At 33.4% G+C, this 57671-nt stretch carries 55 protein-coding genes and 3 tRNA genes; 31 read left to right on the plus strand and 27 right to left on the minus strand.

The window, feature by feature from the left end:
- Positions 1 to 17: 17 nt before the first annotated feature.
- Together OLM51_RS00895 and OLM51_RS00900 are read left to right on the plus strand one after the other, a co-directional pair.
- Complete coding sequence (locus OLM51_RS00895; protein WP_264552552.1) at positions 18 to 974, plus strand: geranylgeranylglycerol-phosphate geranylgeranyltransferase; 957 nt, start codon at positions 18 to 20, stop codon at positions 972 to 974.
- Between the two features lie 319 nt (positions 975 to 1293).
- Positions 1294 to 2202 (plus strand): pseudouridine synthase, encoded by a 909-nt coding sequence (locus OLM51_RS00900; RefSeq protein ID WP_264552553.1) that lies wholly within the window; start codon positions 1294 to 1296, stop codon positions 2200 to 2202.
- A gap of 59 nt (positions 2203 to 2261) precedes the next feature.
- Here OLM51_RS00900 and OLM51_RS00905 read toward each other — a convergent pair whose 3' ends face one another.
- Positions 2262 to 2864 carry a DUF937 domain-containing protein gene (locus OLM51_RS00905; protein WP_264552554.1) on the minus strand — a complete coding sequence of 201 codons (603 nt, stop codon included), beginning with the start codon at positions 2862 to 2864 and terminating at the stop codon, positions 2262 to 2264.
- Positions 2865 to 2911: 47 nt separating this feature from the next.
- Between OLM51_RS00905 and OLM51_RS00910 the strand changes: the two genes are divergently transcribed.
- On the plus strand, positions 2912 to 3148 hold the full coding sequence (locus OLM51_RS00910) for a hypothetical protein (RefSeq protein WP_264552555.1): 237 nt from the start codon (positions 2912 to 2914) through the stop codon (positions 3146 to 3148).
- Here the strand turns inward: OLM51_RS00910 and OLM51_RS00915 are convergent.
- The gene (locus OLM51_RS00915) at positions 3145 to 3645 is read right to left on the minus strand and encodes a DUF456 domain-containing protein (RefSeq protein WP_264552556.1); all 501 of its coding nucleotides are present in this window, start codon (positions 3643 to 3645) and stop codon (positions 3145 to 3147) included. The two genes, OLM51_RS00910 and OLM51_RS00915, sit on opposite strands and share 4 nt — an antisense overlap.
- Positions 3646 to 3689: 44 nt before the next feature.
- On the opposite strand from OLM51_RS00915, the gene OLM51_RS00920 reads away from it, so the two are divergent.
- Together OLM51_RS00920 and OLM51_RS00925 are read left to right on the plus strand one after the other, a co-directional pair.
- A complete protein-coding gene (locus tag OLM51_RS00920) occupies positions 3690 to 4064 on the plus strand; it encodes a hypothetical protein (protein ID WP_264552557.1) in 375 nt (124 codons plus the stop codon).
- 50 nt (positions 4065 to 4114) lie between these two features.
- Positions 4115 to 4594: a hypothetical protein gene (locus OLM51_RS00925; protein WP_264552558.1), complete on the plus strand. Its 480-nt coding sequence runs from the start codon at positions 4115 to 4117 to the stop codon at positions 4592 to 4594.
- Positions 4595 to 4670: 76 nt separating this feature from the next.
- Here the strand turns inward: OLM51_RS00925 and OLM51_RS00930 are convergent, their stop codons facing one another.
- Complete coding sequence (locus OLM51_RS00930) at positions 4671 to 5774, minus strand: glycosyltransferase family 2 protein (protein ID WP_264552559.1); 1104 nt, start codon at positions 5772 to 5774, stop codon at positions 4671 to 4673.
- Positions 5771 to 6715 (minus strand): flippase-like domain-containing protein, encoded by a 945-nt coding sequence (locus tag OLM51_RS00935; protein ID WP_264552560.1) that lies wholly within the window; start codon positions 6713 to 6715, stop codon positions 5771 to 5773. The genes OLM51_RS00930 and OLM51_RS00935 overlap by 4 nt, the downstream gene beginning before the upstream one ends.
- A 104-nt stretch (positions 6716 to 6819) precedes the next feature.
- Between OLM51_RS00935 and ruvC the strand changes: the two genes are divergently transcribed.
- From ruvC to OLM51_RS00980, 9 genes are all read left to right on the plus strand, one after another.
- Positions 6820 to 7374, plus strand: a complete 555-nt coding sequence (gene ruvC, locus OLM51_RS00940; protein ID WP_264552561.1) for a crossover junction endodeoxyribonuclease RuvC — start codon at positions 6820 to 6822, stop codon at positions 7372 to 7374.
- Between the two features lie 84 nt (positions 7375 to 7458).
- Positions 7459 to 8589, plus strand: coding sequence for a radical SAM family heme chaperone HemW (gene hemW / locus OLM51_RS00945; protein WP_264552562.1), 1131 nt, complete (start codon positions 7459 to 7461; stop codon positions 8587 to 8589).
- A gap of 116 nt (positions 8590 to 8705) precedes the next feature.
- Positions 8706 to 9083 (plus strand): GxxExxY protein, encoded by a 378-nt coding sequence (locus tag OLM51_RS00950; RefSeq protein ID WP_264552563.1) that lies wholly within the window; start codon positions 8706 to 8708, stop codon positions 9081 to 9083.
- Between the two features lie 197 nt (positions 9084 to 9280).
- Complete coding sequence (locus tag OLM51_RS00955; protein WP_264552564.1) at positions 9281 to 10246, plus strand: D-2-hydroxyacid dehydrogenase family protein; 966 nt, start codon at positions 9281 to 9283, stop codon at positions 10244 to 10246.
- A 31-nt stretch (positions 10247 to 10277) separates the two neighbouring features.
- Entirely contained in the window at positions 10278 to 11045 is a 768-nt protein-coding gene (locus tag OLM51_RS00960; protein ID WP_264552565.1) for a cyclase family protein, read from the plus strand.
- Positions 11046 to 11183: 138 nt separating this feature from the next.
- Positions 11184 to 11585, plus strand: coding sequence for a GNAT family N-acetyltransferase (locus OLM51_RS00965; protein ID WP_264552566.1), 402 nt, complete (start codon positions 11184 to 11186; stop codon positions 11583 to 11585).
- On the plus strand, positions 11582 to 11932 hold the full coding sequence (locus OLM51_RS00970; RefSeq protein ID WP_264552567.1) for a DUF4260 domain-containing protein: 351 nt from the start codon (positions 11582 to 11584) through the stop codon (positions 11930 to 11932). The genes OLM51_RS00965 and OLM51_RS00970 overlap by 4 nt, the downstream gene beginning before the upstream one ends.
- A gap of 7 nt (positions 11933 to 11939) precedes the next feature.
- A complete protein-coding gene (locus tag OLM51_RS00975; RefSeq protein ID WP_264552568.1) occupies positions 11940 to 12311 on the plus strand; it encodes an MmcQ/YjbR family DNA-binding protein in 372 nt (123 codons plus the stop codon).
- 85 nt (positions 12312 to 12396) lie between these two features.
- Complete coding sequence (locus tag OLM51_RS00980) at positions 12397 to 13107, plus strand: PH domain-containing protein (RefSeq protein WP_264552569.1); 711 nt, start codon at positions 12397 to 12399, stop codon at positions 13105 to 13107.
- Between the two features lie 147 nt (positions 13108 to 13254).
- On the opposite strand, the gene OLM51_RS00985 is transcribed toward OLM51_RS00980, so the two are convergent.
- Positions 13255 to 14355 (minus strand): DUF4407 domain-containing protein, encoded by a 1101-nt coding sequence (locus OLM51_RS00985; protein WP_264552570.1) that lies wholly within the window; start codon positions 14353 to 14355, stop codon positions 13255 to 13257.
- Positions 14356 to 14589: 234 nt separating this feature from the next.
- On the opposite strand from OLM51_RS00985, the gene OLM51_RS00990 reads away from it, so the two are divergent.
- Both OLM51_RS00990 and OLM51_RS00995 read left to right on the plus strand, forming a co-directional pair.
- On the plus strand, positions 14590 to 17400 hold the full coding sequence (locus OLM51_RS00990) for a TonB-dependent receptor (protein WP_264552571.1): 2811 nt from the start codon (positions 14590 to 14592) through the stop codon (positions 17398 to 17400).
- A 76-nt stretch (positions 17401 to 17476) separates the two neighbouring features.
- Positions 17477 to 18535: a phytase gene (locus OLM51_RS00995; protein WP_264552572.1), complete on the plus strand. Its 1059-nt coding sequence runs from the start codon at positions 17477 to 17479 to the stop codon at positions 18533 to 18535.
- A gap of 121 nt (positions 18536 to 18656) precedes the next feature.
- Here OLM51_RS00995 and pckA read toward each other — a convergent pair whose 3' ends face one another.
- Both pckA and OLM51_RS01005 read right to left on the minus strand, forming a co-directional pair.
- Entirely contained in the window at positions 18657 to 20261 is a 1605-nt protein-coding gene (pckA, locus tag OLM51_RS01000; RefSeq protein WP_264552573.1) for a phosphoenolpyruvate carboxykinase (ATP), read from the minus strand.
- Between the two features lie 301 nt (positions 20262 to 20562).
- A complete protein-coding gene (locus tag OLM51_RS01005; protein WP_264552574.1) occupies positions 20563 to 20949 on the minus strand; it encodes a DUF423 domain-containing protein in 387 nt (128 codons plus the stop codon).
- A 187-nt stretch (positions 20950 to 21136) separates the two neighbouring features.
- On the opposite strand from OLM51_RS01005, the gene OLM51_RS01010 reads away from it, so the two are divergent.
- Positions 21137 to 22501, plus strand: coding sequence for a saccharopine dehydrogenase family protein (locus tag OLM51_RS01010; RefSeq protein ID WP_264552575.1), 1365 nt, complete (start codon positions 21137 to 21139; stop codon positions 22499 to 22501).
- Between the two features lie 157 nt (positions 22502 to 22658).
- On the opposite strand, the gene OLM51_RS01015 is transcribed toward OLM51_RS01010, so the two are convergent.
- From OLM51_RS01015 to OLM51_RS01040, 6 genes are all read right to left on the minus strand, one after another.
- Complete coding sequence (locus tag OLM51_RS01015; RefSeq protein ID WP_264552576.1) at positions 22659 to 23885, minus strand: M56 family metallopeptidase; 1227 nt, start codon at positions 23883 to 23885, stop codon at positions 22659 to 22661.
- Positions 23882 to 24253, minus strand: coding sequence for a BlaI/MecI/CopY family transcriptional regulator (locus tag OLM51_RS01020; protein WP_133523417.1), 372 nt, complete (start codon positions 24251 to 24253; stop codon positions 23882 to 23884). Before OLM51_RS01020 ends, OLM51_RS01015 begins: the two co-directional genes overlap by 4 nt.
- A 119-nt stretch (positions 24254 to 24372) precedes the next feature.
- The gene (locus OLM51_RS01025) at positions 24373 to 25335 is read right to left on the minus strand and encodes a DUF6624 domain-containing protein (RefSeq protein ID WP_264552577.1); all 963 of its coding nucleotides are present in this window, start codon (positions 25333 to 25335) and stop codon (positions 24373 to 24375) included.
- Positions 25336 to 25511: 176 nt separating this feature from the next.
- Positions 25512 to 26477, minus strand: a complete 966-nt coding sequence (locus OLM51_RS01030) for a DUF6624 domain-containing protein (protein WP_264552578.1) — start codon at positions 26475 to 26477, stop codon at positions 25512 to 25514.
- A gap of 19 nt (positions 26478 to 26496) precedes the next feature.
- Positions 26497 to 26940: a hypothetical protein gene (locus tag OLM51_RS01035; RefSeq protein ID WP_264552579.1), complete on the minus strand. Its 444-nt coding sequence runs from the start codon at positions 26938 to 26940 to the stop codon at positions 26497 to 26499.
- 598 nt (positions 26941 to 27538) lie between these two features.
- The gene (locus OLM51_RS01040; protein WP_264552580.1) at positions 27539 to 28927 is read right to left on the minus strand and encodes a dipeptidase; all 1389 of its coding nucleotides are present in this window, start codon (positions 28925 to 28927) and stop codon (positions 27539 to 27541) included.
- A gap of 109 nt (positions 28928 to 29036) precedes the next feature.
- Here OLM51_RS01040 and OLM51_RS01045 point away from each other — a divergent pair.
- Positions 29037 to 29121: transfer RNA gene (locus OLM51_RS01045), tRNA-Leu, on the plus strand.
- 44 nt (positions 29122 to 29165) lie between these two features.
- Here the strand turns inward: OLM51_RS01045 and OLM51_RS01050 are convergent.
- From OLM51_RS01050 to OLM51_RS01080, 7 genes are all read right to left on the minus strand, one after another.
- Positions 29166 to 29621 carry a hypothetical protein gene (locus OLM51_RS01050; RefSeq protein WP_264552581.1) on the minus strand — a complete coding sequence of 152 codons (456 nt, stop codon included), beginning with the start codon at positions 29619 to 29621 and terminating at the stop codon, positions 29166 to 29168.
- 441 nt (positions 29622 to 30062) lie between these two features.
- On the minus strand, positions 30063 to 30302 hold the full coding sequence (locus tag OLM51_RS01055; protein ID WP_264552582.1) for a hypothetical protein: 240 nt from the start codon (positions 30300 to 30302) through the stop codon (positions 30063 to 30065).
- Positions 30303 to 30591: 289 nt separating this feature from the next.
- Positions 30592 to 32175, minus strand: coding sequence for an MFS transporter (locus OLM51_RS01060; RefSeq protein ID WP_264552583.1), 1584 nt, complete (start codon positions 32173 to 32175; stop codon positions 30592 to 30594).
- A 1-nt stretch (position 32176) separates the two neighbouring features.
- A complete protein-coding gene (locus OLM51_RS01065; protein ID WP_264552584.1) occupies positions 32177 to 33229 on the minus strand; it encodes an HlyD family secretion protein in 1053 nt (350 codons plus the stop codon).
- A gap of 207 nt (positions 33230 to 33436) precedes the next feature.
- Positions 33437 to 34792 carry a TolC family protein gene (locus OLM51_RS01070; RefSeq protein ID WP_264552585.1) on the minus strand — a complete coding sequence of 452 codons (1356 nt, stop codon included), beginning with the start codon at positions 34790 to 34792 and terminating at the stop codon, positions 33437 to 33439.
- A 445-nt stretch (positions 34793 to 35237) separates the two neighbouring features.
- On the minus strand, positions 35238 to 36059 hold the full coding sequence (locus tag OLM51_RS01075) for a helix-turn-helix transcriptional regulator (protein ID WP_264552586.1): 822 nt from the start codon (positions 36057 to 36059) through the stop codon (positions 35238 to 35240).
- Between the two features lie 203 nt (positions 36060 to 36262).
- Positions 36263 to 36336 (minus strand) — tRNA-Asp (locus OLM51_RS01080).
- A 722-nt stretch (positions 36337 to 37058) separates the two neighbouring features.
- On the opposite strand from OLM51_RS01080, the gene OLM51_RS01085 reads away from it, so the two are divergent.
- The gene (locus OLM51_RS01085; RefSeq protein ID WP_264552587.1) at positions 37059 to 37244 is read left to right on the plus strand and encodes a hypothetical protein; all 186 of its coding nucleotides are present in this window, start codon (positions 37059 to 37061) and stop codon (positions 37242 to 37244) included.
- A 445-nt stretch (positions 37245 to 37689) separates the two neighbouring features.
- Here OLM51_RS01085 and OLM51_RS01090 read toward each other — a convergent pair.
- From OLM51_RS01090 to trxA, 4 genes are all read right to left on the minus strand, one after another.
- Positions 37690 to 37763: transfer RNA gene (locus OLM51_RS01090), tRNA-Asp, on the minus strand.
- Between the two features lie 86 nt (positions 37764 to 37849).
- Complete coding sequence (locus OLM51_RS01095) at positions 37850 to 38776, minus strand: DUF58 domain-containing protein (RefSeq protein ID WP_264552588.1); 927 nt, start codon at positions 38774 to 38776, stop codon at positions 37850 to 37852.
- Positions 38773 to 41346: a M1 family aminopeptidase gene (locus OLM51_RS01100; protein WP_264552589.1), complete on the minus strand. Its 2574-nt coding sequence runs from the start codon at positions 41344 to 41346 to the stop codon at positions 38773 to 38775. The genes OLM51_RS01095 and OLM51_RS01100 overlap by 4 nt, the downstream gene beginning before the upstream one ends.
- 574 nt (positions 41347 to 41920) lie before the next feature.
- A complete protein-coding gene (trxA, locus tag OLM51_RS01105) occupies positions 41921 to 42238 on the minus strand; it encodes a thioredoxin (RefSeq protein WP_012023423.1) in 318 nt (105 codons plus the stop codon).
- A 263-nt stretch (positions 42239 to 42501) separates the two neighbouring features.
- Between trxA and OLM51_RS01110 the strand changes: the two genes are divergently transcribed.
- The 6 genes from OLM51_RS01110 to OLM51_RS01135 all read left to right on the plus strand — a co-directional run bounded on the left by OLM51_RS01110 (position 42502) and on the right by OLM51_RS01135 (position 50164).
- Complete coding sequence (locus OLM51_RS01110; RefSeq protein ID WP_264552590.1) at positions 42502 to 44973, plus strand: AsmA family protein; 2472 nt, start codon at positions 42502 to 42504, stop codon at positions 44971 to 44973.
- 73 nt (positions 44974 to 45046) lie between these two features.
- A complete protein-coding gene (locus OLM51_RS01115) occupies positions 45047 to 46267 on the plus strand; it encodes a DNA cytosine methyltransferase (RefSeq protein ID WP_264552591.1) in 1221 nt (406 codons plus the stop codon).
- Complete coding sequence (locus OLM51_RS01120; protein WP_264552592.1) at positions 46268 to 47839, plus strand: ATP-binding protein; 1572 nt, start codon at positions 46268 to 46270, stop codon at positions 47837 to 47839. It begins immediately after the preceding gene.
- Between the two features lie 383 nt (positions 47840 to 48222).
- Positions 48223 to 48780, plus strand: a complete 558-nt coding sequence (locus tag OLM51_RS01125; protein ID WP_264552593.1) for an ATP-binding protein — start codon at positions 48223 to 48225, stop codon at positions 48778 to 48780.
- A 3-nt stretch (positions 48781 to 48783) separates the two neighbouring features.
- Positions 48784 to 49512: a hypothetical protein gene (locus OLM51_RS01130; protein WP_264552594.1), complete on the plus strand. Its 729-nt coding sequence runs from the start codon at positions 48784 to 48786 to the stop codon at positions 49510 to 49512.
- Positions 49505 to 50164, plus strand: a complete 660-nt coding sequence (locus OLM51_RS01135) for a hypothetical protein (RefSeq protein ID WP_264552595.1) — start codon at positions 49505 to 49507, stop codon at positions 50162 to 50164. The genes OLM51_RS01130 and OLM51_RS01135 overlap by 8 nt, the downstream gene beginning before the upstream one ends.
- A 67-nt stretch (positions 50165 to 50231) precedes the next feature.
- Here the strand turns inward: OLM51_RS01135 and OLM51_RS01140 are convergent, their stop codons facing one another.
- Complete coding sequence (locus tag OLM51_RS01140; RefSeq protein WP_264552596.1) at positions 50232 to 50462, minus strand: hypothetical protein; 231 nt, start codon at positions 50460 to 50462, stop codon at positions 50232 to 50234.
- 355 nt (positions 50463 to 50817) lie between these two features.
- On the opposite strand from OLM51_RS01140, the gene OLM51_RS01145 reads away from it, so the two are divergent.
- Complete coding sequence (locus OLM51_RS01145) at positions 50818 to 51132, plus strand: HPF/RaiA family ribosome-associated protein (RefSeq protein WP_264552597.1); 315 nt, start codon at positions 50818 to 50820, stop codon at positions 51130 to 51132.
- Positions 51133 to 51186: 54 nt separating this feature from the next.
- Here the strand turns inward: OLM51_RS01145 and OLM51_RS01150 are convergent, their stop codons facing one another.
- A complete protein-coding gene (locus OLM51_RS01150; protein ID WP_264552598.1) occupies positions 51187 to 51843 on the minus strand; it encodes an NAD(P)H-binding protein in 657 nt (218 codons plus the stop codon).
- A gap of 266 nt (positions 51844 to 52109) precedes the next feature.
- Between OLM51_RS01150 and wrbA the strand changes: the two genes are divergently transcribed.
- Together wrbA and OLM51_RS01160 are read left to right on the plus strand one after the other, a co-directional pair.
- Positions 52110 to 52832, plus strand: a complete 723-nt coding sequence (gene wrbA, locus OLM51_RS01155) for an NAD(P)H:quinone oxidoreductase (RefSeq protein WP_264552599.1) — start codon at positions 52110 to 52112, stop codon at positions 52830 to 52832.
- A gap of 62 nt (positions 52833 to 52894) precedes the next feature.
- Positions 52895 to 53269, plus strand: a complete 375-nt coding sequence (locus OLM51_RS01160) for a RidA family protein (protein WP_264554260.1) — start codon at positions 52895 to 52897, stop codon at positions 53267 to 53269.
- Positions 53270 to 53797: 528 nt separating this feature from the next.
- Here the strand turns inward: OLM51_RS01160 and OLM51_RS01165 are convergent.
- Positions 53798 to 54466 (minus strand): hypothetical protein, encoded by a 669-nt coding sequence (locus OLM51_RS01165; RefSeq protein ID WP_264552600.1) that lies wholly within the window; start codon positions 54464 to 54466, stop codon positions 53798 to 53800.
- 225 nt (positions 54467 to 54691) lie between these two features.
- Here OLM51_RS01165 and OLM51_RS01170 point away from each other — a divergent pair, with 225 nt between their 5' ends.
- The 3 genes from OLM51_RS01170 to trmB all read left to right on the plus strand — a co-directional run bounded on the left by OLM51_RS01170 (position 54692) and on the right by trmB (position 57654).
- A complete protein-coding gene (locus tag OLM51_RS01170) occupies positions 54692 to 55183 on the plus strand; it encodes a nuclear transport factor 2 family protein (RefSeq protein WP_264552601.1) in 492 nt (163 codons plus the stop codon).
- Between the two features lie 262 nt (positions 55184 to 55445).
- Positions 55446 to 56828 (plus strand): ammonium transporter, encoded by a 1383-nt coding sequence (locus tag OLM51_RS01175; RefSeq protein WP_264552602.1) that lies wholly within the window; start codon positions 55446 to 55448, stop codon positions 56826 to 56828.
- 148 nt (positions 56829 to 56976) lie between these two features.
- On the plus strand, positions 56977 to 57654 hold the full coding sequence (trmB, locus tag OLM51_RS01180; RefSeq protein WP_264552603.1) for a tRNA (guanosine(46)-N7)-methyltransferase TrmB: 678 nt from the start codon (positions 56977 to 56979) through the stop codon (positions 57652 to 57654).
- Positions 57655 to 57671: the final 17 nt, after the last annotated feature.

Below are 57671 nucleotides of genomic sequence, written 5' to 3' on the forward strand. Positions count from 1 at the left end.
CATCACACTTTTAATTTATGTTAAGCAGACAGCACAAACTTATAGTAATGAAAATTGTTAGTTTGTTTTCTGTCGTGCGTGGTTACAATATTCCGATCATTATTCTGGCACAATATTTATCGGCTATTTTTATTCTCGCTCCCGAGAAAAGAGCACTTGATATCTTACTTGATTTTTATTTATTTCTAATTGTTTTTGCATCTGCAATTACAATTGCTTCAGGATATATTATCAATAATTTTTACGACAGCCAAAAGGATTTAATAAACAGACCAAACAAATCGATGCTGGATCGTTTAGTGAGTCAAAAGACAAAACTAACCGTTTATTTTAGTCTAAATTTTATAGCTGTATTAATGGCTTCCATTGTTTCATGGCGTGCTTTTTTGTTCTTTTCAGGCTATATTTTTTTGATTTGGTTTTACTCCCATAAAATAAAAAAATATCCATTTGTTGGCAATTTAACAGCCGCACTTATGGCAGTAACTCCTTTTTTTGCCATTCTGTTATATTTCTACAATTCGATTTCGTTTGAAGAAATTGAAAATCATATGAGTCATTTTATGGTTATTTCGGCGCATGCTGTATTCCTGTTTTTATTGCTTCTAATTCGCGAAATGATAAAAGATTTAGAAAATCTGAAAGGCGATTTAGCTAATGATTATCGCACGATCCCTATTATTTACAGCGAAAAAGTTTCTAAACAAATTATTACCATTTTGACTTTTTTAACGGTCTTTCCGGTTTATATTCTAGTTAATATTTATGATGTTGGGTATATGGATATTTACTTTTATATCTGTTTTGGAGTATTATTATTTTTCCTGATTTATCTATGGAGATCAAATTCTAAAGAACATTTTTTAATACTTCATAATGTTTTGAAATTTCTGATTGTTTCGGGAGTTTTCTGCATTGTTTTGATTAATCCGAGTGTTTTGTGGCATGGACGTCAATTGATTTCTAATTTCTAAAATAGTTGTTTCACGCAGATTTGACAGATTAAGCAGATTTTCATTGTGTAAGTCTTTGTGTTGGCTTTGAGCAAGTACGTAATAACTAAATATTTATAAGAAGCCAATTGTCTAAACCCTAGCCCCGATTGAAGAGGAAATCCTTTTGTTTTTTTGAAGAAAAAATAAAAGATTGAAACGAAAAGCGGGAAACCATGCCTTAAAAAATATCTTTTGTGATGCTTTAAATCATTACAAATTTGACCGCTATTAATCTAAGAACATAGAACTTAAGAATATTTAGCAAGAATAAACTATCTTTGCACAAATTACAGATTTTATGAACAATAAGGAAGGCAATAATAAAAGAGGCGGATCTAGACCAAACAGCTCAAGATCAAACTCTAGCAAGCCAAAACCTCCTATGGCAAAACGTGCTCAGGGGCCTAAAAAAGTGAAGCCGGAAGTTAAAGCGGCTCAAGAAGCAGCAGAGCAAAAAATTAAGAAGCAAAACCAGGCTCCGAAGAGACAAAAGGCTTCTGACGAAATTCGTCTGAACAAATATATCTCTAATTCAGGGGTTTGCTCTCGTCGTGATGCCGATATATATATTCAGTCCGGTAACGTAAAAGTTAACGGAACTGTTGTTACCGAAATGGGGTATTTGGTAAAAATTAATGATGTCGTAAACTTTGACGGCGTTACTCTGACTCCGGAAAAGAAAGAATATATTTTACTGAACAAACCTAAAAACTTTACGACTGCATTTGATGAAGGTCAGGAGTATCGTAACGTTCTGGAACTTGTTCGTGGAGCTACAAATGCTAAAATTGGAGCTATTGGTAGAATGGATAAAAACACAACCGGATTGTTGTTGTTTACCAACGATACTGATATGATTCGTAAATTTACTTTACCAAATCAGAAATCGTCTAAAATCTATCAGGTTTCACTAGACAAAAACTTAAAGTTTGAGGATTTAGAAAAAATCAGCAAAGGTTTAGTTCTTGACGGACACCGCGTATTTGTTGAGGAAGTTAGTTATATCGAGAAAGAAGCAAAAAGCGAAGTGGGTCTTAAACTTCGTTCATCAAATGTAAAAGTGGTTCGTGCTATTTTTGAACACTTTGAATATGATGTTTTACGTATTGATCGTGTTGCCTTTGCAGGTTTAACAAAGAAAAATTTACCAAGAGGTAACTGGCGTTTTCTGACAGACCAAGAGGTTATCAATTTGAAAAACGCTTAATAAGCCGTTTCAAATTTTAAATATTAATCCTGTTTTGCTTTTGTAAGACGGGATTTTTTTTAGAAACTAAAAAAGTTGTGTCCGAAAAGTGTAAATATCGATCTCCCGATAGATTGGTTTTTATCTTCGACAGTTTCGTAACATGAAAATCCTAAGATGATTTTGATTCCGGGTTGAATACTGTTCAGGATCTCTCTTTTTTGTTCTTCAAGAAGTAATTTTAAACTGTCTAATAACTGCATGTTATTTTTAAGATAAGAGATCACTAAAAGTGCTGAAAAGTTAAGTATTTCTCTGGCGGTTTCGCTTTTGATTCCTACTTCGTTTGAAATCATTTCAGAAATTCTTCCTTTTTTATTTGTGAAGATTTCTTTTAGGATAGCGTTTCCTTCTATGCGGTAACAATCGTCAACTGATAAAATTCTGCCAGAAGTAAAATCTACTTCCTGATAAAAAGTGGAATCATCTGCAATTAGGTTAATAATCTCTTTGTAAAAATCTGACTCGCTTGCTTTATTATACAAACCCATTAAAACTGTTCCTATTGATACATCTATTCCTTTGATTAATAAGGCATCATTTTCAAAATAAAACTTGTTTAACTTAGAAACGACGTTGGAAGAAATGAAACGTCTTAGTTCAATTTGTAGGTTAGGAGTCATAGTTAATTTATTTAAATTATTTAAAACCGTTCAAAATAATCGATAAAGTGGGGCTTTTTATCGTTTATCAGGATAAAAATATAAAATATTTTAACATTTCCAAAAAGTTAGTTACAAATTTACGTGTCGATTTAACAGTTATTAACAGTGAAAATCTGCCAGTACCAGTAAACATAACCGTTTCGTTATCAAAAGAAAATGATTTTTTTTTTCACAAAAAACTCATTATTTTTCAAAAAAAACAGAAAAATAAGAAAAAAGCTCTAAAAAATTTAGACAATTAAAAGAGTATGCTACGATATTCCCACACCAGATGCAGGTAAAGACCTAGAAAAATAATACAAAACATGAAGTTGATAAAACTCGAAGCAAGAAATCCTAATAATGACCCTGTTGCTGCTTTTAGTGCACGCTCATGATTTTTAGAATCGTAAATAAGTTCTCCCAGGAAAGCACCAACAAATGGTCCTATAATAACTCCGAAAGGGATTGGTGCAAAAATACCTACTATTAAACCAATGTTTGTTCCCCAGACTCCATAAGAACTACCTCCAAATTTTTTGGTTCCTTTAGAAGGAATTATATAATCTAAAACTGTAATAATGATTGTAATGGCAAACGTAATCCCCAAAACCCAATAATTATTCTCGACAGCTTTTGTTAAATACAACAACAACAAACCTACCCAACAACTTGATAATCCGGGTAAAACGGGAAGAAAACTACCAAAAACTCCAACTATCATACAGATAAAACTGAGTGTCAACAATAATGAATCCATAAAAATTTTGTAATTTTACACCTACAATTTAAATAAATTTAAAGATGCGTATTATATTAAAACTAGCTCTTTTGTCCTTATTGGTCAACATTAGTGTTTGTGCGCAAACTAAAGAAAAATCAATTGACGACAAAATATTACTAGACAGTCTTTATAAAAGTAATAAGAAAAAAGTATTAAATTTTTCAATGAAAGAATTTGACGCGCTTTTTTTTGAATTTTTCAGTAAAAAGAATGATCCTAATGTTCTTTTAACGAAAACAGAATTTTACAATTATACCGTTCAAATTGCTGCATTCTCAGATCGGCTTGCTCTTTTATATCCTGACCAAAAGGAAGTTGCTGTCAAAAACAAAGAAACCTGGCTCTCTGAAAACTATGAAGATTATCTGGAATACAAGGCATCTCAAAAAAAATAATCGTACTTTTATATTTTAAATAACAGTTTATTTAATTCAACGCCAAAATCTTGAAGCAGTTTTCCTTTTTTTTAGTATTCCTCTTTTTTAATTCTTGTCAATACTTTGGGAAGCAGATTCCGTCTGAAAAAGATTTACTACAAAAAGAATTAAAATCAATTAACTGGAAAGAAGTCGACGAATACCCAACTGTTGCCAATTGCGAAGCGATAAGTGATAAAAAAGAACGTCAAAAATGTTTTTTTGATGTTATGGCGCAGCTTATTCAGGAAAAACTAAATATTGACAGCCTATCAATCTTATATCCGGAACTAGATACAGTTGAAGTCAAAGTAACCGTTTTTCCTAATTCAAAAATAAAATTCGAGCCTCAGTTTCCAAAAGATTCAGTTGCTTATGACACAATCAAAATCGATAGTATTCTTAAGGCACGTTTAATTGATTTCCCCAAAGTAAATCCTGCCATAAAACGTGGAGTTCCCGTAAAAACACAATTTATTCTGCCCGTTATTATTAAAGCAAAAGAGTAATTTTTTTAATCAACAGAAAGAAGATATGTTCATTTAATCTCTTCACACAAGTTTTAAATTCTCAACAAATTATTACTTACTTTCTAAACTGACGATCTTTCCATTCATAAGATCCAAACAAACTATACAAAGCTACTGTCGAACTAAAAAAGGGATAAAATAAACTACTTAAAAGCAAGCTTTTTATTCGGTTTTGAGTCAAAAATTGATTTGCGCTGTAAAGCAAAACAAAATCAATTAGGAATTTAGAAAAAGCAAACAAAACAAAAATTGGATAGGAAAAAAAACCTAAAAGGAGGAAGAAAAAACCAATTACAAAACTCAAATTCCCCAGGAAAACAATCAATCCTAAAAACTTACCGAAAGTACTTCTGTACGAACTTGTTTTTGCTGCCCAACGAACTCTCTGATAAAACAATGCTTTCCAATTTTCTGTTGGTTTTGTAATTACAATTGCTTCTTCTGCTTTTAAATAATGAACTTCTTGCGGAAATTTTTCAAATGCTTTTTGCAGCAAAAACACGTCATCACCGCTGGCGATTTTGTCATTTCCTTCAAAACCATTTAAGCTTTCAAACAATGATTTTTTGTATGCAAAATTGGCTCCGTTACACATAAAACCTCTGTTTACACCAAAACTTCCAATTGTTGCGCCTTGTAAACTGGTCAAATCTAATTGCTGGAAATGATCCAGAAATGAATTTTTACATTTATACGTCACAGCACCCGCAAGCATTAAAACACTGGTTTCCTGTATATAATTATCAAATGTCAAAAGCCAGTTTTGAGGAACAATACAATCAGCATCAGTTGTAATAACCCAATCTGTTTTTACATATTGTATTGCAGTCGTAATTGCATCTTTTTTTGGAGAATTTGAAACGCGAATATTGTCAATAATTGATACTTGATAATTAACAATTGATAATTGAAACTTCTCATTAGAATTATCATCAACTAAAATCACTTCAAATAAACTTGATGGGTAATTTAAACTGGAAAAGCTTTTTAAAAGATTTGGAAGATTGTCTGCTTCATTTCGAAACGGAACTATAATTGTAAAACTTGTTTTCGGTTCTAAACCTTTTTTATAAAATGTTTTTGCTTTAAAAAAACCATAAATAAGCAAAACAATACAGATTGTATAAACGGCTAATATGGCGAACAATCCAAAAATCATTCTGTCGTTTTGGTTTTAAAATTCAGCACAAAATAACTTCCTAAAACTACCGGAAGAACTACGTTTAAAAACCACATTAGCGTGCTGATAAAAATAACAATCCATTCGTTTACACCCAAAATTCCAAAGAAATAAATGGCCACACTTCCTTTTACTGCAAAATCTAAAAACTGAAAGGTGGGCAATGACGAAGCCAAAAAGTAAACAGATGTAATCGCGGCCATTAAGGTTAAATAAGGCAAATCAACATCAAAAGCTAAAAACAAAAAGTAATATTGGTGCGAAAAAACCAAATAGCGACAAATACCTAAAAAGATATTTTTTTGATGCACTGATTTTGGAATTTCATTTATTTTATGAATCAGTTTTTCAATTGAGTATCCTTTAACTTTTATTTTTTTGACTGAAAACAAAACGACTAAAATCAGCAAAAATCCACCAAACAAAATCAAAACTGTTTTGGTCGTAATTACATTAAATTGAGCGTTGAAATATAACAGCCCAAATATTCCAAAAATAATAGTCAGAATCATCTGGATTCCGTTACAGATTAAATTTAGAAAAACTACTCTTTTGGCTTCCGATTTTGAGTAATACAAAGCTTTTCCGGCGTACTCTCCTACTCCATTTGGTGTGAAAATTCCGGCCGTCAGAGCTGCTAAAACTTGTTTTGTAGCTTCGTAACCCGAAATTTTATGAATTACTTGTGCCAGATTCTGCCATTTTAAAATCTCAAAATAGCGATTCAAAACACTCAAAAGCAAGATAAATCCAATTCCTAAAACAGATTGTTTTTTTCGAAACAAAACAATAAACTTTTGCCAGTCCAGTTTATCATTGTTTGCCAGCTGATTGTAAATAAAATAAAATGCACCGCCAACAATCAAAAGTTTGGCTACAAGAACAAGGAATTGCTTAGCTTTGTGAGGAATTGAAATCATGCTGCAAAAGTAATCAAATGTGCCAATGAAAATGTGCCAATTTGAAAATTAGAAAATTAGTTAATTTTCCAAACTTGAAACCTTAAACTTGAAACCAAAATCTCTTGACAAAAGAACGCATCATATTAGGTATTGACCCCGGAACCACAATCATGGGTTTTGGATTAATTAAAGTAACCAATAAAAAAATGGAATTTCTGCAATTGAATGAATTACAGCTTTCCAAATACGATAATCATTATCAAAAACTGAAAATAATCTTTGAAAGAACCATCGAATTAATCGAGACGCATCATCCCGACGAAATTGCTATTGAAGCACCTTTCTTTGGTAAAAACGTTCAGTCGATGTTAAAGCTTGGTCGTGCACAAGGCGTTGCAATGGCAGCAGGACTTTCAAGAGATATTCCAATCACGGAATATGAACCTAAAAAGATAAAAATGGCAATTACCGGAAACGGAAATGCCAGCAAAGAACAGGTTGCCAAAATGCTGCAACAGCTTTTGGGCTTAAAAGAATTGCCGAAAAATCTCGATTCAACCGATGGTTTAGCAGCGGCAGTTTGTCACCATTTTAATTCCGGAAAAGTCATTGCCGGAAAAAGTTACTCGGGTTGGGATGCTTTTGTGAAACAGAATGAAGATAAAATTAGAAAATGAGATAATTAGTCAATTAGATAATTTCTTCCAAGCCTAATTTTCATTATCTAATTATCAAATTGACACATTATCTAATTAAAAAAAATGAGCGGTATCTACATCCATATTCCATTCTGTAAACAAGCATGTCATTATTGCGACTTTCATTTTTCGACTTCAATGAAAAAGAAAGACGACATGGTTTTGGCTTTAGCCAAAGAAATTAACATGCGCAAAAATGAATTTGCAGCTGAAACTATAGAAACCATCTATTTCGGCGGAGGAACTCCTTCGGTATTATCAAATGACGAAATCAATTTTTTAATTTCTGAAGTTTACAAAAATTATACTGTTGCAGATAACCCGGAAATTACACTCGAAGCCAATCCGGATGATTTATCTGCGGAACGAATTCTGGAATTGTCTAAAAGTCCAATAAATAGATTAAGCATCGGAATTCAGTCTTTTTATGAAGAAGATTTGAAGATGATGAACCGTGCTCATAATTCGGCGGAAGCCAAAAAATGTCTGGAAGAAGCTACTAAATATTTTGACAATATCTCACTGGATTTGATTTACGGAATCCCGGGAATGACTGACGAAATGTGGAGACAAAATATACAAACGGCTTTAGATTTTGGTATTCCCCATATCTCAAGTTATGCTTTGACAGTTGAACCAAAGACGGCACTAAGCAAATTAATTCAAACCGGAAAAATTGCAGAACCACAGGACGAAGCGGCTTCCAATCATTTTATGATTTTGGTTGAAATACTTCAGAAAAATGGTTTTATTCATTATGAATTATCCAATTTTGGAAAAGAGAACTATTTCTCCAAAAACAATTCGGCTTATTGGCTAGGTAAAAAATATATCGGAATCGGTCCTTCTGCACATAGTTATGATGGCGAAAAAAGAGGCTGGAATATTGCTAATAATTCCTTGTATCTGAAATCAATTCAAAATAATGAACTTCCAATTGAAACTGAAACCCTAACCGTTTCAGATCGTTATAACGAATACATTATGACAGGTTTACGAACCATTTGGGGTGTTTCTTTAGAAAGAATTAAAAATGAATTTGGACTGGAATATTTAAATTATCTTCAAAAGCAATCTCAAAAATTCTTAAACGACAATTTACTTTTTATTGAAAATGATATCCTGAAACCAACTCCAAAAGGAAAATTTTTAACAGATGGAATCGCTTCAGATTTATTTTATGTAGACTCTTAGGCTTAACCGCAAGGTTCGCAAAGGTTTACGCAAAGCACGCTGTTTTGTTTTTTTTTGTAAGAATTAAACTATATTTTAAATCTCAAATGTTATATTTGAAATTTAATTTTGATTTTATGTCCGAAAATGATTTATCTCGAATTGTGTTTCACTCGGCCTTGAAGGTTCATCAATCTTTAGGTCCGGGTCTTTTAGAAAATGCTTATGAAGCATGCTTGTTTTATGAGTTGAAGAAACTCAACTTATTAGTTGAAAAACAAAAGGCTTTACCCTTAATTTATGAAGAAGTAAAATTAGATGTTGGTTATCGATTAGATATTTTAGTAGAAAACAAACTAATTTTGGAAATAAAAGCAGTCGATTGTTTAAATGAAGTTCATTTTGCTCAACTATTAACTTATTTAAAACTGACCAATTGCAAACTAGGATTATTAATAAATTTTAATGTCGCATTACTAAAACACGGAGTCAAAAGAATAGCGAACAATCTTTAACAAAAAACTCTGGCGTCCTTTGCGCAAACCTTTGCGAGCCTTGCGGTTAAATTATAACAGCAAAATAAACAACCTGAAAATCGAATTATCAAAATCAACTCCAAAAGGAAAATTTTTGACAGATGGAATTGCTTCAGATTTATTTTATCTAACTTTATAGTAAAAACATTTTCAATAATTCAAAATGTCAAAATATTATGAAAATTACACTACTGGATGATTATCAAAATGCTGTTGAAAAGCTGGAATCTTTCAAAATATTAAAAGGATTGGATGTTACTATTTTAAATCATACTGAAAAAAATACTTCAAAATTAGCGGAACTATTAAAAGATACCGAAATTCTGATTTTAATTCGGGAAAGGACACAAATAACAGCAGATTTACTTTCAAAATTACCAAAACTGAAACTTATCAGTCAGACCGGAAAAAAATCAAATCACATTGATATTGATGCTTGTACAAAACATAAAATTGCAGTTGCAGAAGGAATTGGTTCACCTATTGCTCCATCAGAACTTGCATGGGCTCTGATCATGAATTCTGTTCGACAAATACCACAGGCGATTCAGGGAATGAAAGAAGGAAAATGGCAAACTAATATTGGTTCTGTCATAAGTGGTAAAACATTAGGAATTTGGGGTTATGGCAAAATAGGACAACATATTGCCAAATATGCCGACGTATTTGGAGCAAATGTATTGGTTTGGGGAAGCCTTGATTCCAGAAAACAAGCACAGCTGGATGGGTATAAAAAAGCGACTTCAAAAGAAAGTTTTTTTGCAAAAAGCGACATCATTACCTTGCATCTCAGACTTAACGAAAGTACTCATGAAATTGTAAAAGAGGCCGATCTGAATTTGATGAAACCAGATGCCGTTTTAGTAAACACAGCCCGAGCCGAATTAATAGAAAAAGGAGCATTAGTAAAAGCTTTAAAAAACGGTCGCCCCGGATTTGCTGCGCTCGATGTATATGAAGAAGAACCGGTTTACGATGTAGATTTTGAATTGCTACAAATGCCAAATGTTATCTGTACACCACATTTAGGCTATGTTGAGAAAAACAGCTACGAACTATATTTTGCAAAAGCTTTTGAGAATGTAGTCAATTTTATTCATAAAAAACCAACCAATATCGCCAATCCCGAAACATTATTATAATTGTAAACAAAGATAAATTTAGTGTTTAACTATGATAGCAAAAATCAATAACTTCGAAATTGACTTATCAAAACCTATTGATATTTCGATTCCGCTAACCAATACAGACGAAAACCCAATTGCGTGGTATATTGAAAAACCCGAGATAAAACCAGTGGTTTTTGGCGATTGGATCGGGAAAGTTTCTGAAGGAAAATCATCTACTAATTTTAATAATATTTTCTTCAATCCGCATGGACATGGGACGCATACGGAATGTCTTGGACATATTACCAATGATTTTTACAGCATTAATCAATCATTAAAACAATTTTTCTTTTTCGCTAAACTGATTACGATTGAACCTGAAAGAATTGGAGAAGATCTCGTTATTTCAAAAGAACAAGTTCTAAAAGCGTTGAGCACTTCGACTCCGCTCAGCATGACAAAAGAAGCATTAGTAATTCGTACAGTTCCAAATGAGAGAGCTAAAAAATCAAGGAAATACTCCAATACCAATCCGCCTTATTTGTCTGAGGATGCTGCGATTTTCATTCGCGAAAGCAAAATTCAGCATCTTTTGATCGATTTACCAAGTGTAGATAAAGAGCATGATGAAGGTAAGCTACTGGCGCATAAAGCGTTTTGGAATGTAAAAGACACACATCATCTAAATTCTGATGCGCGATTGAATGCTACAATTACCGAAATGATTTATGTTCCGGATGAAATAGAAGATGGAAATTATATACTAAACCTGCAAATCGCTTCGTTTGAGAATGACGCAAGTCCATCAAAACCCATTTTATATAAAATTTAATGAAGTTGCCACTAATTTTCACGAATTAATCCTGCTTTTTTGCCACAGATTAAAGGATTAAAAATGATTCAATCTGTGACAGAATAAAAAAGAAATTAAAGCAAATTAGTGAAATTCGTGGCAAAAAACATAACTCCAATGATAACAGTATCTACAGATAAAACAAATCTCGACGTTCCGTTTATACAAAACTTTTTAAAGGATATTTACTGGGCTGCGGGAAGAACTATAGACGAAGTACAGCGTACGATCGATACTTCTTTTTGTTTTGGAATTTATTTAAATGACAAACAAATTGGTTTTGCCCGCGTGATAACCGATTATGTTGTCTTTGCTTATTTAATGGATGTTTTTATTACAGAAGAACATCGCGGAAAAGGCTATTCATCGATTTTAATTGAAACAATGATGAATGAACCCCAGCTTCAGGAAGTTAAAATCTGGCGATTGGCAACAAGTGATGCGCACTTTTTATATGAAAAATTCGGATTTACAAAACTGAATCATCCTGAAAAGATGATGGAAAAAATCGTAAAATGAACACGATAATCAAACTCGAAGAAGTTGCTTTATTTATTCTCGGAATCTATCTATTCAGTCTTTTAAATTTTGAATGGTGGTGGTTTTTAGCTTTAATCTTAGTACCGGATTTGTCGATGATTGGTTATGCATTTGGGAACAAAAGTGGTGCATTTTTTTATAATGTGTTTCATCATAAAGGAATCGCAATTCTATTGTATATTTTAGGTATTTATTTTAGAAATGAATTGCTGCAATTAGCCGGAATTATTTTATTTTCACATTCAGCAATGGATCGTATTTTTGGTTATGGCCTTAAATATGAAAAGGGTTTTAAATACACGCATTTAGGTGAAATTGGAAAATAAACAAATTATGAATCTAGAAACGTTTTACGAATATTGTCTTTCGAAAAAAGGAGTCAGCGAACATTTTCCTTTTGATGAAGATACTCTGGTATTTAAAGTAGGTGCAAAAATGTTTGCTTTATCATCCTTATCGCAATGGGAAAAAGATGAAGCTTCGGTCAATTTAAAATGTGATCCGGACCGTGCACAAGAGCTCAGAGCAGAGTATGATGAAATAAAACCGGGTTTTCATATGAGTAAAGTGCATTGGAATACGGTGGCTTTAAACGGAAATTTGCCTGATAAATTTGTGAAAGAACTTATAGATCATTCGTATGAATTGGTTTTCAAAAGTTTGACAAAGAAAATTCAAAATGAAATTGTCGAATTAGAAAATTAGGCATTACATTTGCAGCGTAAGAAAAAAAACTTAGCAACTTAGTCCTGATAGCTATCGGGATATAACTTAGCAACTTATACCACCCATGAAAGAACAATTTAAAAAATTTCTGAACGAAGAACAAGATCCAAAAGCGATTGAAAAAATCACTTCAAAACTCACTGATTTATTAATGAAAGGTGAAGAAGTTGGATATATCGCAGTACAAAAAAAACCTGCAATAACTGTTTTTCCTGACAGTATAGTTTTGACTAATAAAAGAATTATCATCTGCAAACCTAAAAATCTTGGTCTTTCTATGGACTTTACAGATTATACCTGGGATGATATTGCAAGTACTTTTGTAAAAGAAAACATCTTAGGTTCTGAGTTTTCATTTGGTACAAAAACAGATTTAGCTGTTTCTATTGATTACATCCCTAAAATTCAGGCAAGAAAGATTTATACTTATGCTAAAGAGCAAATGGATTTATTAAAAAATCCAGTTGTGGCAGGAGCTCCGATTCAGGAAACTGCTATAATTGAAGAAGCTGTATTTGAAGACGAGGACGAAATCGAAGAAGTTGAAACTGAAGAAGTAACAAGCTTTGCCGAAATTTTGCCGGCTGCTCCAGTCTACACTGAAACTTTCGAACCAATTCAGCCTCAGGCTCCAACCGGAGATCGTAAATTAAGCGATTTATCAAAAGAAGAACTTTTTGACAAATTGCAGAATTACAAAAAACTTCTTGACAATGGTTTAATCATGCAGGGAGAATATGATACTTATAAAAAAGAAATCTTAAGCTATATGTAAAATTAGTCTTAAAGTCAAAAGTCGAAAGTCTTAAAGTTTTCCTGACTTTGCTTAGATATAAAAAAGCCAAAATAGAAATTCTATTTTTGGCTTTTTCTTTTTTAAGTCTGTACTTCACTTTCAAACTTTCGACTTTTGACTTTAAGACTAAAGCGTAGCTTTCTGTTTTTCTACAAATTTATGGGATTGTAATTCCAGTAACTCTTTGGCATTTTTTCGTTGTAAATCAAATAGTCCTCTGTCTTCGGCAATATCAGCATAAACCTTGTCATGCATTGTGGCGCTGGTTTTAACTAATAATTCACGCTGGTACTTATTTTGTACCAAAGTCGCTTTCATCGCCGTTTCGGCTTCTTCCTGTTTGAAATCGAATTCTCCTTTTGGAGCCAGTAATTTGGCAATAATTGGTGAAGTTTCAATCGCTAAAAACAACAGCATAATAAAAAATGACGGTAACCAGGGTAGTTTGTTCAATGCGTTTATGCGCGCCATTAAACCATCAAACCCTTCAATAATAGGTTGTGTCTGCGAAACTTTTTTATCTAAATCAGCCTGTAATTGTTTGGCTATTTTTTCTTTTTCTGCAATTTTAGCTTCGTTTGCTACTTTCAAAGCTTCAAGTTCCTTTAAAGAGGCATCATGTTTTTCGCGTTTTTCTTTATAAACTGGACCTTTTCCTAATTTTTTGGTTCCTGCAGTTCCCTCTGCTTCTGTAATGTAAGTTGAATATAAAGCATTTACTTCTTTTTCTTTTGTTACAATATCTGCTTTTAATGCTGCAATCTCTGCCATATTTTTATCTAAATCAGATTTGAAATAATTACCAACCTGCTTTTTGTTGGCTAATTCCATTTCGTTTTTCTCTTTCAATAAGACTGTATTGATTTCTTTTTCGAAAATTTTAATTTCCAGTGGTTTTGAAATAACAATAGCAATAATAATTGCCAATATAATACGCGGGGTTGCTTGTAGAAATTCATCAAAAAAACGATCTCTTTTTTTAATAGTAGAAACGATAAACCGGTCCAGATTAAAAATTAGTAAACTCCACACAAATCCGAAAATCAAAGCTGGATAAATAGAATCGAAAACAGTAAAAAGGGCATAAGCACTGGCCAGAAAAGCCATAACTGCAGTAAAGAAAACAGTGGCGCCTATACCAACATATTTGGTTTGTTCACCTTCTGAACAACCTTCGAGGAGATCACTGTCTGCCCCCGAACATAGGATAAAAAATTGTTTTAACATGATTGATGATTTTTGATTGTGATTGATATGGCAAATTTAGCGCCAAAATTTTAATTCTCAGGTAAATAGTTGATTTGTTTTTACTTACACCTTAGATTATTTGATCTTAACAAATGTTATTTTAACATTAATAACTCTATTTTTTATCCGTCTAATCATAACGTTATGTTAATTTTTTTCAACTCCTTTAATAACATTAAGGTTCTAGTTTCGCACCCAATCAAACTACACACCATGAAAAAAATTTATTTATTAGTAACATTTATGCTATTGGCCTTTTCCGGTTATGCTCAAAAAGCAATAATTTCAGGAAAAGTATTAGATATTGACGATAAACTTCCTTTGCCTGGAGCGATGATTCAGATCGTTGGCGAAAACAAATACACGGTTTCAGATTACAATGGCCGCTTTGAATTATTAAACATCAATACAGGAACCTATAAAGTAACTGTAAAATATATTGGATATACTGCAATTACTAAGGAAATAACCGTAGAGCAAGGAAAAAACAACATAATCGATTTTGCTCTTAAAACTTCGGGAACAGAATTAAATGAAGTAGTTGTTGGAGACATTTTAAAAGGTCAGGCTAAAGCGCTGAATCAACAAAAAAACAATAAGAATATTGGAAACGTAATCTCATCTGATCAGGTTGGACGTTTTCCTGATGCCAATGTGGGGGATGCCTTAAAGCGTGTTCCGGGAATCACGATGCAGAATGATCAGGGTGAAGCCAGAAACATTATTATTAGAGGTTTGGCTCCTTCTTTAAACTCTGTTACTTTAAATGGTGACCGTATTCCATCAGCAGAAGGAGACAACAGAAACGTTCAAATGGATTTAATTCCGTCTGATATGATTTCTACCATCGAAGTAAATAAAACCCTTACGTCAGATATGGATGCTGATGCTATTGGAGGTTCTGTAAACTTAATTACAAGAGCAACTCCAAATGGCGAAAGAATCTCTGCAACCCTAGCCGGAGGATATTTACCAATTCGTGAACATGCTTCTTATACTGCAGGTTTAGTTTACGGAAATCGTTTTTTCGACAACAAACTTGGCGCTGTGTTTAGCGGTTCTTATAATAATGTCGATTACGGTTCTGACAACATCGAAAACGAATGGGTAAAAGATGATTTCGGAAATGAATATTTACAGGCTTCAGAAATCAGAAAATACGACGTACAGCGTATTCGCCGTAGTGGTTCTATTGCTTTAGATTATAAATTTGACGAAAACAATACCATTTTTGCCAATGCAATTTATAACTGGAGAGACGATAGAGAAAACCGTTTCAGAACTACTTATGATGATATTGAGCCCATTTACAATGGCGAAGAAATCACTGGTTTTGAAGGACGTGTAAAACGTCAGACAAAAGGAGGAGTTGACAACAACAGAAACAAAAACAGAAGATTAGAAGACCAGCGTGTTCAGAATTATTCTATTCGCGGAGAACACTTAATAAGCTCAAAACTAGATCTTGACTGGTCTGCAAATTATGCAAAAGCAAGAGAATATCGTCCGGAAGAACGTTATATCGAATACCGTCAAAAAGGTTTAGATATGACTGAGGATTTATCGGATTTGAGATTTCCTCTAATTACAACAACCGGAGAATCTTTAGATAAATTCAAATTTGATTCGGTTACTGAAAATACAGATGATACAAGCGAAAGCGAATTTGGAGCAAAAGTAAACATCCGTTTTCCATTTTCTGTAATTGCAGGAGAAAAAGGAAGACTTAGAACAGGTCTTAGACTACGTTTAAAAGAAAAAGAAAGAAACAACTCTTTCTATTCTTATGAGCCAATTAATGACGGAATGGAATTGCTATCTGAGGTTCCTACAAGTTATTATGATGGAAAAAACTTTAATCCGGGAAGCAAATATGTACCGGGAACTTTTGCATCGGCAGCGTTCTTAGGAAGTCTGGATTTAAACAATCCTGCATTATTTGACAAAGAATCTGACCCGGCTGAATTTTTAGCTGTAAACTACAATGCAAAAGAAAGTATTTATGCTGCTTATGTAAGATGGGATCAGGATTTTAACGATAAACTTTCAATGGTTTTAGGTTTCCGTATGGAGAATACTCATATTGATTATACCGGAAATCGTGTTTTGGATGAAGAAGAATTAGAAAGCCAGATCAATACTAAAAACTCGTATACGAATGTATTACCAAGCATATCTTTTCAATATAATGCTACAAAAGATTTAGTTTTAAGGGCGGCTGTAACAACAGCTTTGGCAAGACCAAACTATTACGCATTAGCTCCTTATGTAAACAATATTGCTGCCGATAAAGAAATTACAGCCGGAAACCCGGATCTTGATGCAACATACTCATACAATTATGATTTCATGGCCGAGAATTATTTCAAATCTGTTGGTTTGATTTCCGGAGGTGTTTTCTACAAAAAACTACATGATTTCATTTACAACTACAGCGACAATCAATATACCAATGCTAAATTTGCAGCAGATTTCCCTAATCAGGTAAATCCAATTCCTGCGGGAGAAAACTGGTCATTTTTGCAATCAAGAAATGGCGACACTGTAGATGTTTACGGTTTTGAGGTTGCTTTTCAACGTCAGTTGGATTTCTTACCTGGAAAATTCCTTAAAGGTTTTGGTATCTATTTAAACTATACTTACACAAAATCTGAAGCAAAAGGTATTGCCGATGAAGACGGAAACGAAAGAAACAATATAAGTCTTCCGGGAACTACACCACATATGTTTAACGGATCTTTATCTTGGGAAAACAAACGTTTTTCTGCCAGAGTTTCAACCAACTTTACATCTGATTATTTAGATGAATTAGGTTCTGAATCTTATAAAGACAGTTATTATGACAAGCAATTTTTCTTAGATGCAAATGCTTCTTATAAAATTACACCAAAACTTCGTCTTTTTGCAGAAGCCAATAACTTAACCAACCAGCCATTACGCTACTATCAAGGTGTTGAGGCACATACAAAACAAGCTGAATATTATCAGGCTCGTTACAATTTTGGATTAAAACTGGACTTGTAAAATACAATTTTTGAAAATTCTTAAATTAGACAGAGTTTAGCGCTCTGTCTAATTGTATTAAAATATATAAAACAAAATGAAAAATAAATCTTTAATAGCTTTTTTAATTTTAAGCTTTTCTTTTATAGCTTGTAAAGATGATAAACTAGCCCCGATTGCAGCAAATGCCGTAAAACCAACAACCGTTACTGAAGCTTTACCACACGATACAGATGACCCATCGATTTGGATTCATCCAACAGATGCTTCAAAAAGTATTATTGTTGGAACCGATAAAGACACTGATGGTGGTTTGTATGCTTTTGATTTAAGTGGGAAAATTATCGCCAAATCTGAAGTTCTAAAACGCCCAAATAATGTTGATATCGCTTACGGATTATTAATAGACGGAAAAAAAACTGATATTGCAGTAACTACAGAACGCGAAACTAATAAAATAAGAATCTTTAGTTTACCAGATTTAAAAGCAATTGATAATGGCGGAATTCCAGTTTTTGAAGGGGAAGATTTGCGCGACCCAATGGGAATTGCATTATACACACGCCCTAGCGACAAGAAGATTTTTGCTGTCGTTGGCAGAAAATCGGGCCCTTCGGGAAGTTACTTATGGCAATACGAACTTTCTGGTTCTGGTAAAAATGCAGTTGCAAAAGTAGTGCGCAAATTTGGAACTTACAGCGGAAAAAAGGAAATTGAAGCCATTGCCGTTGATAACGAATTGGGAAATATTTATTACTGCGATGAACAAGTTGGAATTAGAAAATACAAGGCTGATCCTGCTTTAAACGACAATAAAGAACTAGCGTTTTTTGGTCAAAAAGATTTTAAAGCAGATCACGAAGGAATCGCGATATACAAAAAAACAGATTCTACGGGATATATTTTAGTTTCAAACCAACAGGCCAATAGTTTTATGGTTTATCCTAGAGAAGGTGCAAAAGGAAATCCAAACAGTTATCCGTTATTGGCTGAAATTCCAACCTCTACTATAGAATGTGATGGTGCCGATGTTACGAGTATTAACCTCGGAGGAGATTACAAAAACGGTCTTTTTGTAGCAATGAGTAACGGAATGACATTTCATTATTACACCTGGGATTTAATTCAAAAACGAATTGACGAGGCTAAAAAATAAGATTTTCAGGTTTTCAGTCGTAGTGTCAGTGTTCTATTTATTTTTTTTTATGCGACTGGAAACCAAAAAAAAAGCTGTTCAAATTGAACAGCTTTTTTAATTTTGAATTAGTAATTGCCCCTTATTCTGTAATTGGTGCGCCAGCTAAAATCTCAGCATTGGCAAACTCTTCAAATTTGGCAAAATTAGCTTTGAATTTTCCAGCTAATTCTAACGCTTTTTTATCGTATGTATCTTTGTCTTCCCAAGTATTTCTAGGATTTAAAATTTCAGTTGGAACATTTGGACAATCCTGAGGAATTGCAATTCCAAATACATCATGATTCTTAAACTCTACATTATCCAGTTCTCCGTTTAATGCAGCAGTAATCATGGCGCGGGTAAATTTAAGTTTCATACGGCTTCCTGTTCCGTATGCTCCACCAGTCCATCCTGTATTGATTAACCAAACTTTTACATCAGCATCTTTCATTTTTTTGCTCAACATTTCAGCATATTTTGTTGGATGCAAAGGCATAAATGGTGCTCCAAAACAAGCCGAGAAATTAGGCTGTGGTTCTGTTACTCCTGCTTCTGTTCCTGCAACTTTTGCAGTATATCCAGAGATAAAGTGGTATGCCGCCTGACCTGGAGTTAATCTAGAGATTGGAGGCAAAATTCCGAAAGAATCTGCTGTTAAGAAAAATATATTTTTTGGATTGTGACCAATAGAACCCGGCTGAATATTATCAATATGTGTTATTGGGTAACTTACACGTGTATTTTGAGTAATCGAAACATCATCAAAATCTACTTCGTTTGTTCCGGCTTTGAAAACCACATTTTCTAAAAGCGCTCCTTTTTTGATCGCTCTAAAAATGTCCGGTTCATTTTCTTCAGATAAGTTGATTACTTTAGCGTAACACCCACCCTCAAAGTTAAAAACGGTATTCTCGCTTGTCCATCCATGCTCATCATCTCCAATTAATTTACGTTCCGGATCTGCAGATAAAGTTGTTTTTCCTGTTCCTGATAAACCAAAGAAAATAGCTGTATCCCCATCTTTTCCAACATTGGCACTGCAATGCATTGGAAGCGTATTTTTGAAAACTGGTAAAATAAAGTTCAAAGCAGAAAAAATTCCTTTTTTCATTTCTCCTGTATAACCTGTACCTCCAATTAAAGCGATTTTTTTTGTAAAATCTAAAATCGCAAAGTTAGACTGGCGTGTTCCGTCTACAGCAGGATCTGCCATAAAACTTGGCGCGCAAACTACTGTCCATTCCGGAGTAAAGTTAGCTAATTCAGAATCTTCCGGTCTAAGAAACATATTGTAGCAAAACAAGTTTGACCAAGCTGTTTCTGTAACAACACGTACATTTAATCTGTAATTAGCATCAGAACAAACATATGAATCACGAACAAAAACTTCTTTGTTTGATAAAAATGCAGTTACCTTATTGTATAATTTTTCGAAAGCTTCCGGTGCGAAAGGGATATTTACTTTTCCCCACCAAACCTTATCTTCTGTAATGCTGTCTCTTACGATATAACGATCCTGAGGAGAACGTCCTGTAAATTCGCCTGTATTAATTGCCAAAGCACCTGTAGAGGCCTCAACACCTTGACCAGACTGCACAGTGATCGCATGCAATTCATCTGCTGATAATTGGTAGCGAACCGTTGCATTTTCAATTCCTAAGTCTTTTAGCGAAATCGATTGCGAGAAAAGTGTGTTAGTGTCCATAAATTTTTAGTTGTGTGTGATAATTTAATAAAAGGCAAAATTATAATTTTATTGTTTATCCTTAAAAAATATTTCAATTTCACTTTTATTAATATCAAAAAAGTAAAAATTTATCTTTTAATTCAACAAAACAAAAAAATATGCCCTACTAATTTGTTTTCTTATAATCTTAAAAATGAATTTGTTATATTTTTTTCTCTTTAAAGTAAAAAACAAGACTAATTCACACAAACAAGACTATATGTTATTTATGAGACAAAATTAAAGATTAATTTCTATACAGAATTTTTTTTTCGGCATTTTATGATTTTTTCCTCAAAATAGAAAGAAATAATACTGCCCAGCCAATAATTAATAAGAATCCGCCCAAAGGAGTTGCGAATACGATAATTTTAAAATCAAATAATGTAAGACTTTTTGTAGCTAATAAATAAATTGATCCGCTAAAAAGAATAACGCCCGCCACTACTAAGTTATAGATTGTTTTTACCGTTTTTTCGGCCATATCTTTTCTTGTTGAAAGAAACAATAAAAAAAGAGCATGATACATTTGGTATCGCACACCAACTTCAAAAGTATTTAACTCATCAACAGAAAGATATCGTTTTAATAAATGTGCACCAAAAGCACCTAAAATAATAGCCAACATTCCTAAAAAAGTTCCAGTTAAAACGATTCTTCTTTTCATGATTTATATCTTTTGAAATTTGACACAAAAATACTTCAATCTATTCTAAAAACCCTTTCGATTTTCAAATTATTTAGCTCAAAATTCTCTTATTTTTAAGCGATTCCGAAAAAAATAATTTAATTTTATGTAATTTTGATTGTTATATTTATAACATTTTAATATGTTTGTGTTAAATATTTAAATTATGAGAAGTGTTTTAATAATTGGAGCGGGCAGATCTGCATCTTCTTTAATACGGTATTTACTTTCAAAATCAGAAAGTGAAAACCTACATCTTATTGTTGCCGATTTATCTTTGGCTCTGGCCGAAAAGAAAACGCAAAATCATCCTAATGCCACACCAATCGCTTTGGATATTTTTAATACCGAAGAAAGAAGGTTAGCTATAGAAAAAGCCTCTATAGTTATTTCTATGCTTCCGGCGCATTTGCATATCGAAATTGCAAAAGACTGCCTTTATTTCAAAAAACATCTGGTAACCGCTTCTTATATAAGCGACGCTATGCAAGCTTTGAACGAAGAAGCTAAGAAGAATAACCTGATATTCATGAATGAAATTGGCCTTGATCCGGGAATTGATCATATGAGTGCCATGAAAGTTATTGACGAAATCAGGTCGCAAGGCGGAAAAATGCTGCTTTTTGAATCTTTTTGCGGTGGTTTGGTTGCCCCGGAATCCGACAATAATTTATGGAATTACAAGTTTACCTGGGCACCTAGAAATGTAGTTTTGGCAGGTCAGGGCGGTGCAGCCAAATTTATTCAGGAAGGCACTTATAAATACATTCCATATAGTGCTTTATTTCGTAGAACAGAATTTCTTGAAGTAGAAGATTACGGAAAATTTGAAGCGTATTCTAATCGTGATTCTCTTAAATACAGATCAATTTACGGACTGGATGATATCCTGACTTTATATAGAGGAACTATTAGAAGAGTTGGTTTTTCGAAAGCCTGGAATATGTTTGTACAACTGGGTATGACAGATGACAGTTACATTATAGAAGATTCTGAAAACATGAGTTATCGCCAATTCATGAATTCATTTTTACCTTATCATCCAACAGATTCGGTTGAAATTAAAACACGATTAATTCTAAAAATTGATCAGGATGATATTATGTGGGATAAACTTTTAGAATTGGATTTATTTAACCCAAATAAAAAAGTGAATTTACCAAATGCCACTCCGGCGCAAATTCTGGAAAAGATCTTAACAGATAGCTGGGCATTAGAACCAGATGACAAAGATATGATCGTTATGTATCACAAATTTGGATACGAACTGAAGGGCGAAAAAAAGCAAATCGATTCTAAAATGGTTTGCATTGGCGATGATCAGACCTATACAGCAATGGCAAAAACAGTTGGTCTTCCGGTGGCAATGGCAACATTGCTGATTTTAAACGGGAAAATCACAACTCCAGGCGTTCAGCTTCCTATAAAAAAAGAAGTTTACGAACCAATATTAAAAGAATTAGAAGAGTATGGTGTTATTTTTAATGAGCAAACCATGCCTTACTTTGGGTATAATCCGGATTTGTTCTGACCCCGGATTGTTCTTGTTTTAGAATTTTTTTTTTAGTTTATTTATCCGCTTCTACTATTTAGAAGCGGATTTTTTATCTTCTAGATACAAAGTTGCAAAGACGCTATAACTCTAACACAACAAAAAAATCCGTTCATTTGAACGGATCTTTATTTCATTATTTATCGGCTTGAATCGTAATAGGCAAACTATACAAAACCCTAACCGGTTTTCCGTCCTGGGTACCCGGAATCCATTTTGGAGAAAGCTTCAGGATTCTCATCGCCTCTTCTCCTATTCCATATCCGGCATCTTTTACGATTTTAATTTCAGATAAACTTCCATCTTTTTCGACCATAAACTGCATTGCAATTTTTGTTTCAACTTTACTTTTTGAAGCTTCTTCAGGAATTCTAAAATTTTGTCCAACAAATTTATAAAACTCAATAATTCCACCTGGAAAATCAGGTTGTTTTATATTTAAATCCCCAACTTTATGAACACTATTATCTCCCGAAGACTCATTTTTAACAACTTCCTGAGCCGTCATTTCTGAACTAAAAGCAAACAATAGCATACTGCAAAGTAAACCAACAGTAAAAACTTTAAAAACTTCTTTGACAGGTGATTCTCTTTTGCTCATCATAAGGAAGCGTTTTTTTGTTATTTGATAATTAATAGTACTTGCTAAAGCGACATTATTAGTATCTGAAGCAATACTCAATAACAATTTCTGATATGTTGATACCGATTCAAATTGCAGATTTACAGCTTCATCTGCCAAAAACTCATGATTCAGTTTTATAGCTTTTTTATACAAAATTATTAATGGATTGAACCAGAATAAAATTTGTAAAACCTCAACAAAAAGAATGTCCAAAGTATGTTTTTGCTTTAAATGTGCTTTTTCATGCGCAATTAACTCTGATGGGACTTTTCCGTTTTCAAACTCTTTTTCGTTTATAAAAATGGCATTCCAGAACGAATGCGGCAAAATAGCTTCTTTTACCAAAACCACTTTTTGATCTGTAACAATTTCAACTTTACTACTATGCATCTTTTTATAAAAAACCAGTAGATTCAATACAAAACGAAAGAGTAAAATTGCCGCAACAACAATATAAATTCCACCAAAAAAGTATCGGATTATTTCATTGTAATCAATTGTATTTAAAACTGCTTTATTTGTCCTTATAACAATTCCGTCTAACTGAATTACATTAATCTGATCTGAAAAAAGTGTCCTGACCGAAAACAATTGCAACGGAACAATGAGACTAAAAATCATACTTCCTAATAAATAAGCCCGATTAAAACGAAACATTTTTTCGTTTTCCAGCCACAATTTATAAACAGCAAAAAACACCAAAAGGAGAATTCCCGATTTTAAAAGATAGAGTGTCATTTTTTCTTTTTTTGAATTTCTGAATCGATTATTTTTTTAAGGTCCTCCAGTTCCGATGCCGATAAATTGGTTTCGGTGGTAAAGAAAGAAGCAAACTGCGAGGCCGAATTATTAAAGAAATTACTAATCAGGCCATTTACATGTTTAGAAAAATAAGCCGTCTTTTTAACCAGCGGATAATATTCTCTTGAATTTCCAAATTCGTTATACGCAACAAATTTCTTGTCGATCATTCGCTTTAATAATGTTGCAACAGTTGTTGTAGCCGGTTTAGGCTCCGGATATGCTTCGAGCAAATCTTTCATGAAGGCTTTTTCAAGCTTCCATAAATGCTCCATTAATTGTTCTTCTGAGTTTGATAATTGCATTTTTTAAAGGTTCTGAGATACTAAGTTTCTAAGTTTTCTTTCCGCAGATTAATTGGGTTAATATGCCTCTTTATTCTTTATTCTTTATTCTTTATTCTTTATTCTTTATTCTTTATTCTTTATTCTTTAATATTTTCAAGCTTCATTATTTCGGGCAATTCTTTTTTATAAGCCTCAAGATTCCATTCGATATTCAATTTTGCTGCATATTCAGCCATGGTCCCAAGGCCAACTTCAGCGCGTCTTTTATCTACGTTATCAGGATCAATCATAGGTGATACATAACTCTTTTTAGTCATTTTATTCCTTGCCGACTGGCTGCCGTAAATTTGCGGCCTTCCTTCCCTTAATGCTACCCTGTCTTCTAAATAGGCTAAATTCCCTGAGGTCGCATTACCTTTTTTTACCGCTTCTCTCATCATTGGCAAGTACTTTTGCTGGTATTTTAGCGGAGAATGCTGAATGACTAAAAACAAGGTCTGATTTGCCTGCACACCGATAACATCTTTTCCAAGCCAGCCCTTTTCATCTAGTATTTTAGCAACCTTCACAAGATTAATACTGTCTTTTTTACCCATTATCTTTCCAATGCTGTCAATTTTTCTTTTATTAGAATTAGGGTCATTATAAATTTTCATAAATTCTCCACGAATACCCTGATCTTCTGCATAAATATCTAAAAGTTCTTTTTGAAGCTGTTTATCATAATTTACTTCAAGTATATCCAACTTCTTTTGCAGCCTGTCAATAGTCATTTTCCACTCTTTTTCTGTGTGTAAAGACATTAAATCACTATCCGTTTGTAGGTGTGTAATATTTTCGTATCCGTTATCAATGGACAGATTCAGCCATTTAAATGCTTTTTCATTTTCTTTGGCCATGGCTGCAGAACATCCCGCATTGTAAAAATCTGTCGATGATTTTTGCTCTGTTTTAAAGGCTTTTTCGTAAAAATTGACAGACATTTTAAAATTACCTGCTCTGTAACAGGAATCTGCTTTTTTAACCCAGTCTTTATACTTTTGAGCTTGTAATAAACCAATATTAATTACAATAAAAAAGAAAGCAATTGTTTTTCTCATAGTTTTTAAAATTAGTGATTTATTTCTTTACTCGATTTATACGCTACAAATACAGAATTAAATTTTAAATATATAAGAATTATTTTTAAGTTTTGAGATTCTATGTTTTTCCCTACTCTTTATTCTCTACTCTTTATTCTCTACTCTTTATTCTTTACTCTTTATTCTTTACTTCTTTACTTCTTACCCTTATTAATCAACTTTTCAAATTCGGGAAGTTCTTTTTTATACGCTTCAACATCCCAGGTTGCATTCCAGTATTTAAGATAATCCGATAAAGTTCCCAGTCCGACTGATGCTCTCCTTTTATCTACATTATCAGGATCTTCAAGCGGAGAAACAAAAGGCTTCTTCGTTATGGGATGATTCGAAATCTGACTTCCATAAATTTGCTTCCCTCCTTGACGTAAAGCTACTCTGTCTTCAAGTAAAGCCAGCGAGCTTGCTTTTGCATTTCCTTTTTTAACTGCCTCTCTCATCATGGGCAAATATTTTTGCTGATACTGCAAATTGGCATGCTGGATTACCAGAAACAAGGCCTGACTTGCCTGAGAACCTACAACATCTTTTCCAACCCAACCTCTTTCATCTAATATTTTGATAACTTTAATTAAGGTTATACTGTCTTTATAGTTCATAATGTCACCAATACTATCCAAAGCTTTACTTCCCGGGCCATCAGTTTTATAAATCTTCATGGCCACTCCACGAATATCCTGATCTTCTGCATAAATCTCTAAAAGCTCTTTTTGCAAAGGTTTATCATAATTAACTTCCATGATATCTATTTTCTTTTGAAACTTATTGATCGTTTTCTTCCAATCTTTATCAGCATACAAAGACTTTAAGTCGCTGTCCTGTTTCATGTGAGCGATACTTTCATAACCATTATCAATTGCTAAATTCAGCCATTTAAATGCTTTTTTACTTTCCTGTGCCAAAGCTGCAGAACATCCTGCATTGTAGAAATCCTCAGAATGTTTGTTTTCTATTTTAAATGCTTTTTCATAATAATCAACAGACATTTTATAGTTTTCTGCACGGTAACAAGAATCTGCTTTTTGAACCCATTCTTTATATGTTTGCGCCTGAAGGAAGCTACTGTTTATTAAAATAAAAAAGAAAGCAATTAGTTTTTTCATAAGTTTAAAAGTTAGTGGTTTATTTAATAGTTTGTACCGAGATTAATTGTCCTTTATCATAGGTTTTAATATTTTGAAGCTTCCCTTTATCCGAATAAAATTTCCATTCTCCAAAATAAAACCAATGTGTCTGAACTCCATTAATCTCCAGTTTTGTTTTGCCTTTTGATTCTAATGTTCCGTTCTGGTAGTAACTTTTTACGATACAAATTCCGTTTTTGTATTTCTCTGTTTTATAGATTTTACCGCCTATATAAGCTTTCCATTTTTTTACCGGCTCATCGTGTTTATAATATTCATACGATTTGTATCTAACATTATCCTGTGTATAATCATCTATCCAAACCCCTTCTTTTTTCTTGTCAATCTTTTGATTAATCGGTTTGCTTTTACAACTCAAAAGCATTGATCCGCAAAAAAATAATAAAAATAGATTTTTCAAATTCATTTGTTCTACAATCATAGATTCTTTTCTACAAATGTAGAGCTAAATTTCAAACGAACAAGTTTTTTCTTATTTTTTTCTTATACTCTTTGTGTTTATTTTTTTCAACCGCAAAGTGCGCAAGGATTTTTTAAGCTTACACCTATAAACGCAAAGTTCGCAAAGCTTTATCTATGTAGCTTTGCGAACTTTTATAATCTTGTTTTAAAAAAATCTTAGCTCCCGATAGCTATCGGGATTACGTAATTCTTCACGCTCTTTGCGGTAAAAAAAACTTAACCGCAAAGAACGCAAGGATTTTATTTAAGGTTACGCTTATAAACGCAAAGTTCGCAAAGCTTTGCAGACATAGCTTTGCGAACTTCTATAAATCTTATTAAAAAATCTTAGCTCCCGATAGCTATCGGGATTGCGTAAACCTTTGCGGTATTTGCGGTAAAAAAAAACTTAACCACAAAGAGCGCAAGGTCTTTATTTAAGGTTACGTTTATAAACGCAAAGTTCGCAAAGCTATATGATTAAGCCTTGCGAACTTTTATAAATCTTACTTAAAAAATCTTAGCTCCCGATAGCTATCGGGATTGCGTAATTCTTAGCGCTCTTTGCGGTAAAAAAACTACTTAGAAAGCTCCACAAAATACTTGTAAAACAATGGAATAGTCTCAATTCCTTTTAAGTAATTAAAGATTCCGAAGTGTTCGTTTGGTGAGTGAATGGCATCACTGTCTAAACCAAATCCCATCAAAATCGTTTTGCTTTTTAATTCTTTCTCAAACAAAGCCACAATTGGAATACTTCCTCCAGAACGAACCGGAATTGCAGGAACTCCAAAAGTTTCTGTATAGGCTTTATTTGCTGCCTGATACCCAATACTGTCAATTGGTGTAACGTAACCTTGTCCACCGTGATGAGGCGTTACTTTTACCGTAACTCCCGCTGGAGCAATACTTGTAAAATGTTTAGAAAAAAGTTCTGTAATCTCTTCCCAGTCCTGGTTTGGAACCAAACGCATCGAGATTTTAGCAAAAGCTTTACTTGCAATAACTGTTTTAGCACCTTCGCCAGTGTAACCGCCCCAGATTCCGTTTACGTCTAATGTCGGACGGATTGAGTTTCTTTCGTTGGTTACATATCCTTTTTCGCCATAAACATCATTTAAGTCTAAGGCTTTTTTATATTTTTCTAAGCTGAAAGGCGCTTTTGCCATTTCGGCTCTTTCTTCTGCAGATAATTCCTGAACTTTATCGTAAAATCCCGGAATCGTAATATGATTGTCTTCGTCATGAAGAGAAGCAATCATTTTTGCCAGAATATTAATTGGGTTTGCTACTGCTCCACCGTATAAACCAGAATGCAAATCACGGTTTGGTCCCGTAACCTCAACCTCTACATAACTCAAACCTCTTAAACCTGTCGTAATAGACGGTTGTTGGTTGGAGATCATTCCAGTATCTGAAATCAGGATTACGTCGTTTTTCAGTTTTTCCTGATTACGTTCTACGAACCAGGCTAAACTTGCAGAACCAACTTCTTCCTCGCCTTCGATCATGAATTTTACGTTACAAGGCAACGTATTGCTTTGTACCATTAATTCAAGTGCTTTTACGTGCATGTACATCTGACCTTTGTCGTCACACGCTCCACGCGCAAAGATTGCTCCGTCAGGGTGAATCTCTGTCGTTTTGATAACAGGTTCAAATGGTGGTGAAGTCCATAATTCTAATGGATCTGGCGGCTGAACATCATAATGTCCGTAAACTAAAACTGTTGGAAGATTTGGGTCGATTATTTTCTCTCCATAAATAATTGGATAACCCGGAGTGTCGCAAGTTTCGACAAAATCGCAGCCTGCTTTAGATAAACTTTCTTTTACAGCTTCGGCTGTGTCGATAACATCTTGTGAGTATGCAGTGTCGGCACTAACCGACGGAATCTTTAATAATTCGATCAATTCATTGATAAACCGATCTTTATGTTGTTGAACGTAGGACTTAATATTTTCCATTTAAATTATTTTTATAGAAACCCAAAAGTACAAAAAAGAGAATTAAAAAAAATTTTCAAATTTTTCTTTGAATATTCGAAAGTATGCTTATCTTTGCACCCACAATTGAGCGGATATGGTGAAATTGGTAGACATGCCAGACTTAGGATCTGGTGCCGCAAGGCGTGTAGGTTCGAGTCCTATTATCCGCACCAAAAAAAAGCTTCTGAAGATTTTCAGAAGCTTTTTTGTTTTACGTTTATTTTTGCACATCATTTATTCCAAATAATTTTTGCAAATTTTTCAAGGTAAGCGGTCCACCAATATGCTCCACTGATTCGTTTTGCATTACTACAAACTGAATACTTTTAGTACCCATCGTTTTATCATAAAGAATTCCCACTAAATCACCTTTCCAATTCTTATAAATAAAACTCTCTCCTTTTTTATATTCAGCGCTATTCATTGTTTTAAAAACTTCATCATAAATCTCTATCATTTCTGTTTTCTTTAATTCATAGCTCCATCTTTTATCACTTACAGAAGTTAGGTCTGGCATATCTAAAAAATAATTTTCCCCATACTTATTTATTTTTGTAGTTCCCATATTTACAGAAATCACCTCATCTGGCTTGCTCTCCTCGGAACGTTTCATTATTTGCGCATTAAGATTAATACCAAAAACCAAAACAACTGCCAATAATAATTTTTTCATTTCTTTTTCCATTTAAATTAATAATAACCAAATTTAGCTTAGCTTAAACGGACTGTTTTACGGAAAATCGTAAAATGAGAAATTATTTTATCAATTACTCATACACATTATTTATAAGAAACGTAACCATAATATTGTCATTTCGACGTAAGGAGAAATCTTTGTGAGAAGCTCGACAAAGATTGGTTTTCCTTTGCGGAGTTACTTGTGAAGATTTCTCCTTACGTCGAAATGACAAGCTGTGCGGTAACTGCTACTTATCTTTTATTAAAATTTTGGTTTTAAGTAATTATCCATCACCTTGACGAAAGGAGATTACAATAGCACCAACAGTTTGTACAGTATGAAAAAATTATGATGGACATCTCAATTTTTTGCTAGTTTACTATTTTTTATTTCTCCTTTCGTCGAAATGAAGATATTTTAAAACGCTATTTTCTCTTATTTAACCTCCAAATACGGATGCAAAATTTCAGCTAATTCATTCAGCCAATAAAAACCTTTTTCTAAGTTTTCTCTCTGACAATAAATCGTACCGTTTTCTTCGTCTCTAACAATACTCAAAGCAATTACATAATTTAATTGCCTTATCGCTTTTGCCAAATCTTTGGGATCAATAACATTATTAAAAAAATCTAATAGTCTTTTTTCTGTTTCTTTTGAAAGGTGATCTGTGTTCATAATTTCTGAATTTAAAATATCGTAAAAATCGTAAGAAATTTATTTCATTTGACCACATATATGCGTTCAACTTTAATTATTTTTTTCATATAGAAAATCGAAATTCGGCTAAAGCCTTTCCCTTTCAAACATAAAAAAACCTCCAGCTAAAGCAGGAGGCAATTCGAGAAATCCCTTTAACCCTTTTAATCTGTGGCTTTAAAAATAAAAACCTTTGTGACTCTGCGACTTTGCGAGATTAAATTCACTCCACTTTGGAATTTGGAATTTAAAAATTGGAATCTTCATTTTAGCCGATCCAAATTTTACTTTTAACCAAAGTCATTGTTTGCCTTAAATGCTGATTGCACGCAATCAGAATAATCAAAACCACCAAACCATAACCTACTATGGTATAAATCTCCATATCGGCCAATAAAGTGGCTTGTTTAGCAACTGTTCCGAATACTTTTTTCAAGGCCAAAGTATTGGCATTATCTGCTGAATATCCTTTTGCTATAAAACTCTGTGCTGTAGAAGCAATAGTTTGTTGTGCTTCGGGATTTTCGCCTGTTACGAATTGACTTAGTTTCAGGAAGTGTTTTTTGTTTAAAAAGACCATCGCATTCTGCATGACGCAAAAACCAATTGTACTTCCCCAAAAACGCCCTGAAACACCCACAATTCCAGAAGAAACCGCCATTTTTGCCGGAACTGAAGAGGTTGTAAACAAGATTAACGGAACGAATAAAAACCCAACTCCAATACCTTGTAAAATATATGGAATAATAATGTCACTCAGCGCTACATCTGGCACAAAAAGAAACGTAAACCAGAAATGAAATATGGCAATAAGCGTAAAACCAATCATAAAAATAACTTTGGTCGAAACAGATTTCATGAGGAAAAAAGCGGCCAAAATAAGTCCGATTACATTTCCTAATCCGTTAATGTATTGCACGCCCGCGACACGCGACGGATCCCAATTCCAAATCGAAAACATCGCCGAATGACAAAGACTCAGCGTTGCTCTGCTGATATAGAAAAGGAAAAACAATAAAAACCCGATTCGCAGATTGGCGTATTTAAAAACTTCAAAATCAAAAGTGGGTCTTTTTACCAAAAGCTCTTTAAAGATAAATAAACCGCCTGTAATCAAGGCAATCATTAACGTCAGGACCATTTGAGAAGATTCGAACCAATATTTTTTCTCGGCATAAACAAAAAAGTAGGCACCGCAAAGAATAGCTGTTAAAACCAAAAAATAACTCATCCAGTCGATTTGATACAACGGAATTTTCTTTGTAATTCGGTGCCCTCTGAAAGTAACTAAGATTAAAAAAACGTTCAGAACCTGAAGCCCTCCCGAAACATACAACATGTATTTCCAGTCGTAATGATCGAGAAACCAAACAGCAATATTCATAATAAACGGCGTTGACAACAACAACGAACCGTAATAAAATGAAAAGCCTATAATTATGGCATTTTTAGAATTAAACTGTTCAATAAGCAATTGTCTGATCGTGATTACCGGCAGCGCCATCAGGATTCCCTCGGCAACTCTCATCAATAAAAAAACAGCAAAATTGGTGATATATGCAGATGCAACAATGGTAATCCCTATTAAGGAATAAACCGCCATGAGGTAATTTTTTGCAGGGAAAAAACTCGAAAATCTACTTTCGATTAAAATCGTTGCCAGCAGAGTTCCATATGTTACGCACATTGCAAACTGCAAATCCTCGGGCTCTATATCCAGAAAACTTGCTGCATAGGTTACGTTTGAGGTATAAACTCCCAATAAAATCATGGAATGCAGTAAACAAACGAACAAAATAGTAATGATCGCCCATTTTGGAACCCAGGATTTAAATATACTTTTATCTTCCATTTTATTTATGTGCAGCAACAATCGTAATGTTCATTCCTGCTCTTAAAAAATCGGTTTGTTTGTCTTGTTCTTTTAACTGAATTCTAACCGGAATTCTCTGTTCGATTTTTACAAAGTTTCCAGTGGCATTATCTGGAGGAAGCAACGAAAATCTTGCCCCACTCGCAGGCGACAGTGAAGCAATTGTTCCCACAAAAACTTTGTCGTTTATAGCATCGGCCTTGATTTCGACTTCTTGTCCAACAGTTAAATATTGCAATTGTGTTTCTTTAAAGTTGGCTGTAATCCATTTTTCTTTACTTACTATAGAAAGCAATGACTGACCTTCTTTTACCATTTGTCCCGGCTGTAAAGTTCTTTTTCCGACCCAGCCATCATAAGGCGCAGTAATTACGGTGTACGAAAGAAACAATGCCGCATTATCTGCAACGGCTTGTCTCGATGCAATATTGGTTTGTGTTGTTGGAACATTTGCCTCGGCAACAGTCGTGCTTAAGGTAGCCGAATGAATTCTGTTTTTCATTTCCTGAAAATGCGCCTGCGCCGATTCGTAATCCGCTCTTACTTTTTCTAATTGTTGAGATGTTGCTGCTTCATCTTTTACCAAAGCCATATATCTTTCGTACTCTAATTTAGTTTTCCAAAGATTTGATTTTGCAGCATCTAGTTGCGATTCATTAACTGCAGTTGCACTTGCTGTATTTGCTACATTTTTCTCGGCAACAACACTGTTTTGTTTTGCACTCTGCACATCGGCCAAAGCCACATTCAATTTCGACTGATATTCTCTGTTATCAATCACCACCAAAGTATCGCCTTTATGCACAAACTGATTTTCATCAAATCGAACTTCCTGTACATAACCTGTAATTCTCGACATAATTGGCGTTACATATTGTTCCACCTGGGCGTCATTGGTTTCTTCGTGGTTCTTGTTAAACACATAAAACCAAATTCCTAAAACAACACCACTCCCTACAAGCACACACGCGATAACTGTTATTAATATATGAAACGTTCTGTTTCTTCTAGTTTCATTTTTTATCTTAACCATAAACTCTATATTCTTTATCTATTCTTTCTAATTTTTTTTCCGGATTAATCCCGATAGCTATCAGGACGACGCTACAATATGGATCGTTCCTCAGGAACTGAAAACCTATATTTCTCCCCGGATTGAAATCCGGCGCTAAAATATGAATCGTTCCTTCGGAACTAAAAATCTATATTCTTTTTTCTATTCTCTTTCTTCTAAAAACTCTTAACTCTGAGGCATAATCCCCGCCGTATGCAGCAATTCATAATGTTTTAAAACCGCATCCAGATGGGTAGAAATTTTATTGTATTTCGCCTGAAGCAAAGCATTATCAGCATCGACCATTTCGGTAATTAAAACCAGTTGGTTTAAGTATTTCAATTTTACGATTCTGTAATTTTCATTGGCTAAATCCAAAGCTTTATCAACGACAACAAATTTTTCAAGGATTTCCTGATATTGCGTATGCTCTTTATACAATTGATCCTGAATTTCCTCTTTTACAATTTCCGACTGCATTTCCTGCCATTTGATTTTGGTACTCGCCTGCTCCATTTTGGTTTTGTTTTTATACAAAGACGAAAGATCAAAAGTCGCTTCAATTCCTATTTGTCCCAAAGTATACAAATACGGATTAGGTGGAAAAAACTTATAATTCGGATAGTAAAAACCATAGTTCCCGAAGAAGTGAACGCTTGGCAGATAGTTTCCTTTAACGAGTTTCAACTCTGTTTTACTTATATTTAATTCCTGACTTGCAATACGCATTTCTTCGTTTTGCAACGCTTTCTCCATATAAAAATCATACGGATCCAAACCTTTCATTTCGTCCAGATTTGAAGTTGTATCAATTGCAATTTCTTCGTTTTCCGGAATCTGAATTAAAGTTTTCAGATCGTGAAGCGCAATTTTTATGTTTTTGGAATTTGTAAGCGCATTTAGCTCACGATCTGAAAGCTGTAATTCGGCACGAATAACCTCATTTTTAGTTACCGTTCCGTGCTTTTGGAGCGACTGAACTTCTTTTAGTCGGCTTTTTTCTTCTTTAATGTTTTCTTCAAAAATCTTCTGAAGTTCCATCATTTTATAAATCGCCAGATAGTTTGCCACAACTTCCAGCTCAATATCATTCTCGGTTTTTTCCGTTTTTATTTTAGCAATTTCGTTTTCCTGATTCGCAATTTTAATAGCATTGTTAATCTTGTTTCCGGCATAAATTGGCATTTTAAAAGTCGAATTGACTTCATAAATTTCAGGAATTGCCTTTGTCACTTCTTTGTCTTTTAAGAAACCGCTTCCTTTAAATTCGGTAATATTCGTAATTCTGGAATACATGCCGTTTAATTCGATATCTGGCAGGCGGAGTTCTTTTCTTTCTTTTATGTTTTGCTCAGCGAGCGTAATCTCCAAATGAGATTTAAGGATCTTTTTATTGTTTTCTTTAGCCAGTTTCAACGCTTCGCTTAACGAAACCGAATGAACTTCCTGAGCCTGTAAGCTATTGAATGCTAATACAATTAAGAATAACAGCAGGATTCTGGGAAAACAATCTTCTGTAGAATTTGTTGTTTTAAGGAACATGAATATTTAAATAATTTATGCTGCAAAGTTCCTTCATTTTTCTGTTGACTGATAATTCTAAAAAGTCAATAACATATTCATTTCGGACAAATGTTAAAATGATACTTTCCGAAAACGTTATATTAATACGTTGAAAAACAATTTATTACAAATTTTATCTGAATTGTGAAATTTTCACGCAGATTCAAAAAGGATTTTAGCAGATGAACGCAGATTATATTTTTTTTTTTGCCACGCAAGATCAATAATTATTTAACACATAGAAACATAGATTTATTTCAATTGAATAAAAGATTAAAAATAAATGACACATCATTTACACATAGCTCTATGTGCATTAATACAAAGTAAAACGCCTTTTAACGCAACGAAAAACTATGTTTCTATGTGTTAAAATTATCTGCAAAATCTGCTCAAATCTGCTGAATCTGCGTGAAATAAAAAATTATTTTCGTTCTAAAATCTCCTTGCCATTTAAGTAATCAGAAGGTCTTTGTCCTAAAATCTTGAAGAAAGTGTTGCTAAAAGTCGGAACACTATTATAACCAACTTCTTGAGCTACCTCTTTTACAGAAAGCTTTCTTTCTAACAAAAGTTCAATCGCTTTTAAGATTCTTCGAATGGTATAATACTGAATAAAAGACATTCTGATATCCTTCTGGAACAAGCGATACAAAGAGCGCTCGCTGAAACCAAATTCATGTGCCACATTGGCAAACAGAATTGTTTCGCCCAGATTATTCTCAATATAACGCAAAATTTTACCCAAACGAGCGTCTTTGGGCTGAGGCAATTCTAATGGCAAATTAGTATGACATATTTGAGGAAGAATCGCTTTTATGGCTTTTGCAATCACAAAATTTGGAGAACCTTTTTTCAAATCCCCATTCCATTGGTTGGTAAAAAGCATCATCTGAAGCAGTAAATTATTGACCGGATAAATACCTTCACTTTTATAGAATTCATTTTCATCTTTTTCAACCGGAAAATATAGATTCCGCATCATCACGTGTTCTGATTTTGGCTCAATACTGTGCTGTAAACCAGCCGGAATCCAGATAAAATGCCTTGCCGGTAAAAAATAAGATTTTGTTTCGGTTGTCACAAAAACCACATCACCTTCTGCATAAAGCATTTGTGCTTTTTCGTGTTTATGTGTTGGAACAAATAATTCGCCCATTATATCATGATGACAGTAAATGCTTTTTTTATCGGCATCTACTTTCTTGATATAATATTTGTCTATTTTAAAAGTTGATTGTTCCATAATATAAAGATAGGAGAAATTTAACCGCAAAGCACGCAAGGTCTTTTTTCTAACATCACGCTCATAAACGCAAAGTTCGCAAAGCTATATGAATAAACCTTTGCGAACTTTGCGTAAATCTTTGCACTCTTTGCGGTTAAACCTCGCAAAGTTTATATAAAAAAAATGCCTCTCATAATGAGAGGCATTTTAAACAACTTAGGCGGTCTGGACGGGACTCGAACCCGCGACCCCATGCGTGACAGGCATGTATTCTAACCAACTGAACTACCAAACCCTGCGTTATTGCGAGTGCAAAAATACAACAGATCTTTGATTTTGCAAGCTTTTTTTTCAAATAAAAATCGATAAATTTTTAATTGGTTAAATTCCAATATTTTAAAACCTCTTGTTTTTATTAAAAATACAGAATTTTCTTTCTCTATAGCTATAAAAAGCGCCAAAGTCAAAAGCCAAAACAGCACAAAGCTTAGAAAAACCTCGCGTTCTTTACCTAAATCACCCCATTCTTTCCAATTAAACTACATAAGCAAAAACGCAAAACCGACAAAGCATAAAAAAACCTGGCGGACTTTGTGTAAATCTTAATACTATTTAACCTGTTGGGTGTAATTAAACTAAAAATCCCATATGTTTTTATATCAAAAAAGACATCAATAGAAACTACAGAACGAAGCAGTCCACAAACAACTTACCACAAATACTCCTCTTTATCAAATACAAAACAACGAGATTTTTCTACCATAGTAATTTAAAAACAAAACACTAATACTTAACCACTTACAACTTTTTCATTTCATCAATAATTTATAAATTATCTATGTTATAATTCATAATTCACAAAAATAAAGCACTTATATCAGAATAAAACTCAATATTTGTAAGGATAAGTATTAAGTTTTCCTAAATAACTGAATACCTATTTGATGTTACAGACATAAGTTCCAAGTGTCTTAATATGATTGGAATATCAACTAAACAAAAAAACCACAAATTATGTTGAAAAAATTATGCCTAAATGGTGCTGTAGAATTAACTGTAAATGAATTAAAATCTATCAACGGCGGAGTTAATTATCCAGAGTGTCCAATTCAAGACACCTCTAAAAACTGTTTTGACGGACCATCTCATTGTCCAAATCCAGGCAAACTACCTATTTGCGTTAAGGATAGCGATCTTCAATAGACAGCAATACTTTAAATTCATCCATTTGAATTACGATAGAGAGGGAATTAATTCCCTCTCTATTATTTTCATCAATCACCATCCTTATTAATTTCAAACCATTGAATTAAAGTATAGACAGCTTAAAAACACAAAGTCCGCAAAGCTTAAAAAACTTTGCGGACTTTGCGTTCCCGATAGCTATCGGGATAGCGTTCTTTGCAGTTAAATCTTCACAATCCAATTTTGGAATTTGGAATTTTTAAAGTGCATTTAGGAATTGGAATTTACCTTTCATAAAAGGTCTTAAATCAAAAAAGCCATCCACAAAAGTGGAAAGCTTTTCATTGGTCTAACTACTAAACCAGCTACGAGTTACAAAGTCGTAGCAAAACAACACAACTATTTTAGATACCGTATTTGGGCAAAAAAGCCTTTCTGTTACGAAAGGCTTTTCCCAATATTGCGGTCTGGACGGGACTCGAACCCGCGACCCCATGCGTGACAGGCATGTATTCTAACCAACTGAACTACCAAACCTCTGCGTTATTGCGGTTGCAAAGATAGTACAGAATTTCATTTCTGCAAGTGTTTTTATAAAAAAAATCAAATAATTATTTAAATTATTATCCAAAGTTTTGTTTTTCAACCAAATAAGTCGTCAATATTTTTTCAAAATTATCACCAACATTTACCGGAACATACTTAATTTGGTTCTTTGCACAGGTTAAAGCCAGATTTTTAAAATATACTTCTACCCTTTCTTCGTAGGCTGTTTTTACATTATCGGCAAAAATCGAAACCTCTTCACCGGTTTCTACATCAATAAATTTTCTTGGTGCATTATCAAAATCAAACTTCAATTCAGTTTGATTATCAACTACATGAAACAAAACTACCTTGTGCTTATTGTGTTTAAGATGTTGTAATGCATTAAAAAGCTTTTCATCATCTGCGGTTTGAAACATATCGGTGAACAAAATAATCATCGAACGGCGGTGCATTTTCTCCGCAATCTGATGCAGATAGGTGATCGTGTCCGTGCTTTTCTTAACTTTTGGCTGTACTAATAATTCTTCCAGTTTATTCAAAAGCATTCTATGATGGCGATCGCTTCCTTTTTCTGGCGCGTAATATTCATATTTATCAGAGAAAACGCTTAAACCAACGGCATCGCGCTGTTTCTTTAGAATATTCATTAAAACCGCCGAGGCCAAAACCGCAAAACCAATCTTCTTTTCGTAAAAAGGCTGATTTGATTTTAGTTCCGGATAATGCATTGACGACGAATTATCTACAATAAGATGGCAGCGTAAATTGGTTTCTTCCTCAAAACGTTTTGTATACAAACGATCTGTCTTGGCAAACAATTTCCAATCGATATGTTTGGTGCTTTCGCCGGCATTATAGACTTTATGCTCCGCAAATTCGGCCGAAAATCCATGAAACGGACTCTTGTGCATTCCGGATATAAAACCTTCCACAACCTGATTGGCCAGCATTTCGAGATGCTGAAAACTGGAGACTTTCTCTATTTCCGATTCAATTTTCATTCGGTTTCTTTTTTAATATTTTGTGCTTTATAAAGCAAATCTGTCGCCTGAAACAGTTTACGCTTCAGGATCGGACTAAAATTAGGGTTTTCTTTTAAGAATCGCTGTACTTCATCAAAAGCAAATTTCGACGAATATTTTCCAACGGTATTATCCAGCCAGTCTTTTGGGAAGAAAATATCTCCCGTACGCTGAATTTCATCTACCAAATCTAATGAAAATCTGATATACTTTTGCGCACTTTCCTGACGAAGCGGATGATTTACATTTGACAAACCAACAGAAACCCATGATTCTTTCTCGCGATTGGCATCGTCTTTTAAAGATTCTATAAAAGCAAATCGAACCGATTCATCTTTTGATAAGGATGGAAGCAGAAATTCAAATCGTTTCTTTTTGTCCGGATTTGTAATCGTTGTGCTGGTTTTTTCTAAGATTTCATCGGCTTTATCATGTTTGAAAATAGCCAGATTCATGGCCATATTGGTAAAATCGTCTTCATTTAATTTCAAATTAGGAATCACAACTTCTTTGTTCCAGATTTGATATAATTTGGTTTTAGCCGAATCGGAATACGCAATCGAACTAAACAATCCAAATAATGTCTTTTTAATATTGGCTGATAAATTGGTTTGTAAACGTTCGTACAAAACACCCTCAAGCTGTTTCTGAATTTTATTCTGCTGTTCTACTGTAAAGAATCTCCAATAAATTGTGTTCAGGTTATTGGAAACCATTCGCAAAACCAACTCATTTTCTTCGGTTTGAATTCCTTTAAAAAAGCAATCAAAAGCTTTATCTGTTGAAATAGTCCCGATTAACATATTTTCGTATAGATTACTATAAGCAGAAGCCCTTGCTACCTCATCTTTTAAACTGGAAACAATATTTAAATGATTCCCGTCAAGCGGAAAAACACCGTATCCAAAACCATTATAATTATAAATAATCGTAAGCGGTTTTTCAAGTCCGATAGCCTCTTTTAAAACCAGGTTTTTCTCTTTAATATTGACAGATAAAACCTTTACATTATCAGCATAAACTAAACCAATCTGAAAGATTTGAGGCCAGATATTGTTTGATTTATCTTCTGCTTTTTGGAAAATTTCAAACTTCCTGATTCTGTTTTGCGCATCGAACTCTATTTTATCTGAGAAAATAGCCCTTCCGGATTTGTTTACCCAAACGTCGCTCCATTTCTTCATATCCAGAGGTGTTTCGGCATCCAGGATTTCTACCAGATTATTCCAGTCAGCATTATCGTTGGCGTATTTCTGAATGTATTTTTGAATCCCTTTCCGGAAAGCATCTTTTCCCATTGAAGCTTCGAGCTGACGCATCATAATGGGCGCTTTATTGTAAATAATAGCTCCGTAAAGAGAACCGGCGTCTTTCAAATTAGCCAAATGTTGTTTTATCGCATGCGTTCCCAATGAGCGATCTTCCGCATAAGCACTACTATAGTGAGACGTAAAAAACTGCAGATTATGATTGACTTTCGGAAAAATTGGGCTCATGATTTTATCAGCCATAAAATTGGCAAAAACCTCTTTCATCCAGACATCGTCAAACCATTTCATGGTAACCAAATCGCCAAACCACATATGCGAAGTTTCGTGAGCAATAAGTTTGGCTCGGTTTAGTTTCTCACTGTCGGTTGCGCTGTTGTCCAGAAACAAAGTAGATTCCCGGTACTGAATCGCGCCGACATGCTCCATTCCGCCATATTGAAAAACAGGAATCGAAGCAAAATCCAGTTTCTGAAAAGGGAATTTATAATTGGTATATTTTTCTAAGAAATCTAAAGATTGCTGGTGCAGACTGAAAATCGTATCTGTACTTGTTTTTATCTTTTCGGGATTGTTTTCACGATACAACATCGTCATTTCAAGTCCCGGTTTCTGAGTAACACTTTTAAATTTTCCGGCAACAAAAGAAAATAAATACGTACTCATTTTGTCTGATTCTCCAAAAGTGTACAAGGTAAAATCTCCTTTTTCGACTTTCTCTTTTACATCGGCTCCTGCCAAAACCGACCAGTCTTTAGGCACAGAAAAACTCAATTTATAAGTCGCTTTCAAATCCGGTTGATCAAAACAAGGAAACAAAGTGCTCGCACGATCCGGAACTAATAAAGTATAGAGAAAATCGTCGTTTCTGTTCAATGATAAATTACCTGCGATAAAAGAAATTGAAATGGTATTTTTTCCTAAAATCAAATCTTTTTGATCTATAAAGATATGTCCGTCTTCATGATTGATTACACTGTTTTTTTGATTAACTAGAATTGATTTTATATTTTCAGATTTCTCTTTAAAATCCAGAACCAACGACTGGCTTAAATCAATTAGAACCAAATTCAAGTCCAATTTAGAATTAATGTTTTCATTTTTTTGGTTTGGAATTTCAAATAAAAGTCCATAGGTCAAATCAGAAATTTGATATTTTCTAAAATTAGCCAGTTGCTCTGAAACACCATTTTCTACTAAAAATTTTTCTTTTGGTTTTGATTGTGAAAAACCAAAATTTATCAATAACAAAAAAGAAAAAAGGCTGTGAATAATTTTCATTTTTAAAGGAATATATGATTCGTTAAAAATAAAAAATGTTTGCCACGAATTTCACTAATTAGCACTAATTATTTATTTTGAGATTACTTAAAAAGCTTTGTTATAGATTAAATAATTCCCGCAGATTAGAAAATCATTTGAAGTTTTAATTCGCGAAAATTGGTGAAATTCGCGGCAAAAAAATCCTTTTAATCATTGAAATCTGTGGCTAATAGAAAATAAAATAAAGTTGCCACAAATTTCACTAATTAGCACTAATTATTTATTTTGAAATTGCTTAAAAAGCTTTGTTATAGATTAAATAATTCCCACAGATTAGGAAATCATTTGAGTTTTAATTCGCGAAAATTGGCGAAATTAGTGGCAAAAAAATCCTTTTTAATCATTGAAATCTGTGGCTAATAAAAATAAAAAAGGCTGCAACGAATTCACGAATTATTGCTTTAATTAATTCGTGAAAATTGGTGAAATTCGTGGCAAAAAAAACCTTTTAATCGGTGAAATCTGTGGCTAATAAAAATAAAAAAGGCTTGACTTTCGCCAAACCTTCTTTATATAAATCATAATCTTACGATTACAATAAAGCGTCTAAACTATCTGCGTAGGTTTGTTTTGGAGCTACTCCAACTTGTTTTCCTACTACTTCACCGTTATGAAACACCAAAACGGTTGGTATGTTACGCACACCATATTTTGCAGCAAATTCCTGGTTTGCATCTACATCGACTTTACCAACAACTACTTTTCCTGCGTACTCATCGCTCAATTGGTCAATGATTGGACCAACCATTCTACAAGGACCACACCATGCTGCCCAAAAATCTACCATCACCGGTTTATCTGATTTTAAAACTACTTCGTCAAAAGTAGCGTCTGTTATTGCTAATGCCATAATAATTTTCTTTAAATGTTATTTCAGCTTTTGTCCCAAAAGACAAATTTTTTATATTCTTAAAACTGAAGTACAAAGTTAGAAATTAAATACAAATGATACACCATCTCTAAATTAGTTTTGATTATAAATGTATTGTAAATAATTATATCATAAAAAACACATTCTCTACAGAACCTTAACACTGTATTAATTTGAAAATCAATTTTTTAATTATGATGCTTTTTTATACTATCTTTAATGATCCAAAAAAATTTGTCCAAATGAAAGAAACTTTACATCAAATAAAACTCTTTTTACAATCGGCCGGATTTAAAAAATATGCCAAACGTTTTGGCTTTTTTATTTTAGGACTTGTTGCCCTGATTTTGATTGCCTGCGGAGGATTGTCGATTTATTTCAACCAAAATAAAACCGAAATCATGGCAAAAATCAATACTAAGATTAATGAAAACATTAATGGCAAGTTTCATATTGGCGATTTTCATTACAAGTTTTTATCAGGACTTCCAAATTTTACACTTGCCCTTAAAGATGTAGAATTAAAAGATAATCAATGGAATACCCATAAACATACACTACTAAAAGCGCAGGAAATCGAAGTGCGTTTAAACGTTTGGAGTTTACTGCAAAAAGAAATCAACATACATAAAATCCTCATTAATGATGCACAGATATATGTGTACAAAGCCAAAGATGGGTATTCGAACGCTAATATCTTTAAACCCAAAAAGAAAAAAACTCCCCAAAACAAAGCCAAACCCGAAACTACAATTGATCAGGTCGACCTCAACAATGTACATTTTACTTTAGACAATCAGGTGGGGCACAAACTTTTTGATTTTGCGGTGGCGAGTTTAAAATCTAAGGTAAATTATGACGAAGACAACTGGCAAACCGATGTTTTTCTGGATACACAAATTAACAGTCTGGCTTTTAATACTGTTCACGGAAGTTTTGCCAAACAAAAACAACTCAAAGGAACTTTTGCCGTTTCTTATTCTTCTGCAAAAGAAAAAATTGATGTAAAAACCGATGGTTTAAAAATAGGAACCGACACTTTTGATATTGTTGCCTTTTTTAATTTAGCCAAAGGAAATGCCCTTTTTGGAATCAATATTGGTACTACCATTTTATGGCAAAACGCTTCCAATTTATTATCGGCAAACATTAGCTCTAAGCTTAATCACTTTAATCTAAAAAAACCTATCGATGTAAATTGCGACATAAAAGGCGATTTTAATGCCGAAGGCGATCCCAAAATCGTGGTTCAGGCTGTAATAAAAGACAACGAACTGAGTATTCCTGACGGACAATTGAATGATTGCAGTTTTAAAGGAATTTTTACCAATAATTTCAAACCAAAAGAAGGTTTTACCGATGCCAATTCTGCCGTTATTCTTACTCATTTTGCGGCCACTTATGAAAATATTCCGTTGAAAATTCCGCAATTATCAATCAACAATCTCGAAAAGCCACTGGCAACCGGAACCGTAAATTCAGATTTTGATGTGAGTAAACTTAACGGAATTAGCAACGACAAATGGATTCAGTTTTCTGAAGGCCATGCCACGGCCAATCTAAAATTTCAGTTTGATATTGTTGATTTGTACATCAATAAACCTAAATTTATCGGAAACGTAAATGTCGCAAATACTTCATTTCACTTTATCCCCAAAAATGTACATGCCGAAAAAGTAAACGTGCAACTTGACTTTACGCAAGAAGCATTACTGATTAAAAAAATCACCTACAAGCATAAAAACAACACCATTTTTATAGACGGAAAAATAGACAACTTCCTGAATCTCTATTATGATGCACCCGAAAGAATGGTGGTGAACTGGAATATTTATTGTCCAAGTATCGATGTTAAACAATTTTTGGGCGTTTTGGCCACTTCCAAAAAACAGAAAGTCGTCGCCAAAACCAACAAGAAACCCACCATCTCAAATCATTTACGCACGGTAATCGAAAAATGTGCTGTAGTCATCGACATCAAAGCCGATAAAATAACATACAATAAACTAACGGCCACAAATACCAATGCAAGAATTCAGATGATCGATTCGAAACTGATTGTAAAAAACGGATCGCTCCAGACTTCCGGAGGCAGCATAGCTTTTAATGCTGAAGTTTCGCCAAGTGGAAAAAATTTCGCTTTCGGTTCTAACGCGCAGGTAAACCGAGTTGATATTGCGAGCTTTTTAAAATCGTTTAACAACTTTGGCATCAAATCATTTACCCCAAATAACATTCACGGAAAACTCACCAGTTCGGCCAATGTAACCGGTTTTATCAACAGCAATGGCGAACTAATCACCAATTCTACCCACGGAACATTGACTTTCAATGTCAATCAGGGCGCTTTGGTAAACTTTGAACCTATTATGAAAGTTGGAAAATATGCTTTTCCGTTTCGCGATGTTAAGAATATTACCTTCAGCGATTTGTCCGGCGATTTTAAACTGCGTGGCGAAATGGTCGATATCAACAAACTCACCATCAGTTCGAGCGTTTTAAATCTCGATGCCAAAGGTGTTTATTCCTTTGGACATGGCACCAATTTAGCCATGACAATCCCACTGCGAAATTCTAAAAACGACGCCAAACTCGCCACCAAAGCCGAGCGCGATGCCGTACGCGAAAAAGGTATTGTACTGCATTTGGTTGCGGTTGAAGAAAATGGAAAAATGAAGATTAAACGTGGGAAGAAGGATAAGGAAAAAAATTAAAATGTAAGATTTTCCGATTAAATTAACTATGGTGTGTTTTTTATTGATAAATTTGAATTTTTACAGTTTTTTAATGAAAAATAAATTTACTTACATAGATCTTTTTGCAGGTTGTGGAGGATTATCATTAGGGTTGCACCAAGCAGGATGGCAAGGTCTTTTTGCTATTGAAAAAAGTCCAGATGCATTTAAAACGCTTGAACACAATCTAGTTAAGAACAAAAATCATTTTAAATGGCCAACGTGGCTTCCTCAAAAAGCACATGAAATTAACACTGTGCTAGATGAATATTCTTCTAATTTAGAGAAATTAAAAGGCAAAGTTACTATGATTGCTGGAGGCCCACCCTGTCAAGGTTTTTCAATGGCAGGCAAACGTAATGAATTTGACTTAAGAAATGACCTAATAAATTCCTATATAAATTTTGTAAAAATTGTTGAACCTAAAATTATTTTCTTCGAAAATGTAAAAGGTTTTACTATGGAATTCAAAAAAAGCAAAGAAAAAGGGATAGCATATTCTTCTCAGGTCACACAAAAATTAAATGATGCCGGTTATTTTGTAAAAGGACAATTGGTAAATTTTGGAGATTATGGCGTTCCTCAAAAGAGAACTCGCTTTATACTGGTTGGCATAAAAAAAACATTATCTAACGCTACACAAGAAAAAGCCGAAATGTTTTTTGAATCTTTAAAAAACAATCGTTTTGAATTTTTAAAAGAAAAAGGACTAAATATTGGAACAAATCTTCAAGATGCAATATCTGATTTATTTAAACAAAATGGATTAAAAGAGACCCCAGAATATCCATCTTTTCAATCTGGAGTTTATGGCAAAGAAAAAGGGAATTATCAGAAGTTAATGCGACTAGGTGTTGAAAACAAAATTGCAGATAGTCATCGTTTCCCTAAACACTCTTCTCAAATAATAAATAGATTCAAAAATATTCTTGAAGAAACTTCTCTTGATAGAAGAAACTTCAATGTTAGCAAAATTATTCAAGAAAAGTACAGTATCAAAAAAAGGACAGTAATCCCATTGAATGGCCTTGACAAAACTCCAACAATCACCACACTTCCAGACGATTATATTCACTATTCTGAACCCCGAATTTTAACAGTTCGTGAATATGCACGTATCCAATCGTTTCCAGATTGGTATATTTTTCAAGGAAAATATACTACTGGTGGAAAACTAAGAATTCAAGAAGTACCAAGATATACTCAAATTGGAAATGCAATTCCACCACTTTTTAGTGAGCAAAGTGGATTAGTTTTAAAACAACTTTTATAAATGGATAAAGGTGTATTAAATTTTGACATAAAAACAGGAATGAAAAATATCATTGGTAGAGATTTGATTACTGATGACTTTATTGCTATTTATGAATTAGTTAAAAATTCATATGACGCATATGCAGATTCTGTAAAAATTATTTTCAATAAAGATGAAATCATTATAGCTGACAACGGAAAAGGAATGTCAAAAGATGATTTAGAAAAAAAATGGTTTGCAGTAGCTTATTCCGCTAAAAAAGATAAAACTGAAGATAACGATTTATCAAGGGACTCTCACTTAAATAATTTAAAATCTAAAAGATTTTATGCAGGAGCAAAAGGTGTTGGTCGTTTTTCTTGCGATAGACTGGGAGGTAAATTAGAACTTATCACATCAAAAGTAAATATTGAGGAAACTTTTAAAGTAGATGTAGACTGGGGAGAATTCGAAAAAGATGCACAACAAAGTTTTGATTCAATACAAATTCCATTTGAAAGTATTAAAAACAATGATGTTTTTCCAAAAAACAAAAATCATGGTACAATTTTAAAAATCCAAAGCTTAAATTCTAATTGGGACATTCAAAAATTAAGAGAATTAAGACGATCTTTAGAAAAACTAATCAATCCTTTTTCAAAAGAAAATAGTTTTACTATTGAAATTCAAGCAAAAGATTTTATAGGAGTTGACAATAGCTCAGGAAACAATCTCAAAATAAATGGAGTCATTGATAATAGTATTTTAAAAGTTCTTGATTTAAAAACTACTCAAATTGACTTAAAACTAAAGGACAATATAATAATTACCAAAATTATCGATAGAGGAACTTTGATTTATCATATAGAAGAGCCTAACAAATATCTTTCAATTATTGATGACCTAGAAATTAATCTTTATTTCTTAAATCGTAGTGCCAAAATCAACTTTGGTAAACTAATGGATATTGAACCCGTTAACTATGGAAATGTATTTTTATTTAAAAATGGTTTTAGAGTTCAACCTTATGGAAATGTTGGAGATGATAGCTGGGAACTAGATAACAGGAAACAACAAGGATATAATCGTTTTCTTGGTACAAGAGACTTATTTGGAAAAGTTGATTTAATAACTGAAAATTTCAATGAATTCAAGGAAGTCTCGAGTAGAGCCAGTGGTTTAGTTGAAACTGTAGGCAAAAAAGTATTATTTGATTTATTTAAAGAAAAAGCATTTTTAAGATTAGAAAGATACGTAGCGGGGGTTCTTTGGGGCGAAGCATTTAAAAGAAAAAATTATTTTTTAGACAAGGAAATTGCTCAACAATTTAGAGAAGAATTACAAAATGATAAAGATAAAGACTCTTATGAAGATGCATTAAATAATTTAGGAAGTAAAATTGATTTTGTTAATTTAATAAAAACTTTGAGTGATGACAAAGACATCAAAATCATTGAATACAATAAATATCTAGTTAACCTCGTAAATGAAAAACTTGATATTATCCAACCTAAATTCATTTCTGATTTAGAAAAAATAGCTGAGAAGACTAATGACGTCGATTTGTTAAATCAAGTTAAACTAACCGAAGAAAGTTTTAAAAGATTTTAAAAGATAAAGAAGACGCTGAAAAGCGAGAAGAAGAGGAACGAAAAAAACGTGTTGAAGCTGAAAAACAAACTGAATTAGAAAAACAGAGAAGAGAACAAGCTGAAAAAAGACAAAAGGAAGAAGAAGAAAGAAGGAGAAAAGCGGAACTTGAAACACTAAAAAAAGAAAAGGAAAGAGCTGAAGCCGAATTAGCTAAAATTAAAGCTGAACAAAAAGCGAAGGAAGAGGAAGAAAAAAATAAAAATCTAAAAGATAAATTAAGTATTGAAACAAAAAAAAATCAATATTTAAATGCCACTAGAAAAACTTTAAGTGAAGATGCAGAACAATTAGTACATTCAATAGATTTATACGTTGGAAATGCTTCTACATACATCAATGAATTGCTAACATCAGATCTTAATAAGGACACGAAAGATAAACTTTATTCAATTAAAAACAATATTGATAAAGCTATAAAAGTTTCACAAATTATAATCAAATCAAATTTTGATTATAAACATACTAAACAAAGGATAAATTTACCTATTTACATAAGGGAATATATTGAGGATTTAAATATTTCTAGACCAAACTTAAACTTTACAATTGATGGAGTTTTTGACAAATATTACTTAATTAATCCAATAGAAATAGATATTATCTTAGACAATTTAGTTTCTAATTCGATAAAAGCCAAAGCTAGTAGAATTGTTATAGCGTTTGAAAAACTAAATGATAAAATCCAAATAAATTATTTTGATGATGGTCTAGGTATGTCCGAAAAATTAGTGCATAATGCTAATTCTATTTTTGAATTAGGTGTAAGAGACTCATCAGAACGTGGTTCCGGAATAGGGTTGTTTGATGTAAAAAAACGAATAAATAATTTAAAAGGAGATATTATTTTTTTAGGTAATAATTTAAAACTAAAAGGAGCAGCCTTTCAAATAACTTTATAACATATGGCAAGCACAGATAAAATTCCTTTAAGATATCTTGTCTTCGATGATGATGACGAAGCAGAAAATCAATATATAAGAAATGTAAAAATTGATGGATACGAATGCATTCCAATATACATTAATCCTACTGATTTTTTTGATCCCGATAATAATAAATTCAAACAAGAAGAATTTATTGCAGCAATAAATCAAAAGACTGCAGGAGTAAATATTAATTTAATTGTGACAGACTGGAATATTATAGACGAGAATGCAGACTATAAAGGATTAGTAGGTTGGGATATTTTAGAATATGTAATAAACACAAAAGATAAATTAAAATCTAGACCATTTTTTATTTATTCCTCTGACATAAAAAAAGCTTCCAAATATATTTTATCAAAAATCTCACACGAGGTTTGTAATGGAAAAGATACAATAGATGACCTATCATTAAATAATTTTATTGCTGATATACTTCAGCTTAAGGTTAAGTTTTGGAAAAGGGATGGTACACATTTCAATGAAATTATCACATTACTCCGAGATTCAAATACAATATCGAATATTGTTTTAGATTCAGTATTATCATTTGATGAAAATATAGTAGTTAATACAGGCAATGCAAATTATGATGGAAAAAGTATTACTGAAATTTTAAACAGAGATGATATCGATCTAAGAGGATTAAAATTTATTCGTGAATTTATTGATCTTTCAATAGCACATTATTCGAAACTAAATGAATGATTACAAAAGAATATTAATACTACATGCTGTAGATAACTCAACATTGTTTTTAAAGAGTTTCGAGGAAGAGTTTAGTGATTATTATGTTCCATTTGATTCTACAAAGGAATCTATTTTTATGGCAAAAAAATTATTAGGCAATTTAGATCCTAAGTCATTAATAATATTTCTAGGACACGGCAGTTCTTTTGGCCTGTATGAACCGGACGAAAACCATAACTATGAAAAACTTTTCTTAGATGCTAATTGGGGAAATCATTTTTTTGAAGATCATGATGTTTTTTTATTAAGCTGTAGATCATCGGAGTATCTAGATAAAATTTATCAATCAAATTTATCATTAGGCTTTGGCAACATTATTAGTTCTGACGACGAATTAAAAATTCACAACAATAAAAATGATATTAAAAAAGAACTGAGTATTGATGAAATTAATCTGTTTAACGATATATATATTAAAATTTCGATTAAAGTTGTTAAAAGATTAATCAATGAAGAAATTTCCTTCGACACCATTCCTAAATATTTTAAATTTCTTATTAATCAAGAAATTAACAAAGTACTCCTAAACAAAGACAATATGAATAGAGTTGAATTATCCCGCATGTTATTCGACTTTCGTAATGAAATAATCCTAAAGAAAAACTCTTAAAAATAAACAAAATTATCCCGAATCAAGAAAACAAAAAAAGCTACTTAAATAAGTAGCTTTTTGAATTTTAATCTTCCAGATAAGGATCCAGAATTTCGGCTAATTTGTTCAGCCAGTAGAAATTGTCTTCGAGGTTAATGTTTTCGGGTTTCAGGGTTTCCTGTTCGCGCATAACATTTAAAGCCAAAAGATAATTTACCTGGCGAATTGTTTTGGCCATGCTTTTGGAATCAATTGAATTGTTGAAAAATTCAGTTAACCGCAATTCGGTTTCTCTTGAAAGGGTGTTTGTACTCATAATCTCGAAATTTAGGAAATATAAAACCCGTATAGGTTAGCTGTCCTACGCCTTCGAGAACGCGTTGTGGTTGTTTCCAATACCGCCAGCGTACCATACGGGCAAAAAGTTTTGTTGTGTTCATAATCTCGATGTTTAGGACTGCAAACATACGAAAAGCTAAAAAATTGGGCGTACTTTTCTTCATTTTTAACTTCTTATTCTTACAGAGATACTTGTAGCCATTTCTTCTTTCGCGAAAGCGCAAAAAAGCTTAAAATGCTTCTAAATATTTCATAATCTTTCCTTAACTCGCTTGTCTTTTTCTTCTAAAAAAGATAGCTTTGAGAAACAATCATTAAAAAATTAAACCGTTATGAAGATTCAAATCAACACCGACAAAAACATTGATGGACATGCAAGATTAGAAAGCTACTTTTCTGGAGAATTAGAAAAAGGTTTAGCACGTTTTGAAGACAAAATTACCCGTATAGAAGTTCACTTTGGTGATGAAAATGGAGAAAAGTTTAGTTTGCAGGACAAAAAATGTGTAATCGAAGTTCGCCCTCAAAAATTACAACCCATAACCGTAACAGAACACGCCGACACCCTTGAAAAAGCTTTTAGCGGCGCTCTAACAAAAATTAAAAAATCATTGACTACGACTTTTGAAAAAATCAAAGAGTATTAATTGATCTAAATAATACAAAAATGGCATTATCTCTAATCAGGATAATGCCATTTTTTATTTTAATAAAGCAGTCATTTCGCTCCACTGCAATATTTTGACTTTTTCATTGGTTTTGTTTGCACTCTTAATCATTGCTTTGGCAATATCCTGCGCCTCGATCCCTTTGTACTTACTTAATCCTCCTATAAACAAAGGATTGATAATTTTCCAGAGCGCTATAAAAAAACGCTCAAGTGGCCGGTTTTCTTTTCTGTCTCCTAATATCATTGAGGGGCGAAAAATATAAGTGTGTTCAAAATTCAAATCGATAATATCCTGCTCTGTTTCGCCTTTCATTTTAATGTAAAACACTGCCGAATTTTCGTTGGCTCCAACGGCAGAAACCAAAAAAACTGCTTTTGCTCCATTATCTTTAGCCAACTGCGCTGCTAAAACCGGATAATCATGATCGATTTGATAATATTGTTCTTTATTGGGTGTTTTCTTTTTTGTAGTTCCAAGGGCTATAAAAATTTCATCTGCATAAATACCTTTTCCCACATTTGCCAACGAATGAAAATCGCCTATTAAAGTCTTTAATTTTGGATGATCAATGTTTAGATCTTTCCTGACAACAATTATTATTTCTTCATAATTGGCATCATTCAATAAACTTTCCAAAATATATGATCCTACTAGTCCGCTTGCTCCGTATACAATTGCTTTTTTCATAATAAGGCGATTTGTTTCCTGAAAGTTAGAAATTTTTGCCACTGATTTCACAGATTAGAATGATTAATCTTTTTAATCCTTTAATCTGTGGCAAAAAAAAATACTAATCCTTACTCCTATGTCTTTAAATAGAACGATTAACATAATAATAACGCTTTTCGGGATTGTAAAAAGTAAATTTGCAGTCCCAAAAAAAAGAATCCTGACATTCTAAAAACTCAGCACTTTGATTGGGATTATTTACAATATCACATAAAAATACATTCATGAAAAAGCAATTACTCGTATTATTAATCACAGTACTTTTAGGTTTTGGTGCCAATGCACAACTAAAATCTACCGAAACAAATGTTTTGGTTTTGATTTATTCTCAAAACGGCGGAACCTACAAAATGGCTAAATCTATTGCCGAAGGAATTCAGGAATATCCAAATACAAAAGCAACTTTAAAGAGAGTTCCATCAATAAATCCTAAAGAAAAACTAAATGCCGATGTCGAGAAATTACCTATCGCCACAATTGACGAACTAGCCAATTATGACGGAATCGCATTTGGGAGTCCGGTACATTTTGCCAATATTAGTGCTGAGATGAATTCTTTTTTCAGCCAAAGTATTCCGCTTTGGACTTCGAGAGCTTTAGAAGGAAAACCAACAACTGTATTTATGTCTGCAGGATCCGGAGCAGGAAAAGAAGCTGCTATTTTATCTTTCTGGAATATTCTGGCCTCTCACGGAATGGTAATCGTACCTACAGGAATTATGGGAACGGCTACTCTGGACAAATCGGCTCCTCAGGGAAACACGCCTTTTGGAGCAACTTCATTAGCAGGATCAACAGGAACACGCCCGTCACAAAGCGAATTGAATTTGGCTAAAGAACAAGGAAAAGCTTTGGCAAGAGTCGCATCTGGATTAAAAAATACAGAGAACATAAAAACGGTAAAACAGCTTCGACAGAAATTAAAAATGATGTCAATAAAACGCTAAAAGACAATAATATTGTACTTCCGGAAGCACCTAAACCAGTTGGAAATTATGTTCCGTATACGATTTCAGATCATAAAGTTTTTATTAATCAGGTAGCCTTAAAAGACGGAAAGATTTTAAATCCGGGAAAAGTTGGCGCAACTGTAACAGATGATCAGGCTAAAGAAGCAACATATCAAACGATGCTAAATGTAATTGCAGTTTTAAAAGAAGCTTGCGGAGGTGATTTGAATAAGGTCAAACAATGTGTACAATTGACAGGATATTTTAATACTACACCGGAATATACACAACATGCTGCCCTTATGAATTCGGCTTCTAATTTGACTGCATTGGTTTTTGGAGAAAAAGGAAAACATGCCAGAGCCACAATTGGTGCAGTTTCGTTACCAATAAACTCGGCTGTAGAAATTCAGGCTGTTTTTGAAATAGAATAAAAGAAGATTTTACCGCAATCCTGCAATGTCATTAAGTCAAGCTTTTAGAAAATAAAATTATTGCAAATCAAATCCGTGTATATCCGTGTTTTTACGAAGTAAATCTGTTTTATCCGCGTCAAAATTAGACGCTGATTTTACTGATTCGCTAAAGCGAAAACGCTGATAAAAACTGATTTTTCTAATTACTTTTTTAATTAAACTATTAAGTAATTTTATAGATTTCCTCTTAACTCAATAACATTGAGCTATCGAGAGAAAAGGATTACGCAAAGGTCACAAAGTTTTGTGAATTATGCTTTGCTTTGAGATCGCAAAGGGATTGTGTTTAAAAAACTTAGCTTAATGACATTGCCTGTAAGGACTACACATATTTTATAACACAATCTAATTTTTTGCGTGAGGGATAGAAGCAAGCTACCAAAGTAGCGCGGATAGCCCGACAGCGATATAAAAAGGGCCGACTAAGCAATTGCAGAGTTGGCCCCTTTTTATATTGGTGGCACGCCCAGACTATTGACGTAAATATTATGATTTTGGCAATGGTGCTCCAACCGCAATGTCACAGCGGTGTCCCGGTTGCCCATGCGCCGGATTCATTCCGTCTGCTACAGTTTGCGTTGTTTCTGTACTTAATAAAGCCGGAACTGCATTGTTTGCAGCCGGTGGTGTTACGGTAAAACTTTGTGTTGTCGAACCGCTTTGTGCTGCTCCGGTTGTTGTACCGGCTTTTGCAACAGGAGAATTTAGAGGTGCTCCAACAGGAATATCACATCTGTGTCCCGGTTGTCCGTGCGACGGATTCATACCTTTTCCAACTTTTACAGGCGCAGCCGTAGTCGTCGTAACGACATTTTTCTGATTTGGATTTACCTGAACTACTTGTGGTGTTTGTGTTGTAGTAACTTGCCCTTGTTGTGGAGGAGCCGAATTTAATGGCGCTCCAACTGCAATATCACATCTGTGTCCCGGTTGTCCGTGTGCCGGATTTAATCCCTTTGTTTCTCCTAAAACCGTATTTGGATTTGTTTGAGGTTGTGTTTGCATAACCGGAGAGGCTACTTTTGTAGTATCTTTTGCAAGTCCAAGCCTAACTAATTCAGATGTTGCTGTTGTTTCTTGTGGTTCTAACTCTTTTTTACAGGAAATAAAAAACAGAGAAATAGCCAGCGAGCTTATAAGGATTTTTGGATTCATGATTCTAGTATTTTAAAGCACTCAAATATACTTGTTTTTGGGTTTTCTGCCATATAAGTTATATAAGATAATTTAAGTTTTACTTTTTTGTTTGTTTCTGGCAGTCACGATAACTATGGGCAATAGCTTAAAAATTGTCGTTGCAATAAACCCATAGCTTAAATTATCTTATATAACTTATATGGTTTAAAAAAATTAATATCTTTAAACTAAAATAGATCAATCATGAAAAAAACAATTCTACTTCTTTTATTTGTTGTGTCTTTTGCAAATGCTCAAAAAGCTGAAAAAGACAAAATCAATCAAACTTTAGATGCATGGCATAAAGCTGCTGCCGAAGTAAAAATGGACGTTTACTTTAATACTCTTGCTCCTGATGCCATTTATATAGGAACAGATGCAACAGAAAACTGGTCTAAAGATGATTTTTATACCTGGGCAAAACCATTTTTTGAAAGAGGAACAACCTGGAATTTTAAAGCTTTAGAGCGTCATATTTATTTTGATTCAACAGGTAAAGTAGCGTGGTTTGATGAATTACTTGATACACAAATGAAAATCTGTCGCGGTTCTGGCGTTTTGGTTAAAGTGGGAAAAGAATGGAAAATTCAACATTATGTTTTATCGATGACAATTCCGAATGACGAAGTTGAAGCTGCCATAAAAATTAAAGCCCCAATTGAAGACGCACTGATTACAAAACTTCAAAAAAAATAAACATTTTTATATTTTATTCTTATAATCCTAACTTTTAGAGCGACTTACAAAGATCATTAGCAAAACAATTATAACACAATTGACAATATTAGACCAGTTTTAGAAGTTCAAAATCAAATACTCTCAAAAAACCAATCCATAATTTACAAAATTGACTAAAATAAAACTCTAACCTCTATTTTTACAGCCCTAAAAAGCCAAATCTTTATTTTTTTTTAACTTTGACCCTAAAAAAAATAGGGTTCAATAAAGTATTTGAAAAATGAAAATAGAAAGACGCTGGATCATTTCCTTTATTATTATAAGTATTGTTTGTATTACGGGTGCATTTTGGCCAGCAATGACCGAAAATAGTTATGTATTATCTGAATTTGGCAATACAGACCATATTGTTCCGGCAGATGTTGCCTGGATGCTTACTTCTTCTTGTCTGGTTTTGATCATGACACCCGGACTGTCTTTTTTTTATGGCGGAATGGTAGGCAAGAAAAATGTGATTTCGACTATGCTGCAAAGTTTTATTTGTTTGGGCGTTGTGACGCTTTTATGGGTTGTAGTTGCATTTAGTTTAGCTTTTGGAGATCCGGTTGGTTTTGGATCCGGAGACCATTTTTATAGTTTCTTCGGGAATCCAACTACTTTTGCTTTTATGGATTATGTGGGTGTTTTGCCTCATAAAAAATTGGCAAGTACGATTCCGTTTATGCTTTTTGCTTTATTCCAAATGAAATTTGCCATAATCGCTCCGGCTATTATTACAGGTTCATTTGCAGAACGTGTTCGATTTATTTCGTATTTAATTTTCATCAGCTTATTTACCATTTTCATATACGCGCCTTTATGCCATGCCGTTTGGTATCCAACAGGTATTTTAGGAAGCTATTTTGGTGTGAAAGATTTTGCCGGAGGAACGGTGGTACATATGAGTTCTGGATTTGCCGCTTTGGCAGGAGTTATTGTTTTGGGGAAAAGAAAAAACAGTCAGCATATTCCAACCAATATTCCGTTTGTATTATTAGGAACGGGAATGTTATGGTTTGGCTGGTTCGGATTCAACGCCGGATCTGCTCTTGCAGCCAACGGAACTGCTGCAATGGCTTTTGCAACTACAACAACTTCATCAGCCGCAGCAATGTTAACCTGGATTTTCTTTGATCGAATGAATGGCAGAAAAGTATCGGCTTTAGGAGCCTGTATTGGCGCAGTTGTTGGTTTAGTAGCCATTACGCCTGCTGCCGGATTTGTATCGGTTCCAGAAAGTATGTTCTTTGGATTTATAACGGCTTTAGTTTCAAACTCTGCTGTAAATTGTCGTTTTTCTAAAAAGTTTGATGATACTCTTGACGTTTTTGCCTGTCATGGTGTTGGCGGAATTATGGGAATGATTTTAACTGCAATTTTCGCGCATGGCCAGGATGCCAGTTTACTACACGGCGGATGGAACGTTTTTGCACACCATATGATGGCATTGGTTCTGGTTTCTGTCTTTACATTCTTTGGTGCTTATTTTTTATTCAAAGTAACCAATTTTATTATTCCGCTAAGAGTTTCAGAAGAGTCAGAACATATGGGACTGGATTTATCTCAACATGATGAAACCCTTGATCCAAAATTAAAACCAATTACCGAACCGCATTACGGGTAAAATGTTAGCCACAGATTTCACAGATTCTCACAGATTAAAAAAAGAAATCCCAAAAATCCTTAAAATCTGTGGCTAAAAAAATTTAAACCCCAATTACGGTTTCTCCATTCGTTTATATTCCTTAATTTTGCGAAAAATTTTTGTACAAGTGGGAAGTAAAAATAAACTTAAAAGATTCAGAGAAAACGAAACATTTCAAAACGTTTTTCAGCCAACCAGAGAAGAAGTTGTAGGCAACCTAATGCCTTTGAGAGGAAAATGGAATTCTGATTTCTTTAAAAATGATAATCCTTTAGTTTTAGAATTAGGATGTGGAAAAGGAGAATACTCTGTTGGATTGGCAGAAAGATATCCTGACAAAAATTTTATCGGAATCGACATTAAAGGTGCACGTTTCTGGAGAGGCGCAAAAACCGCTGTCGAAACCGGATTGCATAATGTTGCTTTTGTTCGAACTCAAATCGAATTGATCAATCATATTTTTGCCGATGGCGAAGTAGATGAAATCTGGATTACTTTTCCGGATCCTCAAATTAAATACAAAAGAACAAAGCACAGAATGACCAATTCTGAGTTTTTGCAGTTGTATAAAAAAATCCTTAAAAAAGATGGTGTTGTAAACCTTAAAACCGACAGCGAATTTATGCACGGCTATACTCTTGGTTTACTTCATGGTGAAGGACATGAGGTTTTATACGCAAACCATAACGTATACAAAAACGAAGGAAGCCCTGAAGAAGTTACTGCTTTTCAGACTTTTTATGAAAAACAATATTTAGAAATTAACAAGGCAATTACGTATATTCGTTTCAAAATTAAAGACTAATTTAATTTTAAAACACG

Origin of the sequence: Flavobacterium sp. N2038 (genome assembly GCF_025947185.1) — a bacterium.
Taxonomy (GTDB): Bacteria; Bacteroidota; Bacteroidia; order Flavobacteriales; family Flavobacteriaceae; genus Flavobacterium.

Bases quoted from the DNA above. Each gene is read 5' to 3' on its own strand.
- trxA (WP_012023423.1), bottom strand. From the start codon at position 42,238: ATGGCATTAGCAATAACAGACGCTACTTTTGACGAAGTAGTTTTAAAA.
- OLM51_RS01035 (WP_264552579.1), bottom strand. From the start codon at position 26,940: ATGATTGTAGAACAAATGAATTTGAAAAATCTATTTTTATTATTTTTT.
- OLM51_RS00985 (WP_264552570.1), bottom strand. From the start codon at position 14,355: ATGTTAAAACAATTTTTTATCCTATGTTCGGGGGCAGACAGTGATCTC.
- OLM51_RS01040 (WP_264552580.1), bottom strand. From the start codon at position 28,927: ATGGAAAATATTAAGTCCTACGTTCAACAACATAAAGATCGGTTTATC.
- wrbA (WP_264552599.1), top strand. From the start codon at position 52,110: ATGAAAAAGCAATTACTCGTATTATTAATCACAGTACTTTTAGGTTTT.
- hemW (WP_264552562.1), top strand. From the start codon at position 7,459: ATGAGCGGTATCTACATCCATATTCCATTCTGTAAACAAGCATGTCAT.
- OLM51_RS00955 (WP_264552564.1), top strand. From the start codon at position 9,281: ATGAAAATTACACTACTGGATGATTATCAAAATGCTGTTGAAAAGCTG.
- OLM51_RS01065 (WP_264552584.1), bottom strand. From the start codon at position 33,229: ATGGTTAAGATAAAAAATGAAACTAGAAGAAACAGAACGTTTCATATA.
- OLM51_RS01070 (WP_264552585.1), bottom strand. From the start codon at position 34,792: ATGTTCCTTAAAACAACAAATTCTACAGAAGATTGTTTTCCCAGAATC.
- OLM51_RS00915 (WP_264552556.1), bottom strand. From the start codon at position 3,645: ATGGATTCATTATTGTTGACACTCAGTTTTATCTGTATGATAGTTGGA.
- OLM51_RS01005 (WP_264552574.1), bottom strand. From the start codon at position 20,949: ATGAAAAGAAGAATCGTTTTAACTGGAACTTTTTTAGGAATGTTGGCT.
- OLM51_RS01100 (WP_264552589.1), bottom strand. From the start codon at position 41,346: ATGAAAATTATTCACAGCCTTTTTTCTTTTTTGTTATTGATAAATTTT.
- OLM51_RS01175 (WP_264552602.1), top strand. From the start codon at position 55,446: ATGAAAATAGAAAGACGCTGGATCATTTCCTTTATTATTATAAGTATT.
- OLM51_RS01150 (WP_264552598.1), bottom strand. From the start codon at position 51,843: ATGAAAAAAGCAATTGTATACGGAGCAAGCGGACTAGTAGGATCATAT.
- OLM51_RS01115 (WP_264552591.1), top strand. From the start codon at position 45,047: ATGAAAAATAAATTTACTTACATAGATCTTTTTGCAGGTTGTGGAGGA.
- OLM51_RS01055 (WP_264552582.1), bottom strand. From the start codon at position 30,302: ATGAACACAGATCACCTTTCAAAAGAAACAGAAAAAAGACTATTAGAT.
- OLM51_RS01010 (WP_264552575.1), top strand. From the start codon at position 21,137: ATGAGAAGTGTTTTAATAATTGGAGCGGGCAGATCTGCATCTTCTTTA.
- OLM51_RS00895 (WP_264552552.1), top strand. From the start codon at position 18: ATGTTAAGCAGACAGCACAAACTTATAGTAATGAAAATTGTTAGTTTG.
- OLM51_RS00995 (WP_264552572.1), top strand. From the start codon at position 17,477: ATGAAAAATAAATCTTTAATAGCTTTTTTAATTTTAAGCTTTTCTTTT.
- OLM51_RS01030 (WP_264552578.1), bottom strand. From the start codon at position 26,477: ATGAAAAAACTAATTGCTTTCTTTTTTATTTTAATAAACAGTAGCTTC.
- OLM51_RS00970 (WP_264552567.1), top strand. From the start codon at position 11,582: ATGAACACGATAATCAAACTCGAAGAAGTTGCTTTATTTATTCTCGGA.
- OLM51_RS01015 (WP_264552576.1), bottom strand. From the start codon at position 23,885: ATGACACTCTATCTTTTAAAATCGGGAATTCTCCTTTTGGTGTTTTTT.
- OLM51_RS01165 (WP_264552600.1), bottom strand. From the start codon at position 54,466: ATGAATCCAAAAATCCTTATAAGCTCGCTGGCTATTTCTCTGTTTTTT.
- OLM51_RS00900 (WP_264552553.1), top strand. From the start codon at position 1,294: ATGAACAATAAGGAAGGCAATAATAAAAGAGGCGGATCTAGACCAAAC.
- OLM51_RS00965 (WP_264552566.1), top strand. From the start codon at position 11,184: ATGATAACAGTATCTACAGATAAAACAAATCTCGACGTTCCGTTTATA.
- OLM51_RS00975 (WP_264552568.1), top strand. From the start codon at position 11,940: ATGAATCTAGAAACGTTTTACGAATATTGTCTTTCGAAAAAAGGAGTC.
- OLM51_RS01140 (WP_264552596.1), bottom strand. From the start codon at position 50,462: ATGAGTACAAACACCCTTTCAAGAGAAACCGAATTGCGGTTAACTGAA.
- OLM51_RS01060 (WP_264552583.1), bottom strand. From the start codon at position 32,175: ATGGAAGATAAAAGTATATTTAAATCCTGGGTTCCAAAATGGGCGATC.
- OLM51_RS01130 (WP_264552594.1), top strand. From the start codon at position 48,784: ATGGCAAGCACAGATAAAATTCCTTTAAGATATCTTGTCTTCGATGAT.
- OLM51_RS00990 (WP_264552571.1), top strand. From the start codon at position 14,590: ATGAAAAAAATTTATTTATTAGTAACATTTATGCTATTGGCCTTTTCC.
- OLM51_RS01095 (WP_264552588.1), bottom strand. From the start codon at position 38,776: ATGAAAATTGAATCGGAAATAGAGAAAGTCTCCAGTTTTCAGCATCTC.
- OLM51_RS01135 (WP_264552595.1), top strand. From the start codon at position 49,505: ATGAATGATTACAAAAGAATATTAATACTACATGCTGTAGATAACTCA.
- pckA (WP_264552573.1), bottom strand. From the start codon at position 20,261: ATGGACACTAACACACTTTTCTCGCAATCGATTTCGCTAAAAGACTTA.
- OLM51_RS01075 (WP_264552586.1), bottom strand. From the start codon at position 36,059: ATGGAACAATCAACTTTTAAAATAGACAAATATTATATCAAGAAAGTA.
- OLM51_RS01020 (WP_133523417.1), bottom strand. From the start codon at position 24,253: ATGCAATTATCAAACTCAGAAGAACAATTAATGGAGCATTTATGGAAG.
- OLM51_RS01170 (WP_264552601.1), top strand. From the start codon at position 54,692: ATGAAAAAAACAATTCTACTTCTTTTATTTGTTGTGTCTTTTGCAAAT.
- OLM51_RS01120 (WP_264552592.1), top strand. From the start codon at position 46,268: ATGGATAAAGGTGTATTAAATTTTGACATAAAAACAGGAATGAAAAAT.
- OLM51_RS00935 (WP_264552560.1), bottom strand. From the start codon at position 6,715: ATGATTTCAATTCCTCACAAAGCTAAGCAATTCCTTGTTCTTGTAGCC.
- OLM51_RS00950 (WP_264552563.1), top strand. From the start codon at position 8,706: ATGTCCGAAAATGATTTATCTCGAATTGTGTTTCACTCGGCCTTGAAG.
- OLM51_RS01145 (WP_264552597.1), top strand. From the start codon at position 50,818: ATGAAGATTCAAATCAACACCGACAAAAACATTGATGGACATGCAAGA.
- OLM51_RS00960 (WP_264552565.1), top strand. From the start codon at position 10,278: ATGATAGCAAAAATCAATAACTTCGAAATTGACTTATCAAAACCTATT.
- OLM51_RS00930 (WP_264552559.1), bottom strand. From the start codon at position 5,774: ATGATTTTTGGATTGTTCGCCATATTAGCCGTTTATACAATCTGTATT.
- OLM51_RS00920 (WP_264552557.1), top strand. From the start codon at position 3,690: ATGCGTATTATATTAAAACTAGCTCTTTTGTCCTTATTGGTCAACATT.
- OLM51_RS01110 (WP_264552590.1), top strand. From the start codon at position 42,502: ATGAAAGAAACTTTACATCAAATAAAACTCTTTTTACAATCGGCCGGA.
- OLM51_RS01050 (WP_264552581.1), bottom strand. From the start codon at position 29,621: ATGAAAAAATTATTATTGGCAGTTGTTTTGGTTTTTGGTATTAATCTT.
- OLM51_RS00905 (WP_264552554.1), bottom strand. From the start codon at position 2,864: ATGACTCCTAACCTACAAATTGAACTAAGACGTTTCATTTCTTCCAAC.
- OLM51_RS01025 (WP_264552577.1), bottom strand. From the start codon at position 25,335: ATGAGAAAAACAATTGCTTTCTTTTTTATTGTAATTAATATTGGTTTA.
- OLM51_RS00980 (WP_264552569.1), top strand. From the start codon at position 12,397: ATGAAAGAACAATTTAAAAAATTTCTGAACGAAGAACAAGATCCAAAA.